This window comes from Streptomyces sp. NPDC007095 (assembly GCF_040634475.1).
Lineage (GTDB): Bacteria > Actinomycetota > Actinomycetes > Streptomycetales > Streptomycetaceae > Streptomyces.
In genome coordinates this window covers 1-47,978 of record NZ_JBEYFS010000076.1, presented here as the reverse complement: position 1 = coordinate 47,978, position 47,978 = coordinate 1, and the positions used below count along the sequence as shown (strand labels likewise).

The window sequence follows — 47,978 nt, the reverse complement described above, 5'->3', positions numbered from 1 at the left end:
AGTTGCTCAGGAAGGCGGTGTACGGGATCTTCAGGTCGCTCATCATCCTGAGGAACGCGGGGTCCTTCCGCCTCCGCTGGGGAGATCTCGGACGTGATCGCGATCTTCTCGCCCGGCTTGCGGCGACGGCGCTGCAGGAGCCGACGCAGCGCGAGCGCCCCGGTGACCGCGGCCGCCAGGAGCGCGCCGGCGCCGAGGACGGTACGCAGCTGCAGTGTGCCGCTTGCCGGGGATGAGGCGGGTTCCTGGGGTGCCGTAGCCGTGGGGGAGGGAGCATCGGATGCGGACGGCTCGGCGGTCGCCGATTCGGGGGCGCTCGCGCTGGGGCGCGGCGCCGCGGGTCCGGCCCCGTGCTCCTGGCCAGGCTGGTGTGTGGGACGGCTGGACGGTGTGCTGGGCGCGGATGTCTGTGGTGCGGGCGCGGTGGACTGGCTTGGCGCGGGAACCTGCGTGTCTGTGTGGTCGGCGCCGGGCTTGTGCCCGCTGCGGGGAGCTTTGGTGCTCGGCGGGGTGCTCGACGTGCCGGCGCTCTCGCCCTGGGCGGGCTTCTCGTGCCGCTCGCCTTGTGCGCCGGGCACGGTGACCTGCTGGCCCGGGTAGATCACATCCGGGTTGGTGATCTCTGGCAGGCCGTGCGGCTGGGGTTTGCCCTGGCTGGCTTCGAAGAGCTTCGGCCACTCAGCACCGTCGCCGAGCTCCTTCTGGGCGATCTCCGACAAATAGTCGCCGGGCTGTACCGTGACGGTCGCCCCGCGCTCGCCGTCGGCATCCGGAGCACTCCTATTGAGTTGTGTCCGGTCGCCTCCCGCCTGCGTGCTGTCTGGGCTGACGGATGGTGTGGCAGGGACGGCATCGGAGGGCAGCGTGATGACCGCGCCCTTGGGTAGGTACTGGTCGCCGGCGGCGAGGCCAGGGGTGTCGGGGTTGAGGGCGGCGATGTCCTGCCATCGTTGTCCGCTGCCGAGGTACTTCTCCGCCAGGTCCCATGGCAGCTCGGTGGACGAGCTGACGGTGTGTGTCGGGCCGTTGGTGCTCTCGGCCGATGGGGACGGGGAGGACGTGGCGCTGGCCGTGCTGGTGCTGGTGCTGGCCGTCTGGGTGGCGGTCACCGCGTGGGCGGGCGCCGAGGTCGCCGCGGAGGCGGCGGTCGGCGCAAGGAGCACGATCCCGCCGACGAGGAACGAGGCCATGGACTGCAGGCCGCCCAGGCCGCGCAGGCGCGGGGCGGAGCGGCGCCGCGCGACGGCGACGACCTCCAGGGCCACCGAGAAGGTGAACGCGGCCCAGGCCACCCAGCCGATGCAGGTGATGGCGGTGAAGAAGAGGGTGCCGTCGTCCGGGCGGAGCAGGACGTCGATGCCGCCGGACAGGTCGGTGGGCTGCGTGCCGACGAGCAGCAGCACGTACGGGGTGCCGACGAGCAGGGCAACGAGCAGGGCGAGGCCGAGCAGCGCGCGCCCCACGGCGCCGACGGTGCGCAGGGGGCCGGGGGTTCGGTAGGCCATGGTGGGGCTCAGCCTCCAGCCTGGGTCTGCAGATGTGCGGTCGCGGTGCCGGTCACGTTGATGGTTCCCTTGCCGATCAGCTGCGCGAAGTAGGTGTTGTAGGTGTCGTGGACGGTGACCGTCATGGTCTGTCCGTCGTCGGTGATCTGGACGTCGCCTTGCACGCCGGCGGCGGCGAGGTAGTCCTGGGCGGCGGCCTGGGCGGCGTCCGGGTCGATGGTGATGGCGGTGCCCTCGATCGCCTGGGCGGGGTCGAGTTGCTGTCCGGCAGTGCGGGCGGCCTCCTGGGCGAGGGATTCCGCGCGGTTGGAGGCGTTGAGTGCCCCGCCGCCGTCGACGAGCAGGCCCATGACCATCAGCAGTCCCACGGTGGTCACGGCGAAGAACAACGACATCGAGCCGTCGTCGCGGCGCGCACGCAGCGCGGCGAGACGGCTCCTCAGCACAGCAATCAAGATCACTAGCGGGCCCTGTAGGTGTCGATCGGGCTGGTCCAGGACGCGGTGATCGTCTTGGCTCCGGGCAGGCCGGGCACGCCGATGTCGGACAGGTTCGCGGTGCACGAGATCGTCGCGGTGACCGTGGCGGCTTCGCCGACGGCGGTGGCGTAGCCGGAGGTGTCGATGGCAACGCTGGAGGTCTGGCAGGTGACGCCGTCGCCGTCGAGGCTGCGGGTGACCGCTTCCTGGGCTGCCGTCTGCGCGGTGCCGGCGTCGCGCTCGAGGGAGGCGGCACGGGCTGCCGCGTGGGCAGCGGCGTCGACCGCGCCCTTCGCATCGGTGACCCGGCCGAAAGCGATCATGAGGCCGAGGATGATGATCAGGACGGGTGCGAGGACCGCGGTCTCCAGTGCGTAGCTGCCCCGGTCCTGGCGCAGCCATCGGAGCAGGCGGGGGCGCGTCACGGGTTGGTCCAGCGTTCGACCGGTCCGTCGGCGTGCTGGGTGACGTGCAGCGTGAGGCCGGGGACCAGAGTGGCAACGTCACCGGTGACGGTGATGCGGATCTGCTGGGCGGTGCTGCCGCTTGCCGAGACCTGGGCGTCTTTCACGGAGCCGCCGAAGCGGGCGAGGTATTCCTGGGCCTGACTCACGCCGTCGCCTTCGCCGGCGCCGAACTGCCGTCCGGCGTCCACGCCTTGCCGTGCGGCGGACTGGGCGACCTTGCGGGCGTGGTAGTACAGGCCGACCTGGATGGTGGTGAAGGCGAGCGCGAGCACCACGAGGGCCAGGGTGGCCAGTTCGAGGCCCAGCACGCCGTCGTCCCTGCGGCGGATGCGTGCGCGGATGGCCTTGAGGTGCCGTGATCGGCTTGCCACCGTTTCCCCCTCGGTCGTCGTCGGTGTGGTGTCTGGTCGCGTGTGGTCAGCCGCCGTTGATGATGCCGATCTTTTCCAGGAGTTTGGCGCGGATGGCCGCGACGAGCAGGCCCGCGCCGACGAGCAGGGCGCCGGCGAGGACGGCGAGTTCGGTGCTGGTGGCACCTCTGTCGCGGGCGGTGCGCAGCTGCTCGGCGCGGGCGCGGATCCATACGGTGAGGAGCTGGATGTCCATGAGGGGTTGGTCTCCTTCGGTCGCCAGGTCAGCTGGCGAGGATCGTGTTGACGATCGGGATCATGACGAAGGCCAGCATGAGGATCACGGCGAGGGTGACCGGGAGGACCATCGCCGCGGAGGCCTCGTTGGCCTGTGCTTTGGCGTCGGACAGCAGTGCGATGCGCAGCTGGCGGGCCTGGGACTGCAGGGTGGTGTAGACGGCGGCGCCGTCTCCGGCCAGGGCCAGGGTGTCGGCGGGCCGGGTCAGTTCGGGGATGTCGAGTTCCTCGCCGAGCTGCTTGAGGGCGTCCCACGGGGTAACGCCGGCGAGCTCGGCGTGGTCGAAGACCTGACGCATCCGCTGGAAGATCCAGCCGTCGCCGACCTCGGCGGTCTGGGTCAGCGCCTGCCCGGCGCCGCTGTTGGCGACCCGGGCCAGCGCGACACGCTCGAGATACGAGGCGGCCGCATGCCGCACGATGAGGCGGGCAGCGGCCGCGTCGCGCTTGACGTCCTGCCCTGGGCTGAACCAGAACAGCGCACCGAGCAGCAGCGAGACGCCGGCCGGGATGGCGAACGGGAACGGTGTGCCGGCGAAGGCGAGCATCGCCTGCAGCAGCTGGGGGGCGAGCAGCCCGTACAGGGCGAACAGGACCCGCTTGCCGAGGTGTTCGGCCGGAGAGATCCGCAGCAGTCTGAGGTCGCTGAGCGGCAGGCGGATACGGACGCCGAACTCGTCGAGCAGCCGGGCGCCGACCCGCTCCGGCACGCCGCGCGCACCGGGCGGCGCGGCGACGGGCATGGCATTGGTGAAGTGGGCGGCGTCGAGGCGCTCCAGGACGCTGGCCAGGTCCGGCTTGGTGGGCAGGGCGGCGCGTACGGCGAGGCCGATCATCACGCCCGCTGCGGCCGCGGGCAGCACCGCGTTCATGGGGATCATCGTGTCTCCCCTTCCAGGACAGCCAGGTGGGAGGGCAGCGGGTCGAGCAGGCGCGGGTCGGGCTTTGTGCGGGCGATACGGCGCAGCCACGACAGCGTCCACGCGAACAGGCCGCCCAGGACAATCAGCGCGACCTGTCCAACCGGGCTGGCATACCAGCCGGACCAGGCGTTGTTGAGCATGCAGCCCAGGACGACGATGCAGATGACGAGGGAGACCTGGCGGGAGGACTTGCGGACGGAGGCGCGGTCGGCTTCGACGTCGCGGGCGTCGGCGGCCTGCTGGTGGATGGTCACCGCGAGCGCTTCGAGAGCGTCGGCCAGGCCGGGGCCCTTGTAGACGGCGTGGCTCTGGAAGAGCAGCACGACGTGGTCGGAGACGCCGTCGGCGAGCTCGTCCGCGAACATCGCGAACGCGAGATGGGCGTCCATGCCAGTGCGCAGCCGGTCGGCCAGGCGTTGCACGTTGCCCGCGATCGGGCCGGGTGCATTCTTCGCCGACGCCCGAACGGTCTGGGTCAGCGAGATACCCGCGGTGTGGACGCCGGCGAGGTGGTTGAGCCACTGAGCAAGCGCTTCAAGGCGTTCGATGCGGGCCTGTGCGGCGCCGCCTGGGTGCAGCACGAAGGGCAGACCAAGGACGGCAGCGCCGGCGAGCAGGCCGTGCACGGGCCAGCCCGTGTACGCCCATACCAGCAGGGTGACGACGGCGGCTGTGATGACCAGGTGGCGCCAGCGGCGCTGCCAGCTCTCGGGCAGTTCGGCCTTGGCACGGCGCATCCGGGCGGCGATGCGGGAGGGCGGTTTGACGGGGTCGGGGATGCGGCCGCGAAGTTCGCGGGCGGTGGCGATCGCGGCGATGACTGCCAGCACGGCGCAGCAGGCCGCGACCAGGGCGAGCTGAGACGTTGTCACTGGTCTCTCCGGGGCGGTGTGATCCGGTACGGGACAAGGTGGCGGCCGGTCATCGTCGTCCCACCGTCTGCAGGGGCTCTCCCCACCAGCCGTGCGGGTTCTCGGCAAGCCACGAGCGGGCGATCAGGCCGGTGCGCTCCAGTTCGTCGATGAAGGACGGCATGTTCTGGTAGATCGCGCGCGGGTCGCCACCGCCCGGGGCGAACAGCTCGGTGGTGGTGGGCCGTCCGGCCTCGCCGACGACGTCGTGAATCTCGTAGATGTGGGAGACGAAGCGGTGCTTGCGGCCGCCGACACCGGTTTCGTCGAGGTAGGTGAGGTAGACAACGACGTCGATCGCGGAGGCGATGAGGTGATGGGCGGCCTCGGTGGCCATGCCGGCCTCGGTGCACAACTGCACCAGGCGGGAGACGATGGCATGCGGGCGGCGCACGTGCATGGTGCACATCGACCCGGAACCGCCGGCGGACATCGCCTGCAGCATGGGCACGATCTCGGTGGAGCGGACCTCGCCGACGATGACGCGGGTGGCGTTGTAGCGCAGCGCCGTCGCGAACATGTCCGCGATGCTGACCTCCCCGGCGAGACGGTCACCCGTGCTGCGTTCACCGTTGGACTGGCGGGCTTCGAAGGCGAAAGTCACCGGGCCGGGCTTCGGGCCGGGCTCGTCCAGGTACAGCTCGCGGTCGGATTCGAGGGTCACCAGCCGTTCGGCGGGCGGGATTTCCCGGCCCAGGGCGCGCAGCAGGCTGGTCTTGCCGGCGCCCATGTCGCCGACCACGAGGACGTTCATCCGCGCCTGGACACACGCGGTGAGGAACCGCTCCAGCAGCGGGTTGATCGACCGCCACTGCACGAGCTCGCCGATGCCGTGCTGGCGGATGCGGTGCTTGCGGATGACGACCGAGGGGCGGCTGGTGAGCAGGCTCGCGGTGACACGGGAGCCGTCGGGCATCCGGAAGCCGACCATCGGCGTCGCCTGCGTCAGGGCACGCTCACCCTGGCCGGACTGGCGGGCCATCCGATTGACCCACGTGATGAGCTCGTCGTGGGAGTCGGCGACCTTGTCGATCGTGCGACGCGGGCGGTCGTAGTACTCCACGTGCGCAGTCAAACCGTCGACCATGACGTCTTCGACGCCGTCCTCGTCGAGGAGAGACTGCAGGCGTCCGCCGCGGAACATGGCGTCGTAGACCGCGGTGGCGATGCGGCCTTCCTCGTCCTGAGTCAGCGGGGTGTTGCCCTGCGCGTATTTGGCGGCCCAGTCAGCGACGGCGGTGTTGGCGAGCGAGCGGGCCAGGGCGCGCCGGTCCGGCTCGGCCAGGGTGCGCTCGGGGTCCTTCCTGCTCAGCTCGGCGGACACGTCGGCCTGAAGGGCTTCGATGACCTCCCAGCCGACCGGCAGGAGTTCCGTCGGCAGTCCGGCCAGCCGGGGAACGGCCGTGGGACTGACGGTGCCGCCGGGCACCGCGGGCGGCGCAGCCGCGGTAGGAGCCGTGGGTGGAGCGGGCCGCCGGTCGCCGAGCTTTCCGGTGAGCAGATGGGCGATGTCGTCGCGGCCCATCGGCGGGGGAATCTGCCCGTTGACGCCGGCGCGCTGGTGCGTGTCAGCCACGGCCGCCTCCCCGCTGGGCCAGCCGGTCCAGGAGGCCCGCGAGCTGCGGGTGGGCCGGCGCGCTGGGGTAGTGCTGCTGAATCTGGCGGCGAGCGGCGAGCGCCTCGAACTGCTCGGTGGCGGTGCGGGCGTAGCGCAGCAGCGGGCTGCGGGCGAAGCCGCGCGGCGGCTTCCCGCCGGAGGTGAGGTAGGCGGCAGTCTCCGGGTCCCACGGCAACGATGCCAGTACTGGGGCCTCGAGGGCCTCGGCGACCTGGTGCGAGCGGAACGGTCCGTCCTCGATGAGGAGCAGGCCGAGCGCGTCGGATCCGGAACCGTGCTCGTCGAGTTCGGCGCGCAGGGGCCGCATCAGGTGGCGGGCCAGGGTGAGGCCCTGCTCGGTGCCACGGACGGCAAGCAGCACGAGGTCGGCTCGGTGCAGGAGCGGCGCCGGGGTGAGAGTGGGGTGCAGGTGCCCGGATTCCAGGGCCAGGCGCCCGGCGTCAACGAACACGTCGTGGCCGGCGGAGTCGGCCATAACGTGCAGGACGTCAGCGAGGGCGGGCCAGGTACGGCTCAGGGATCCGGCCTGGGCCGGATCGGTCAGCCCGGGCAGCACCTTGCGGTGGCCAGACTGGCCGTCCAGCGGCCACAGGTGCGACGCGAACGCCTGGGCCAGCTCGACCGGTCCGACGCGGTCGGCGGCCGCCAGGTGGTAGAGGCCGTATCCGGCACTGATCTGGCCCCGCAGCAGCCCGGCCCGGATGGTGCCGCCGGCCGGGTCGCACTCGGCGAGCAGCGACGGACGGCTGGAGGCCAGGGTGAGAGCGAGCGCCGCGGTGGTGACGCCACAGGACTTCGCGGAGGCGATACAGGTGACGGGCATGTCAGGTGCTCCGCGGTTCACGGACCAGCGCGATGCGCCCCTGGGAGGCGCGGGTGGCCAGGACAGGGCCGTCGGTGGTGGCGACGGCAAGGTTCACGACGACGGACCCGGTGGCGTCCGGACGGGACAGCGACACGACAACCGCGTTGATCGAGGACGGGGCTGCCGCGTCGTCCTTCGTGTTGGTGTTATCGCCCTGAGCCGGAGTGGTGACGGCGAGGACCTTGTCGCCAGGGGCTAGGGTTCCGGCCGGGGCCTGGCCGCGTTTGACCAGGACGCCCACCTGCTGCCTGGTGTCACCCAGACCGGTGCCCGCTGCAAGCTGCGAGGCGAGAAGCAGTCCGCCCTTGCGCAGGTCTACGGCCGTCCGCTTGCCGACCACGGAGGCCTTGGCGGATGCCTGCAATGGGGACAGGGCGGAGTCAGTGGAGACCTCGGCCACGGTCACATCCGCCGCTGTCAGGGCCTGTCCGGCTGGCACGTCACGGGCGACGGCCAGCACCTTCGTACGGTCGCTCGCTGAGTTGACGGCCGCCGCCGCGCCCAGCGCTGCGACTACCGCAAGCACAATGCACAGGGCGGCTACCGACCAACGGCGCTCCCGCTTGACCGGTGGGGTCGTGGTGATCGGGATCTCGGGGCGGACTGCCGTGCCTTGCGGACGCGGCACTGCCGGCGCGGCGGGGGTTTCCATGACGGTGGGGCCTTCCAGGGGTTCGAGGGACGCGTGGCCAGTCAGTTGTTGAGGACCTGGACCTCGGCCACCGTGACGTCCACGGCGCTGTTACGGATCTCGGTGAGCTGGCCGGTCTGCCCGCCGCCCTGCCAGTCGATCGTCCAGGTGGAGGTCGCTGTGACGTGGTACTTGCCCGAGGACTGGGCGGAGGACGGCTGTTCGTAGCGGTGGCCGCAGTCCGGGGAGGGCTGCTTTCCGTATGCCGCCTTGTACGGGGTTCCGGCGGTGGTGCAGGTGACGGTGTTGCCGTCGCCCATCGTCCACACGATCTTCGTGACGTGGGCGGTCGCGGTGACGGTGACAGCGCCCGCCGAGGCGCTCTTGCTCTGTGGGCCGTACGTCTCCGCTGACTTCGTGTCCCATAGGTAGACCGGCATGCCGACAACGCCTTTGCCACCTGGTTTGGGAGTTATGCCGATCTCCGGGCCCAGAAGGGTCATCTGTTTCACGGCTTGTTGGGCCAGCTGGGCCGGGTCGACGGCTGCGGCGGTCGGGTCGGTTGCCGAGTACACCGTGCCGCCCGCCAACGGGTTCCCCGGGCAGGTGACGTTGTAAAACGCGCCTTTGTCACCCGGCTTCCAGTCGGCGGGCACGCCAGTCGCCAGCCGCGCTCTGGCCGGATCGGGCTGCGGGTTCATGAGTAGCCAATAGCAGCCGTCTGCCGAGTTGAAGTTGCCCATGCCGGGCCTCGAACACGGGACCGTCTGACCGCGGACCCCGCAGACACGCTTCCCGCCGCTCGTCGTGCCGGAACCGGACGGTTTGCTGCCTGCGGGTGAACCAGGGTCCTGGGCGGTGATGTCGCATTTCAGCTGGTCCGGGGGGCAGTCCACGCCGCCTCCCGGGCCCCCGGCTGCCGCGACGCCGGCCGAAGCGCCCAGCAGGACAAGGACCAGCGTCCCTAAGGAGGTTGTACGACGTGCTCTCAGCATGTGCGCCCCCGGTCGATTTCGGTCGTCCAGATGATCCACTTGCCGTTCGAGTTGATCGCGGTCGCGTTGTACACCACCCGGACGGGCGCCGTCCCGACCGGGACCTTCTTGCCTGTCTTCACGTTCACTTCGTCGTAGTGACTGGTGTCCACGCAGTCAGCGATGGTCGCCTTCATCGGCTTCGCTGCGGTGTCGATACCGGTGATCTCAGGCGAGTTAACGGGCTCGCCCTTCAACACCGTGCCGTGGTCCTGGTAATAGATAAGCGTCGCCTTGATGTTGGACAGCGCCTTGTTGCCGGCGTAGTCCTCGAGCTTCGAGTCGAGCTTCGCCGTGGCGTACGTCCGGTTTCGTGCCTTCCACATGTTGCGGTAGGTGTCGAGGACCGCCGTTTTCTCCGCGGCATTGGGATCGACTGACTGCGTTGCCGACGGGGTGGCCGACTGCTTCGGACTGGCATCATTGCTGCCCGAGGAACAACCGGTTGTGACCGTGAGCACGGCCAGGGCCAGAAGCAAAACCGCGGTCCGGTGATGATTCCGGACGCGAACCGCCGAATGAGCAGTCGGTCGTGCGGAGCCTGCCACTCTTCCTCCCCGTATGGTTCGATTCACTGCTGGCGGAGGCGTGCCACATTGGACCACCCCGGTGGGCAGCGTGATCGAGCTGCCATGGTGCGTTTGCGTAGCGAGAAGGTTACGCATATGCCAGATGGTTTCTGTCTGAATTAGCCAACAACATGGGTAACTTGGCTTAATTTCAGTCACATCCTGTCTTTGCAATCGCCAATCATCCTTGTCGGCGTTCTCCCAGTGCAGCCTTTTGGTGCTGGTGTGCGTCAGCCATGCATGTGGCGCCTCAGGCGGCCTGGATCGTGCACTTTGGAACATCACAGCTCGGTCCACGGCCGTGGCTTCCCGCCGGCTAGTGGTACCCACTGCGGTGCGGTCGGGCCGTGGGTTTCGAGGTCGTTGAGGATTGCGGCGCCGAGGGGTACTTCGCGGGCCAGGGCGGCGACGAGCGGGTGCTGTGTGGTCATGGCTTGCAGGTCGCTGATCCGGTTGGCCAGTACGTGCGGTGTCGCGCCGGTCAGGATGAACAGCACCCGTGGGAAGACCGGATACCAGCGCAGCCAGGCCGCCCCTGCTCCGGCTTGCTGGCGTCGTGAGCGTGCGCGGCCGATGGGCTGCGGTTCGTACGACCACAGCCGCGCGTACTCGATCAGCTTTGATGCCAGGCGTTCGCTGCCCATGGTGGCGCGGTCGACTTCGATGAACGCCCTTAGTTTCGTGCGCTGTTCACTGCCGGCGAGGGTGTAGTGCATGACCGCGTCGGCGATGACTTTCTCGCCGTCGCTGAGGGGGTGGGAGACCTCGGGTGTCCAGTCCAGGTGGCCGTGCTCGTCACCGCGGCGGCGGGCGTCGGCGACGAAGGCCAGGTGGGAGCGGACCACGGTGAGGGTGTGCGGGGTGCGCAGGGAGGCGGCTGTCGCCGAGGTGATGGGGTAGGGGGGACGGCCGCGCAGCGCCGGCCAGTCCCGGGTGAGGCGGGCGCCGTCGGGGGTCAGGAACCAGGCGCGGGACCGGTTGGACTGCGGCAGCACCGTGTAGTCGAGCAGGCCTTTGCGGCGCAGCCTGTTGAGCGGGGTGGAGAGGGTCTGCCGGGTCGCGTGGGGCCGCAGGAGAGTGTGGAGCTGGCTGGTGGTGGCCATGCGGTGCTGGGCGAGCGCGGCCAGGAGCTGGTGCGGCAGTGGCTCGACGGGACTGGGCACGAGCCCGGACGGCTCGGAACGGGCGGAGAGCGGGGCGATGGTCACTGGTATCCCTTCGACTTGTCCAGGCGCAATGGCGCGCTGGCGGGGGTGTGCTGGGCGAGGAAGGCGGCCACGCGGCCGAGCTGGCCGGCCGCGCGGGCGGTGAGCTGATCGAGGGGAAGCGCGCCGGCGGTGGCCCGGGCGGCGTGTTCGAGCGCGGCGACTTTGCCGGGGCGGGCCTGGTCGGCGAACACCTCGTCGAGATGGGGTCCGGTGAGGCGCAGCGGTCCGATACGGCGGCCGCGGACGGTCAGCGACACGTAGTGCTCGAAGCGGTCCAGGACGGCGACCTGGGCCGGGGTGGGGCTGTCACCCCACTCGGCGGTGATGGGAGCGATGGCCGATGTGGAGCCGGCCGTGCTGGCCAGCGTGGAGGCGTTCTGGGTCAGCGACAGGCGCACCGGGGCCGGAAGGCGGGCGAGGAGCTGGGTCATGCCGTGGACGGTGGCCTTGTACTTGCGGAAGTCCTCGAACATCGACGCGATGGTCTCCGGGGCTGCGCCGGTCAGGGTGATCAGCTCGTCGAAGTACAGCCGGAAGGGCACCCGGCCGTTCTCGGGGGTGTCGCGGCGCGAGCGCACCGCGCGCAAAAGGTCCCGGGCGAGCAGGGCGGTCAGCAGCCGGTCGGTGGGCCCGTTCCCGGCCGGGCACACCCACACGATCATCCGGTGGTCCATCGCGGCGCGGGCGTTGTAGACGCCGGCACCCTGGCCGAGGAAGGCCCGGGTGACGGGGTTGGCAGCCAGCCGGGCGAGAGGGTTGAGGACGACGGCGAACGCGTCGGCGGGCAGGGCCGGGAACACGGTCTTCCACCAGGAGCGGCTCTCTTCGTCGAGCCGGTCGGCGGTGGCGGCGAGTGCCGCAGCGCGGAAGTCGGGGTCGGTGAGCAGGGCCCGCGTGTGAAAGACCGTGGCCTGGTCCTCGGGGCGGCCTGCCTGGCAGGCCGCCTGGTTGACGGCGACGAGCACCGACAGCGCGGCCGTGAGGATGGTGATCGCGCGGGGGGCGTTCGCGTCGTCCCAGCCCAGGGCGGCGGCGAAGGCATCGGTGAGGGCCTCGACGACCTCGTGCGGGGCCGGCCCGTGCTGCATCCCCAGCGGATTCCACGAACTGACCTTGGGCGCTGGGCCGTTGGCGTTGAGGTCGATCAGCGCGATCCGGTCCATGAGGTGGTCGTGGGCGAGGAACGGCGCGGCGCGCGGCCAGGAGTCGCGGTGCGGATCGAGGAACATCAGCCCGCCACCGGCGTGGGCCCAGCCGATGGCCTGGGCGAGGGCGCGTTCGGTTTTGCCGCCGCCCGCCTTGCCCACGGCGCACTCGAACAGGGTCTCGGCCGCGTGGGTGGCCACCATGCGACGGCGCCCGTCCGGGCCCCGGTAGAGGCCCTGCAACAACAACTCGGGGTCACCGAAGGTGAATGACGGCAGGTCACCGGCGAGCAGCGGCAGCCGGCAGTGCACGGTCGGCGGCTTGAGCAGACCGGTGAGCTCCTCCAGCCGGACCCAGTTGGCCCGTGGCGGCTGGCAGTACCCATGCCTCCAGCGCCGCTCGAAAGCACGGCGGCTGGGCCAGTGATCGGCGCCCAGCCGCCACGGACCCACCCGCAGCCCGCGCATCGCCCACCGGGAGCGCCCGCCGAACACGTCCAGAGCGGCCTGGAGTTGCGCAAGCCGGGCCTGAGCGCGGCCTTCCACCCTGGACGCGCACATGATCAGCAGCTGCACCCGCACCAGGTGGTCGTCCTCGGCGAGCTTGCCCAGCGCCTCGGCCCGGTCCACCCGGCGCGGCACCGGCGGCATGACCAGCCGCCGCCCGGCGGCCCCGCCCTGCCTGCCGCTGACGAGCTGCTGCAGATGCCAGCCCAGCGGGTCCTCGAACCCTGCTGCGTCGCGCCGCACCCAGCGGGCAGCACGCGCGGTCTCGCGCCGCTCCGCGCGCCGCGCGGCCTGCATCAGCTGCAGACGGCGCGCCCGCAACGCCCACTTCGGCGCCCGCTGAATGTCCAGGCGGACTTCGGCGAGGTCACCGAGATCGGCCCGCAGATCGGACACCGCGTCCACGAGGGGCTGCAGCGGGTCCGGATCCAGCGGCACCTCACGCAGCGGAGCGGTGGGCCTGCCCCGCAGGATGAACTCCGCCCGCACGGTGTGCTCGCGCGGCTCGTCGGCGATCGGCCGGGCCCGGCTGACGGTGACGTCCGGACCGAACGGCGTGATGGACAGCAGACGCTGCGCACCGGCCGGCCCTTCGATCCGGTAGCGGAGCGGGCTGGAGCCGTCGGCGCGCAGCCTGATCTGCACCGCCTTCGACCTTCGCGGCGCCCACCAGGGCATGCTGGTGGAGGCGCGGGCCAGCTGCACCCCGCGGCGGAAGATCTCCTCCAGGCCCGGGTCGAAGTGCCGGGACGCTGCGAGTTCGAGCGCCATCCGCTCGGCCGACGCCTTCAGCGCCAGCCGCCGTACGACGATCTCGCCCAACCCCCAGACCAGGGCGAGGGCCAGCACGAACAGATACCAGTGGCCGGTGAGCCATCCGGCGGCGTCGGCAAGCGTGGTGAGCAGGCCGGGCACCTGTCCTGACGCCGTGGCACCGGCGTTCAGGTGCGGGGCAGCGGAGTCCACGTGGGCGATCCCTTCCTTGTGGTGTGGGTGAAGCGCCAGTCGGTGATGCGGCCGTCGGTGTAGGTCCCGCCGCGGTCGGCCCCGGCCCACACCAGGTGGACCACGGCCCGGCCGCCTCCGCCGTCGCGGCGGGCGATCGCGGCCTGGATGCGGAACCGGGCGAACGCCGGTGCCAGCGCCCGGCCTTCGGCCGTGAAGACCGTGGGCCACCTCCCACGGCCGGCGCCAGTGGCGTCCGCCCGCAGCAGGGACCGGCCCACCGCCAGCAGCCGCCGCGCATCACCTGGCGCGAGGTCCGCCGGCCAGTCAGCGTCCAGTGCCTCCTGAATGACGCGGTCGCCTGCCACGCCTTCGCCGTGCGGCGGCAGCGCAGACACGACGGCGCCCCTGGTAGGGCTGCTTGCTGCGCGGGTCGGCGCGGGCACGTCGGTCGCCGCAGAGCCTTTGGCGGGGGAGGCCGCCGGAGAGCGGGGCACCGGGGCTGAGGAGCCCGGCGCCTTCGTCGAGCCCGACACTTCTCTGGCGTGGGGGACGGCCAGCAGGCCCAGCCCGCACACGGCCAGCAGGACGGTGGCGATGACCAGAATGCGAGGTGAGCGCGGCATGGAAGTGGTCACAGCAGTCGGGCCCCTCCCGCGTAGCCGGACATCGCGTTGACCGCGTCCAGGCGGACCTGGGTGCCTGGGCGGGCGGCGTTGACCATCCGGCCGTTGCCGACGTAGATCCCGACGTGGTAGATCGTGGAATCCCGGCCCGGGGCGTAGGCGAAGAAGACGAGGTCGCCGGGCTTGAGAGCGGTGGTGCCGAGGCCGGCGGGGATCCGCTTTCCGACACCGGCCTGGGCGGCTGCGGTGCGCGGCAGGCTGATGCCGGCCTTGGCGTAGGCGTACAGGGTCAGCCCCGAGCAGTCGAAGCCGGTGATGTCCGCGCCGCTCTTCCCGCTCGGCGAGCAGCAGATCCCCGTGCTGGGCCCGTTCGTGCTGCCGCCGCCCCAGGAATACGGGACACCCCGCTGGGAGAGCGCCACCTCGAGGACGGCGCGGACCCTCCCGGACACGTTCTTCAGGTCCGGGCTCTTGGCGGCCGCCGTGTACTGGTCGATCCAGCCCAGCACGTTCGCCACGTACTCGCTCGAGTGGTTGTACTGCAGGATCGCCGCCTCGAGCTGGGTCCGCTTCGTCAGGTCGCGGCCGTTTCCGCACAGGTAGACGGCGGCGCCGAGGGCGGCGTCGTCGGCGTTGTGCGGGTCGGCGGTCTTGTCACCGTTCGCGTCCTTCCCGATCCCCTCCCAGGTGGAGGGGAGGAACTGGAAGGGGCCGACCGCACGCTCGCCAGTCGCGGTGCCGTCCCACCGGCCGCCGTCGGTGTCCGGGAAGGCAGTGGTGTTGCCGCCCGCGCCGGAGCCGTTGAGCAGTACGCCGTAGATGCGCGGGCGGATGTCGCCGTTGCCGGCGATGGTGCGGCCGATGGCGTGGTTGGACTCGACCTTGGCGATCCCGGCAAGGATCGGCCAGCGCATGCCCTGGCACCTCGGCACGTACTTCCCCACCTGTTGGACGGCGTTCTTGTAGGCGGTGAGCATGCGCGGCGGGATGTCGGCGGCCGTGCCGCCGTCGTCTCGCGCGGCGCTCTGCAGTGCGACGACTGCGCTGATCGCTCCGGTTATGGGGGCGGCGCAGCACACGGCGGCGATCAGCAGCATCACGGTCAGGCAGCCCCATGTGGCCTTCCGGCTGCGGCGGCGGGTCACGGGCCGTCACCGTCTTCGGGCTCTGCAGGGGCCAGCCAGTCGACCTCTGCCCCCATGCGCCGCGCCTCTTCATAGGCTCGCGCGCGCTGCGCCTGCTCCTGCTGCCGGCGGAGCATTTCGGCATCGGGCGCGGTACGCCGCAGCAGCTCCTGGAACCGGGCCCGTGCCTGGCTGCGCGTGTTGTCGCTGATTCTCCCCGGGGCGGTGGGCCGCGGGGCCGGGGAAGCCGGCGCGCTGGGCGGCGCGGAGGCCTGGCCCGTACCGCCTGCGGGTCCACCGGACCGGGGCAGCCTGGGAGATGAGGACGGCCCTGAGGGCGACGAAGGGCCGGGGGGCGATGAAGGGCCGGGTGGGAACGGTGGCCTGGGTGGGAACGGTGGCCTGGGTGGCGGCGGTTGGGTAGGGACGGCAGGGGTGTTGTTGCGGCGGATCAGTCGTCCGGCGTCTCCCCAGGCGTGAAGGTCCTGGCGGACGGTGTTGCCCCATACCTGCACTTGCTGGCGGGCGTCCTGGGAGTAGCGCGAGCCGCCTGACCGCGCCGCGCGGACGGTGGCGGGCAGGCCGACCGTCGTCCCGTAGACGGCGCGGCCGCCGCGGTGCAGGATGCGGTAACCGCGGAAGCGGACCAGCCGGTTGTGCGCGCGGGTGGACAGCAGGGTGCGGTCGGTGTTCTGGTCGTGCAGCGTCTGACCCGAGTTGGGGTCGAGGACCTGGCCGTCCTCGTTGCGGTACCGGTCGGGTGGCCCGCCGGGCCTGAGCGGCCCGCCGCTGCCTGAACCGCCCGGTCCGGCACCGGGCGGGCCGCCAGGATCGCCGTCGGCGGTGGGCTTGCGCCATTTGATGAGCTTGTCCATGTCGGGCCGCCTGCCGATGAGCAGCCAGTGGGCGCCCTTCGCGCCGAGCCGTGTTCCGAGTCCGCCGACGGCCGCAGCGGCAGTCAGCGGTGCGAGTCCGCGTCCGGCTTCGGCCGAGGCGTCGGCCAGCAGCCCCCCAGTGTCGACGGGCATGCCCGCGCCGTCGACCAGTGAGGCGAGGGCGCCCATCAGGCGCTGGCGGGTGCCGAGCATCCCGAACCGGCCGCCACCTCCGGTGAAGGCGCGCAGCCCGCGGCCGTAGCCGCCCATCGCTGCGGGTGAGTTCATGGCGAGGGCGGCGCCGAGTTCGGAGGTGTCGCCGGGCATGTGGGTGCCGCCGACCTTTGCGTAGCGCATCCGCATGGCCATGCGCCGGCCGAAGGAGGTGATGCTGGTCAGCAGTCTGCGGTGCCCGGCCGCACCGGCGATGGCCAGCACGTCGATCAGCAGGATCCGCTCGACCACCAGGTCGGGGCCGTTGGTGATGGTGGCGTCGACGGCGATGCCGAAGAACGGTACGAACGCACAGATCCCGACCAGCGCGAGGATCGCGATGCCCCACAGGGACACCCACCTCCACACGGACTGGCGGGCAGGCCCGGGCAGCATCCCGGCGATGAAGGTGACCCCACCCGCCGCTGCGGCGGCGGCGCAGATGCCCTGGGTGCCGAGCAGGACGATCGCGCTCGACAGGAGCATGCCGCAGATGAACAGGGCGGCGATCAGCAGCAGCCCGGCGCCGCCAACGCGCCACCAGGTGGGCTTCTCGGCGTAGGCGGCACACGCCTTGCCGACCGGGCCGGCCCGCTTCATGTCGGCCAGGAAGGAAGAGAACTCGCGGTCTTCGTCGGTGACGATGGCGTTGGAGGCGTCCAGCAGTTCGCCCCCGGGGGTGAGCGACGGGAGAGTGCCGCTTCCGCTGGGGACATCGCTGGTGGAGCGCTCGCAGTACTTCTTCGCCTCACCCTTGATCCGCCGGCAGGCATCGTTCCTGGCGCCCTTGCCCTTGTTCTGCGCGCTCGCTTTGTACCCGCCGGTGATCCACTTCAGGTGGACCGCGTACGCCGTCCGGTCGGCCGTCTTGGCGGGGTCGAGGATGCGCCCGTACTCCAGCAGCATGTACGGCTTGACGATCAGCGCGTTGGTGATCGAGTCCTGGATCGGGCGGGCCACCTCCGCGGCGGAGACGGGGCCTTCGTCCTCCTGTTGAAGGCACTTGAGTTCCTGGTTGCCGGCCATGCCGTCGCACGGGCCGCGGCTGGCGAGTTTGCCGCCCCAGTCGTAGGAGTTGACGCTCTGCTGGGCCACCTCGGCGGCCACCTGCTGGGCCTGGCCCAGTGGGCCGTCCTGGGTGAGGAGGTAGTCGGGGCGGACGAACGCGGACGCGGCGAGCGCCGCGATGAGCAGGGTCAGGAAGATCTCGCCCAGACCGCGGCCGACACGGCCGCGCACAATCATGAATCCGGCGAACACGAACGCCCAGGCCAGCAGCAAGCCCTTGATGCCGAGGGTGTCGACGACCACGCGGGTGTAGGAGTCGGCGACCTTCTGCGCCGGCTGGATGAGGATCTTCAGGAGCGGGAACCGGAAGGCCAGCTCGATGGCCCACCCGGCCAAGCCGACCAGCAGCCGGATCAGCGTGAACAGACCGGACAGGGCGAAGGCGAGCGCCTGGGACCTGAACGCGACGATGGAGCCGCCTTCGGCGTTCAGCTCGTACCCGTTGATCGGCACCCCCTCGGAGGAGGTGATGTTCAGCGGCGAGAGCAGATCACCGGTCTCACTGCTGCTGCTCTCCGCAAACACGACCTGGCTGTTGACCATGACGAACACGCCGGTGAGCAGCAGGATGAAACCGGCCGAGCGGAGGGTGCCGCGGTCTGGACGCCACATGTGTCAGCGCCGCCCTTGCCCAGCGGTACCCCGGCGCCGCCACACAACGAGGACGGTCAGCCCCGCGCCGGCCGTCACCAGCCGCCACGCAGCCCCGGCGGCACCGCGGTGCCCGGTGGAGGTGGAGACGGAGTTCGTGGTGCCACGCTCGCAGTACTCCTTGGCGGGCCCCACGATCCGGTCGCACGGGTCCTGGTGGCCGGAGTGGGCGTCGGTGGCGAAGGCCTGCCCGGTGTGTGGCCACCACGGCTCCGGCGTGCTCGTCCCGAGGGTCAGGACGAGCACGCCGACGGCGGCGGCGATCACTATGAGGACGCTCGCGGCCGCGGTGACGTGCCGGGAGCGGTCCCAGGAAGAAGAGGTCATTTGACGTGTTCCTTCGGACGGGCACCGGCGGGCGGCTCAGAGGATGAACCCGGGTACGAGGCAGGGCTCGTGCGGCGTCCCGGGGTGGTGGTGATGGACGACTTGATGCGCCGGATGTCGGGGATGGCGACCTTGACGCGGCCGGTGTTCTGCCGGGGGCAGGTCAGCAGGAACTCGCCTTCACGGCCCTTCTGGCCGACAGGGGAGAGGCCGGTGGTCACCAGCCGCAGCAGTTCCGGGTCATTCGGGTCGAGTCCGACGAACTCAAGGCCCCGGCGGGCGCGTTCGCGATCCGTGGTGCGGGCGAGCGCCCGGTAGGCCATCAGGCCGCGGTCAGGACCGAGCTCCTCGGCGTCGTGCGATCCCGCGAGCAGGCCGGCGCCGTGCTTGCGTCCGTCGTGGAGGATCTCGTGGACGAGGGAGGTGCCCTCGGCGGAACTGGTCAGCCAGTACAGCTCGTCGAGGACCACCGCGGTGAACCGCTCGGGGTCCTCGAACGCGGTCTGGCGGGCGATCGCGGCAATCAGGTAGAGCACCGCGCGGCCGATCAAGGCCTCCAGCGGCTGCTGGTGCAGCACTTCGGGTTTGTCGAACGCGGCCTTCGGCGGCAGCTTCAGTCCGGTCGTGGTGATCACGATCATGTCGGAGGCGCTGGAGGCGTCCAGCCGGACCGGCGGCAGCGCCGGGTCGAACACCATCGCGGCAAGAGGGTTGCCGGCCACGACGCGAATGAGGCCGGCGAGGGTGGCGGCCGCGTCCTGCCGCTTGCCCGCCTCCGCCCCGGCCATCTCCTCGAGGACCAGAAGCACACGGTGCATGGAGGGGGCGTCACCGGCGGCGGCCCGCTCGACGGCATGGTGCAGGACCTCACCGTTGGTGCTCATCGGGCCGATGCCGAGCTGGAGCGTGAGGTAGGACAGGGCATAGTGGCGGCCTTCGGGGCCGTCGAACATGCGCAGCGGGTCGATGGACACCTCTGCCTGGGCGGCGTCGATGATCTGGCAGCGGCCCTTAGCGGCTGTGCGGGCGAAGGTGGCCCACTCGCGTACCGGGGTGCGGTCGATGCAGATCGCGCAGCCGCCGCGCGCCCACACCGCCTCCGCGATCAGCTTTTCCAGGACGCTCTTGCCCGCGCCCAGATCCCCGACAATCCCCATGGAGGCGGACGCGTCCTGCTTCGGCGCATCGGCGACGTTGATCATCACGGGGCGGGTGGTGCCGCAATCCAGGTCGATGCCGAGGAACATGCCGTTCGGGTCGCCGACCTCGCCCACGGTGAAGGCACCGGACAGCGCCCAATCCTCGGAGACCTGGTGCTGGGTGAACTCCTGGATCACACCGGGCCGCGCGGTGCCGGGCAGGCCGAGCGTGAACAGGGCCTCCTGCAGGCCGGCCGGGCGCACCGCCCGGTAGTCAGCGCCGCCGAGCAGCGCCGCCAGTGCGCGGGCCCGGGCGTCGCAGATCGCGGCGGTCGGCCCCCACACGGTCAGCACGGTCACCGACTGCACCTCGACTTCGACCGAGGTACGCGAGAGCCTGGTGTCTAGTTCGCCGAGATCCCGAGCGGCCTCGGTCAGCGAGGCGGGCATGCCGGTGGGGCGGGCGTCGTACTGATCGGCCTGGTCGATCAGCTCGTTCTTCTTGCGCCGCACCTGATCCCGCGCCTTCTCCGCGGGCACGAGGGTGAGGTCGACGGTGTAGTCGACGGGGAAGTCCAGGAGTTCCAGCTGCGCGAACAGGTCAGCTGCGTCCTGGCTGACAGCGGGCGGGCACTCGGCCAGCGCCAGCTGCGCCTGATAGCCCACCCCGGCGTCGGACTCCACCTGCAGCCACCGTCGGCGCAGCGGGGAGGCCGAGTTCAGCCGCCACCAGGCCTGGCGTCCCGACCGCGTGATGCGGCCTGCGTTCTTGAGCTCGTCGACGTCGTCGAGTTCGGGGTCGATGCCGCCTTCCTGCAGGCGGACCTGGCCGAGGTCGGCGTAGCTGGGGGAGCGCAGCACGCCCTCCCGGATGTGCCCGCCGAACAGAGCGCTGGCTTCGGCTTCCGCTAGCAGCGGCTCCGGCAGCCCGCGGTGGAGGGCGTGCTGGATCATCCACACGATCTCCGCCGGGCGCCCCGGGCGGAAGGCGATGCCGCCGGCAAGCGCGGCCTCCACCCGGGAGGCCTGCTCCCGGTAGGCGCTCACCTCGCGGCGCGTCACGGGCGCTGCCCGCATGCCCAGCGCCGGAGCCAGTCCCGCCCACATTGCGCCGAGCGACGCAGACACCTGCAGTCCGGCTGTCTCGGTCTGCAGCGGCACCGCCAGCCACAGGGTGCGGAGGTGCATCTCCTGACCGTCCAACAGATCCAGCGTGGCTTCGACGTTCTCCACCCACGGGTGCTCCTGGCCCGACAGCGGTTCGCCCGGCTCGACGCCCTCGATCATGCGCAGCGCGATCTCGCCCGGATCGACCCGGGCGCACAACCCGAACAGCCGCGGCGCCCCGGACAGGGAGCGCACCAGATGCGTGATCTTGGCGAGCTGCTCGTCCCGTACGGCGGCCGGCACGTAGGTGCCCTGCACGGTCTCCTCCAGGCGACCTTGTGCGTCCGGGCCCGGGTGCAGCCGGTAGATGCCCCACACGCTGCCATGCGTTGACCAGACCAGGTGCCCTGCGATGTGACGGATCGGAACCCTCACCGCGCACCCCCCTGCTGGGCGAGCGCTAGCAGTTGCTGCACACCCGACACCGGCCGCACCGGCGCCGCGGGAGCAGCCGGCGCCGGGCGGCGTCGCGTGGACGATCGCGGCGTGGTCGGTGTCCGGCCGGCCGGCTGCCGCCGCGCACGGAACGGTGCGACCAATGGGACGGAGGCGAACGCGTCCTCGATGGTGAAGCCACCAAGCAGCGCGTGGGAAGTGCGGTCGCGGGCGGCGCGGCCGCCGATCCGCCCGCCGCGCGGCTGCCAGCCGAGCAGCACCCAGCCCAGGGCCGCCTGCATCGGAGCGCGGCCGTTGATCTTCGCCCGGCGTACCGCCCAGATCGCCAGCAGCCAGGCCGCGATCGGGACGGGGCCCATGCACGCCCACCAGCTGATGGTCTTGACCAGAAGGAAGCCGCCGCCGACGGCGACCGCGATCTGCGCAGGGGTGTAGGGGCCGAGGGGAATCTTCCAGTCGGCGACCTTGCCCAGGACCCAGGGGTGGCGGCGGGCGGAGGTGTAAAAGCGTCCCATCCGCACCTGGGCGGCGGCGCTCACAGCCAGCCTCCCGCGCCGGCGGAGTGGTCACGCACGAGAGGGTCGGTACTGCGCACGATGCCGGGGATGGCGGGTGCGCCCTTGGCCGGGTTCTTCACCTCGTCGGTGAACATGTTCGCCAGGTCGTTGCGCGAGTTGTACAGGCCCAGCGCGATCACCATCAGGAGCAGGGCGCCGATCCCGGCCTTGAGGCTGAACTTCTGGATCATGATGACGACCACGAGGCAGACCAGACCGGCCTGCAGGCCCTTGGTCGCCCACTCCTTGAACATGTTGATCCACGAGTTGCCGAGGTCGTTGAGCTGCCCGGCGAGCATCAGGCTGTGCACCGTGTTCACCGGGCACCCCCGTCCTGGGCGGTCCCGGACTCCAGCGCCGCAACTTCCCACCGGCCCGAGCGGGCCGTGAGCGTGAGCTCGTACCCCAGCGGCCACCGGCCGCCGGAGTCCCGGGCTTCCACCTGCGCGAGGACGCGGACCTTGGTGCCGTCGGCCGGCACCTGCCCGGCCTCCGCCTCCTCGACAGCGGACACCTGCTGCACCGAGACCGTCGTATACGGCGCGGGGGAGACGGCCGACATCCGCACGCCGGGCGCAAGGTAGCGGTCAACCTCCCCGGCACCGGTTAGGTAGGCGGCGAGGAACTCCCCGACAGCGGAGGACAGATCACCCTCCGGGACCGTCACGCCGTACGACGACTTCGGCACCTCGGCCCGGGCCGGGCCGGCCACCACGCCGGGGGCGCCGGTCACGGCGAACAAGGCGCCGCTCGCGTTTGCGGTCATGGGGACGACGAAGTAGCGCAGCCGTCCGTCGGCGTACTGCGCAGCCACGGTCACCGCCCACTCGCCGTCCCCGCGCTGCGCACTGCGCACGGCGGTCACCGCCGCCGGCTTCGGCTGCGCACTGGCGACCGGGTCCGGCAGATCGACGTCCGGCGCGAGGGACTGCGCAAGCCGCGCCTGCGCACTGTTCGCGTCGTCGGCGCTGCTGTGCAACCAAGCGTCGACGAACACCTGCGCATAGCCCGCAGGGTCGGCCGCGGCGGCCGCGCTGTGCACGGCGGCCGGCTTGTCCGAGGGGGCGGCCGCGACGGTGGGCGGGCCGGACGCCACCGCGACGCCCAGGGCGACGGGGCCGGCCGCGATCGCGGTGAACAGGGCAAGGCGCGACAGGCGGACGCGCCGCCTCATCTTCTCCAGCCGGGCGCCTGCGGCCATCGGGGGAGCCGCATCGCTCTCCGAGGCCTGCTTGCCAGGGGACATGGTCAAACTCCCAGGTCAGAACGTGTACTTGCTGACCTTGAGACAACCCGCCGACCCCGACCAGACCACCGACCATGAGCCCCCGACCACGGTCACGATGGGGACACAAAGCCCGTGGTCGGGGTCATGGTCGGCCCGACCACAGCCCCGACCATGGCCCCAGACGGCGACCGGGCACGCCTGAACCGAACGTCGCCGTGAAGGTGGTGGAGACGGGGAACTGGCCCAGCGAGCCCAGGGGACACAGAGGGAGAAGCCGCCGAAGGACCGGGCCCGCGCCGGCTCCTGGAAGGCGGCCGCGGAAGGCCCGGTTGCGCACGCCTTGGCCGAGTGCGCAGACCAACGTCGACGGCGCCTGTCCGCTGTGCGCAGTCGGCTGCACATGCCGAATGCGCAGGACCCGGAACCGTTGCGCAGCTGCCTGCGCAATGAGCGACGCTGCCGCTGCGCAATCGCGACTGCGCATCCTTCGGCTGGCGCGCCGGGGAAGGGCCGTGGTCGGCCCGACCATGAGCCCGACCACGCCAGCCCAGTGTGCATGTTGCCGGATCGTGACCGGTGGTCGGGGGATGTGGCCGTCAGCCTGGTCGGGGGCGCCGGGTGAGCTGACGGAATGGATCTCGCTCACGTCACCTCCCACAGCGGCCCCGGCCACCCCGCTCCCGCACGTCCGCTCCAGGGCGTCGACGGCCGCGCGCACTCGGCGCGTGAGGAAGCACGATGAGCCGCTTCGGGGCGGGGATCCGCCGTGGGGTGATGGCGGCGGACCAGTTCACCCAGATCGCCAACGGCCTGTTCCGCGACCCACGGCTCTCCTTCAAGGCGAAGGGAATCTTCGGCTACGTCAGCACCCACCGCGCCGGCTGGCACGTGACGGTCGCCGACCTCGTGCGCGCCGGACCCGACGGACGCGACGCCGTGCGCGGCGGCCTGAGCGAACTGCAGCGGCACGGCTACCTCATCCGCGAACAGCTGAGGCACGACGACGGGACGCTCGGCGAGATCGTGTACTCGATCACGGACCGTCCCGCTCCCGTCGACGCCGGCCTTGCCGCGGCGGCTGGTTCGGCGTTCGCCTCCGCGCCGGCGGGTGAGGCGCCGCCCGGCTTCGGGGCGGGGATCCGCCGTGGGGTGATGGCGGCGGATCAGTTCACTCAGATCGCCAACGGCCTGTTCCGCGACCCCAGGTTCTCCTTCAAGGCGAAGGGAATCTTCGGGCTCATCAGCACGCACCGGGACGGCTGGCGGATGAGCGTCACGGACCTGGTGCGCCGCAGCCGCGACGGCGAGGCGGCCGTCAAGAGCGGCCTCAGGGAGCTGGAGAAGCACGGCTTCCTGCTCCGGGAACGCGAGCGCCACCCTGACGGCACCCTCGGCGCGGCCGCGTACTTCATCACCGATCTGCCCAGCCTGCAAAACGGCAGGTCGCAACCGATGTCGGGTTTTCCACCGGTGGATAACCCGACGTCGGTTAATCGCCCCACTAAGAACACCAACAGAAAGAAGACCAACAAGCAGAAGACCAGCACCGTCCCTCCGTGCGACCGCAGCGACATCGCGCGCACACCCGAAGGGACGGACCAGCCCGACGCACCAGCGTCCCCGCCGGCTGCGCTCCCGGCGGACGAGATGCATCCGGGGATCCAGCTGCTGCTCGAGATCGGAGCGAGCCGTCCGGACCTCCTGCTGACCGGCAAGGTGCTGACCGATCAGGGCCGCGTGGCCACGGTGATGCTGGAGTCCGGCTGGAGCAGCGAGCAGCTGCGCCACGTCATCACCGACCGGCCCCTGCCGCACCCGGTGCGCACCTCGGTCGGCGCGATCATCGCCGCCCGGCTCCGCGCCGCCCACGCCTACCCGCCGCCTGCCATCGCAGCGGACCACCACGATGCGCCCCCGTGGAACGAGCCGTACGCGTCGGCGACAACGGAGCGTTCATCGACAGGGGCCGCCGCCCGCAGCGTGACCGAGGCCCTGACCTACCGGGCCCTCGTCGAATGCGCCGGCTGCGGCGTGCCCGCAACCGCCCCTGGTGAGGACCTCTGCCCGGCCTGCCTGGGCTGGCCGCTGTGCCGCACCTGCCCGGGCCCGACGCCCCGGCGCGCCCACCCCGACGGCAACGGCCGCTGCAGGACCTGCGCCTCCGCCTGACCGACCCACTGGAAGGAATCAGCCCATGACGGACACGCTCCGCACACCACCACCGACCGCGGCCGCACAGCACCGGCGCCCCTTCACCCTCGACCCGGGCCGCTGGGAGGCGGAACGCTCACGCGCCCTGCGGACCGGCCACGTCCGCGACCACACCTGCACGGCCGAGTGCGAACCCGTCCTCGTCTACGAACGCACCCGGTGGGGCTGGCTCGCCTGGACCGTTCCCGGCGACGGCACCCCGCCCGAGCAACCCCATCAGATCGGGGTTCTCACCCCCACCGCGAGCCCTATGCAACGCCTGTCCCTGCGCTGGCTGACCAGGCACCCCGCCCAGCGCCTCACCCTGGCCCCCACCATCCCCGGGTCCCTGCGACTCTCCGCCGCTGCCATTGCCCTCATCAGCCTGCTCGCAGGCCTGTTCGCGATGGGCCACGGCGTTCCCGTCGACGCCGCGCTGCCGGGAATGGTGCTCGCTCCGATACTCGCCGAGCACCTGCCGCGCCAGCTGGACGCCCGGGCCCGCGAACACGTCCGCAGCGTCGAAGGCGACGGCGCCTGCCGCTACTTGCAGCGCCTCGCCGCCCTGCACACCTTCCTCGTCCAGGCCGCCGCCGGCAGCGACCGCTACGAGCTGCGCCGCTCGGCCGAGATCGGCCGGCACACGCTGTGGGACGCCGCCGGCCTGCTCCAGACCCAGGACACCCGCTCGGCCTCGGCCGACCTCATCGCTCGTGAACGGCTAATGGTCCAACTCGCCGACCAGGCCGCCCAGATCCTCAAGCCCACACCCGGACCGGCCAACGCGGACCAGGCCCGCAAGCCCGAGCGTCCGTTGGGCCCGTACCCACCCGGTCCCCGGCCGACGACACGGCCAGCACCTCACCACGCGCCCGGCACGTCATCGCTGAGAGGGACCCTCCTCATGCCCCAGCCCCAGCCCGGCCCCGATGTCCGCACCGCGGACGTCTACCTGCTCTTCGCACACGAGCCGTATCACCCCGGCCCCGGAGCCCAGGAGATCAACGCCACCGTGGTGACTGCCGACACCCTGCTCCATCCGCAGGTCCAGCAGCCCGACGGCGCCCGGATCCACGACCTCCTCACCCGAGGACGGCAGCCGGGCGAGATCATCCCGCTGGCCACCCTCACACACGAACTGAACGGTGGCGCCGGCTGGCCGACGGTCGGCGACTTCGAACGTGTCACCACGGACCTGGTCCAGCTCGTGCGGACGCAGATGTGCGATGCCCTCAGCCTCGGGCTTCCCGAAATCGCCCGGGCTCTGATCTGCACCGGCCTGGACAGCGAGGTGCGGGCCTTCGACGCCGCAGCGGGGGAGTCCATCGTCTACGGACCGGACGACCGAGCCAAAGTCCTCGCCGAGGTCGGCATGTTCCTCACGGGCATCGCAACCGAGCAGCCTTTCTGGCCGGGCGACGGGCTCTTGCCGCCGCTGTGCCAGAGCACCTGACGACGTAGCCGACCGCCCGGACGGCCTGCGCAACCGGACCCTGACACAGGGGGACCGACGAAATGCGGAGCGTGGGGTGACGGAATGCTCGGCGAGAGGGATCAGCGGGCAGGCGTGTGGCCACCGTTGACCTGTCGCGGCGAAGGTTGAGCGGTTCTCATCGAAGGTTGAGTGTGTGGGTCAAGAGACTGTGGCGGTCGGCGGGGTCCACCGGTGGGAGCGGGTCACCGTGCTGGAGATGCCGTAGTCCTTCTTCAGCGTGTCGGGAATGGCGTAGTGCATGACGCGTCCGCGGGTGAGGGAGGACAGCTCGAAGACGGTGGTCAGGTGGCCGAGACGGTCCAGGGCCCAGGCGCCGAGCGGGGAGCGGTCTTCGATGGTTTCGAGGATGCCGAGGAGGTGGGGCACGGCCTTGACGACGGTGTCCCATGGGGTCTGCGGCACGTGGAGCCAGTCGGCGCAGGTGTTGCCGATGAGGTAGCGGATGAGGGCGGAGACGATCGGGTCGAAGAAGGTGCCGGGCACCACCTCCTCATACAGGTGGATGAGCTGCCGGGTCAGATGCGTGCCCTCCTCGGAAGGCCCCATGTGCCGGACCATGTACAGGTCGAGGAACCGGCGCGCCTCGTCGAGAGTCCCAGGGACGGCGTCCTGGTCGACGCCGAGCATGGCACCGACGACGCGCCACGCGTAGTAGTAGGCTTCCGCGCCGTCCGTCGACATGTGGATGCCGAGGCGATGCAGGCTGTCCAGTACGAGCAGGGAGAAGAACATCTGCCCGCCGATCATGTCCTCCTGGCAGATCGGCGTCCCGTGGGCTTCGGTGTCCCAGCGGTTCTCGCGCTTGAGGTGGTGGCGGATGGAGGCGTGCAGGAGGCGGACCTTCTGGGCGGCGGGGATGAAGCGGCTGCCGGCCTCGAAGGCGTCGGGCTGCATCAGGTAGACGGTGAACTGGCCGGTCTCCGCCATCCGTTTGGAGGGGTACTTCAGCCCGTGGGTCGTCGACAGCAGCTTCGCCACGTGCGGAACGACGTAGCAGGCGGGCATGGAGGCGAAGGACAGCGCGGTGGAGATGTGAACGTTGTTGTCGACGAAGAACAGCCGGGCCTTCTCCATCTCCGCCCAGTCCACCCAGGCCGGCACGCGGGCGGCCTCAAGGTACTCGCGCGCGACATCGGGCAGCCCGTCCGGCAGGGGAGCGCCGACGGTGGAGACGTAGCGCATCAGGGTGTTGAATTTGCCCACCTCCCCGCGTTCGAAGAGCGCGGCAACGGTGGCGTCGGCGAGTTCGTCACCGGCCTGCCGCAGGGCGTCCATCGATGCCTCGGTGTAGGTCATGGCAAGGCTCCTTGTCTTCCACGGGATCGTCCACGACAGGCGGGAGGGCCAGCTGCCCGGGACGACACGGGCTTGCGCATCCCGGTGCGAGGGTCAGCACAGGCGGACCGCCGCCGAATGCGCCAGCGCGGTCAGGGCAGCGGTGGCGTGCGCTGGCACATCCAGCTCGTGGAGGGCATCGAGAGCCTCCTCGACCCGTGCCCTGATCATGTCCTCGATGCGGTCGGGCGCCCTCAGCCGGTGCATCATCGTGCGCACTGCGTCGAGCCCCTCCCCGTCCAGGTCACCTCGGCCCAGCAGAGCGCGCAGCAGCTCCCGCTCGCCGTCGCCGGCGAGGCGCCACGTCTCGGCCAGCAGCGCCGTGGGCCGCTGGCCGCGCACATCGTCGGCATTGGCCTTGCCGGTGCGTTCCGGCTCTCCGAACAGGCCGAGCAGGTCGTCCCGAAGCTGGAACGCCTCGCCCAGCGGCAGGCCGTACGCGGAGTAGCCCTCGCGCAGCCGCGCTCCCGCCCCGGCCAGGGCGCCGCCGATCAGCAGAGGCTGCTCGGCGGTGTACTTGGCGGTCTTGTACCGGATCACCTTCAGCGACGCATCGGTATCCGGACCGGCTCCGGTATGCAGGATCTCCAGGCACTCGCCCGCGATCAGCTCGCGGGCCATCACGGACCATAACGGGCGGGCCCGGACGAGATACGCGGCGGGCAGACCGCTGGTGGCGAACAGCTGCCCGGCCAGCGCCGTCAGCAGGTCCCCGACCAGCATCGCCAGCGACCTTGCGGCGGCGTCGGCGTCTGGGTGACGCCCCAGGGCACCGCGCAGGGTGACATGTGCAGTGGGGCGCCCGTGCCGCAGCGGGCTGTCGTCGATGAGGTCGTCGTGCACGACCGCGGCGGCGTGCACCAGCTCCATGGAGGCCGCCGCCCGCACCAGCGCATCGCTGTCCGGCTGTCCCGCCGCACGCCATCCCCAGTAGCAGAACGCCGCCCGCAGCCGCTTGCCGTCCGCGACCGCCGCCTCCAGCTGCTCGGCCACCGCGCCCAGGATCGGATCGATCGCCGCGAACTCGTCGGCCTCCTGGGCAACGAACCGGTGCAGTACCTCGTCGACACGGGCCTTGAACGCGACCGGCTCCCATCGGTCAGACGTCATCGGCAGTCTTCCGAGCCAGGGCGTGCCGGGCGAGGACCTCTAAATGGGCCGGGGGCGCGGCCGCGTACCGGTCCAGCACCAGGCGCCCACGCGCCATGAGGTCGTGCTCGGCCTCCGCCGCCAGCTCCGCGGCGTCCGAGCGGCGCAACACCCCCCGCACCGTCCCCAGGGCCGAACCCACCGTGCTCACCACCAGATCGGCCAGCCCGGCCGCCAGCAGCAGCGCCTGGCCGTCCACGCCCCCGTATCGCCCCGCTTCTTGCGGCATGCCATCTCCCCACCCGCGGCACATCCAGGCTGCGCCGGTCACGCGCCGTCCTATCCAGCATCGCGTCACACCGGACGGGAAGCGGAAGAACTCACGATCGAGTGATCACATCGCTCGACCGTACGGGCGGAAACCGGGTGACGTCCTCGCAACGCACGTGGCGCCCGCTGTGCGCACCTTGCCGACCCTGCCCTGACCAGCCCACTCAACCTTCGATGAGAAAAGCCCACCGACCAGCACTCGGTGAGAACGCTCAACCTTCGCTGCGACGGAACAACCGTTTCCCCTCTTATGGGTGGTTGCCGGTCTCCAGCGGTGACTGGGGAGCGTGCCGGGGAAGCACGGATGCGACCGGAAAAACGATCACAGGAGGTTACCGTGGGTAATCCCATGCCGCAAATGGCGTACAAACAGGGCGACAAGGTCAGGTACCAGAACGACCAGCAGCAGCAATGCGACGGCACGGTGCAGCAGGTCCAGGGATCGGGCCAAAGTGCCAAGTACGTGATCAAAAACCAGCAAACCAACCAGAGCGAAGAGGCGCAGCACAGCCGTGTGCAAGGACGCCTTCAGTAACGGCGCGTTGCCCTCTGGCGCCGCGTGAGGCACGGGCGGATTCGACGTACTGCCCCGGCTCGGCATGGGATGTCGGGCCGGGGCAGTGGCTTGCGCCCCGACACTACGGAGAAACGAGTGCCGCCCCCAGGACACCAGTCCGGGGGGCGGCAGGCTGATCACCCTTATCGCTCGCGCGGCCGACTCATAACTCGGTCCAGGGGCGAGGCTTGCCGCCGGCCAGAGGCACCCACACGGCCTGGGCGGGACCGTGTTGCTCGATGTCTTCCAGCACGGCGGCTCCGAGCCGGACTTCGCGGGCAAGGGCCGCTACGAGTGGGTGCTGAGCAACCATCGCCTGCAGATCGCTCATCCGATGGTCCAGCCTGGCCCGGGAGGCACCGGTGAGCACGAAGAGCACGCGCGGAAAGACCGGATACCAGCGGAGCCAGGCAGGACCTGCGGCGGCCGGCCTGCGGCGGCCGACGGGCTGGGCCTCGTACTGGAACAGACGGGCGTACTCGATCAACTTCACGGCCAGCCGCTCGCTGCTCATGGTGGTGCGGTCGACTTCCACGAACGCGCGCAGCTTTCTCCGGTGCTCGCTCTCGACGACGGTGTAGTACAGGACGGCGTCGGCCACGATCCGCTCGCCCTCGCCGATCGAGTGAGACACCTCAGGAGTCCAGTCCCAGGGGCCGTGCTCGTGCCCGAGCCGACGGGCGTCAGCGGCAAAGGCCAGATGGGCGCGGACCACGGCGAGCGTGTGCGAGGTCTTCAGTGACGCTGCCGTATCCGAGGTGATGGGGTAGGGCGGCCGCCCCCGCAGGACCGGCAGGTCCCGGGTCAACCGCGCGCCCTCCTGCGTGAGATACCAGGCTTTGGTACGGGTACGGTTCGCGTCCGGCAGCACCGTGCAGTCGACGAAGCCGTCGGAGCGCAGCTTGGTCAGGACGCGGGACAGCAGCTGCCGCGTGCCGTCGGGCCGCAGCATCCGGCGCAGCTGGCTGGTGGTGGCGATGCGGTGCTGCGCGAGTCCGGCCAGCACCTGGTGACGCAGGGGTTCAGCGGGGCTGGGGGCCCGGGTGCTCAGAGCGAGGCTGGTCATGCAAATCCTTGGGCCGTGGCGGTCTTCGTCTGCTGATCAGAAAACCCATGGGCCCCGACCAAACCCCCGACCGCGGAGCCCCGACCATGGTCACGAAGTCGAAACAGCCTCGCGATCTGCCTCGAGGTCGCCCATCCACAACCCCGACCACGAGCCTGTGCCGGCGGGCACGGGCAGGGTGCTGTGGGCATTCCCGTGGCCAGTCTCGGCAAGACCAAGGAAGGCAGTTCCTGGAGAAGTTGGGCGATGGCCGGTCCGCAGCAGCCGTGGCTGTTGCGGGGGCGTGGTGGCGAACCACGCCGTGCCGGCCATCGTTGCGGCACCCGGCCCGCAAGGGACCAACGACCCGTAACCGGGAGCCGCGTTCAGGGGGCGGTGGGACAAGGCCGCACCACCGCGTCCTACCTCTTCTGCCTACGCCTTTCGGCCTGCTCGAGGATCCGCTTGCGCGTCCACCGCCGGCGCCCGCCCTTCTCCGTGAGGGCGTCAGGTGTTTGCATCAGGGGGAGATTGCCCTGGGCGAGGCTGCTGGAGAAGGAGCCGACGCTCTTGTAGCCGAGCAGCGCCGCGGCCTGGGTCGCTCCCAGGAGCTCGTCGGGATCACCGTCGACCGGAACGACGGGAAGTGCCTTGGCCGGCCGTTCGCTGCCGGGGTACCGGCCGCTCCCGGGCCGGGCGGCTTTCCAGTCGAGCAGGGTCTGCACCCGCCACAGCAGCTTGCGGTAGGGGCGCTCCGGGGTGCCCATCTCCTCGACGACGTCCGGGTCGGGGAAGTACCCGGGGTGGTCGCGGACGTAGTTGTTGACCTGGTTGATGTTCTTGTAGCCCAGGAACTTCGAGGCAGCCACACCGTTCAGCAGGTCCTCAGGGTCCCGGGAGGGTGGTGTGTGATCGCCGAGTCTCGCCAGGGACCGTTCTGCGAACCACTTAGTGACTTCGGCGTGGTCCCACAGTCTCGCGCGCCGGCGCATGCCGGCGATTTCCGGGAACCCGTTCTCGTCTCGCGTGGTGTAGAGATGGGTGACCCGCGCGGAGGTCAGACCCTGCTCAGCCGCGATCTCGGCAGCGTCAGCCAGGCGAGGCTTACGTGACGAGGTCATGGCGGAACCGTCCGTCCAGTCGGAAAGTGCGCCGGCCTGCCCGGCTCACAACTCAGATAATGGCAGAAGATTTGGGTGCTGGTCTACCGTGCTGCCCAGGTATTCCGAGGCAAGGCGACCGCCTTCATCCTTCAGGGATGAGGCACACACCGCGGCGGGCGGCGCCCTCAGCCATCTCGGAGTAGGACAGGGCCGCTGGAGTCATCTGCCACTCGGTGACGGCGAGCAGCGAGACCAACTCGCCGCGGTCCTGCGAGGTGTCGCACGGCAGACCGGCCGCGGTCACGGTCGCTACCAGGAGCTCGGGCGACATTCCACCCACACGAGCCGCCACGGCTCGGTGCAGGTCTTCGAAGCCCTGCTGATACAGCTCGTTCGCCTCTTCCAAGAGCTGCAGCAGGTCCTCATCGTGACTGGCCGGTGCGGCCGCGGCGAGGTCGAGGAGACGCTGGGTGGTTGTAGTCACCATGACAGTGTGCCTTCGGAAGCTGAGTATGGGTTGTCCCGCATTGGCGGCGGTCCATTAGAGGGCCTGCCTGAACCGTCGGCGGGTTCGTCGTGCGACGATCAGTTGGGCTTCCTGCTCAGGGGCGGAGGCATGAGCCTGGAACGGGCGGACCGCTCCGCGCTCGGGGGCTGGCCCGACTCTTGGAGGGTGAACCAATCGTGTGGACCGAGCTGGCTACTGCCCTGCCCGGGCCGACAGCCTTTCAGCCCGCGGCCTCGGAAGCATCGCTGCGCAGATGCGCCACTGTCCTCCGCCATCCGCTGTCTGAGGACCTCGCCGCTCTTCTCCGTGAGAGCAACGGCATCGAGGGCGAGTATGGAGCCGGTCTGATCTGGTCGGCGGAGCGGATCGTCTCCGAGAACCTCACCATGCGCGAGGGCGCCGAACTCGCCACGCTCTACATGCCCTTCGATCCCCTGCTCTTCTTCGCAGATGCAGGAAACGGCGACCTCTTCGCACTCCTTCCGACAATCCGCCGACCCGATGTCTTCGTGTGGAACCACGAGGATGACAGCCGTACCTGGGTCGCGCCGAATCTCGCCAAGTACCTCGAATGGTGGCTGACCGGGCGTATCACGCTGTAGCCATGCGACAAGGCTGAACTGCCCAGACCATTCGAGGAGTTCCGATGCGGGCGCCTCAGCGTGTTCTTGCTGCCGGGACGCCCTTGAAGTGCTGGCCGTGCGCCGCTTAGCGGATGGTGCCGTCGTCGCGCTCGGTGCGGGTGCAGCAGCCGCGGCGCAGGGCCAGGCCAGCCACCGCCGCAGCGGTAGGAACCTTGTGCGAGTCCAGGGTATCGGCGCAGCCGCTGCACGGGTCAGGTCGGGCAGCTTGCGGGTCCTTCGCGGCCTTGCGGCAATAGGGGCTTCGGTGCCCGCCGTCGCCGGACAGCAGGAACAGGCGACGGACGCGGTACAGCGCCCACGGCATGTCGAGCTCGCGCTCGAAGGCCTTCAGGCAGGCCCGCTCCCGCGCCTCGGTGGGGTCGAACATCTCCAGGAGGGTCTTCTTGCCGTAGAGCTTGGCGTTGGGAGAAGAACAGTGTCGCCATCGCTTCGAACGAAAGTTTCAGCGGCTGGACAAAGACGTTCACCGATCCGCGGCTCTGCGCGGCGATCGTCGACCGGCTGACCTTCAACGGCGCCATCATCCAGACCGGCACCGAGTCCTACCGCCTCGCCCACACCAAAGCCCAGGCCGAACGGGCTGACGCGGGCTGACGCACGTTCAGAACACGTTGATCTCAGCTGGTGCCCGCTCCGTGCGAGTCAGGGCACGCAGCAGGGCCGCTTGGCCATGGCGCCGGACGGCAAGCCCGGTCAGCAGCGCAACCACGGGATCGAGGGCCGTGCCGGGGAGATCCGGCGCGCTGAGGCCCACGCTGACCGCCAGGTCATCCATATGCACAGCGAGCTCGACCATCCGGGTCACGAGGAAGTCATCCAGGCTCAGCGCCCACCCTGTTTGCGGCATGAACACCACCCAGCCGCCACGCACCTCGTCAAGGCTGGTTCGCTGCTGGTCGAGTGCGTCATGGACCCGCTCGACCAGCCGCCGCACGCCTTCGGACGAGATGCCTTCACCCTTCGCTCGAATTCCAGAGCTGATCTCGCCGTCGAGCGGCGCGTCGATCCACACGGCCCGCGCGTAGTGTTCCAGCACTGGGATGGGTTCCTGCTCAGAGGCGGGTCCTTCCAGCGCCGGATCCACGCTGAAAATCTGATAGGCGAGGTGGCCGGCCAGACCGCCGACCGTCCACTGCGCCAACGCGCTGGGTTTCTCCCACGAGGCGGCCACTTCCGGCGCGTCCAGCAACGCTACGGCCTGCGCGGCGGTCTCCAAGTAAGCGTTCTTCAGACTCACAAGTCCCCCATGATCCGTCCGGAATCCCAACCCTACGCAGTGCCGCCGGCGGGGGAGCGAGGTACCCCACGACCGTCTACGCAGCACACTCGCTCCAAGAGGGCAAACCGCCTAAATGCCCCGCAGTTGCGGCACCCTAGCGTGCCGAGCGACATCAAAAGTCACTGACATTGATCAAGCTGACACCTCCCTGGGTGACTCCCGAAGTCACCACCAAACGACTCCCGAAGAAAGGTTCTGGCTCAGGTTGTGTGGTGAGGGCACGCTGAGTAACCGGTTGGGGAGGCAGGAGAGTCTGGCGCTGTTCGATTGCCAGGCGATCAGAACAGGCTGGCCGATCCGCCCTGGGCGAGCTTCTTGAGGATCGTGCGCATCCACGGGCTGCGAACGGCTGGCAGCCGGACCAAGGTGTGCTGAAGGGTTCCCCGGTCGGCCCGGAACGGGCAATTGGGGTGCGGCGGGAGCGGGTCGTCGGCGAGGACGCCTTGAGACATGCCGCCCGAGGCGGGAATCGACAACCAGGGCTGCACGCCGGCGGCGGCGGGGAGCACCGCGTGCGCCCTGACCGCCGTATGTCGTACGGCGGTCAGGGCGCACGGATCCGCGTATGGATCCGCGGCCGCGTCAGCCGGGCTGCTCATTGTCCTTCAGCGCACCCCATCCGTGCCAGCGGTCGATCTCGATCCACGCGCTGTAGCGGCGCCGGTCGCGCTGCCCGTAGTCCTTGCCCAGGTACTGGCGGGACAGCCGGTCGATGCCGGACAGGTCGGTGTCCTCCTGCAGGTCGACGACGCGGCCGATGATGGTCACATGGGTGTACCAGCCGCCCTCGTCGAGCACGGTGAGCGAGACCCTGGGGTCGTTGCGCACGTGCTGGAGCCGGACGCGCCCCTCGTCCATGTTGATGAGCACACGCCCGTCGTCCCACAGGTACCAGGTGGCCGCGGACACCGGCTGGCCGTCCCGGCGCAGCGTGCAGATGACGGCGGGGTTGGCTTTCTCCAGCATGGCGACGGCGGCTTCGGGCAGGGGCGGCTTCGACACGGGTCATCCTCCACGGCGTAAGGCGGGACGCTTCTCGATCACCAGCATGATTGCCCGGGGCAGCGCCGCGCGCGCGCACCGCCCCGCGCGCAGCCGGGTCTGGTGCTACGAACTCCGGACCTCGAACTCCGAGAGCTGACCGGCCGGCCAGCCGCTGTTGGCCGTGACCGTCAGCCGGAACCAGCGCTGGACGGTGGCGGGCAAGGTGAGGGTGACGGTGTTGTCCGCCGCCGGGTCGAAGGCGTAGGCGGCTGCGGCCTTCACGGTGGTGAGGGTGGAGCCGTCCGCGCCGGCCTGCAGGGACAGCGTCTGGGTGCGGGCGCCCCAGCCGGCGGGGAGCCGGAGCACCACGCGGGATACGCTCCGCGCGGCCCCGAGGTCCACCCCGGCAAGCCAACGTGTTTTCTCATCCTCGTGGGAACAGCACCGGCCACCGCCGTGGAGGAGCAACGCAGCGCACGCGTGTGCTGACCGTCGTCTCTGACGGCGGCAGGTGGCTCAGTCAGCGTTCGAATGCTCGGTGTGCTGTGCTGCCGCCCAAGTCATGAACATCTGCTGTCCAATCTCGGTTCTGGTTCAGGTTGTGTGGCCCGTGCACGGTGAGTGACCGCTGAACTTCCTTTGAGCCTCCGGAAGTTGCCTCAAAACGAGCAGTGGCAGGAGTGACTGACCTGACAGTTCGGGACTGTGAAAGAGGCCTTGCTCCGACTAGAGGAGCTGCTGTTCCCGTCGATCGACGACGTCGCGGTGCTGTCGGTGGACGTGAACATCGCGATAGTGCGTGTTGGTGTGCAGTGCACCGCCGCGGGTGCCTCGTGTCCGGGTTGCGGAACGTGGTCCTGCCGGGTTCACGGCTCCTACCTGCGGTTTCCCGCTGATGTTCCGAGTGCGGGACGAAGCGTCGTACTCCAGCTGCGGGTCCGCCGGTTCACCTGCCGGAACGCCGAGTGTGGACGTCACACGTTCGTCGAGCAGATACCCGGTCTGACCCGAAAGCACGGCCAGCGGACCGAGCGGTTGCGCTCGACCTTGGCTGCGATCGGTCTCGCCCTCGCGGGCCGGGCCGGCGCCCGCCTGGCCCACGTCGTCGGCGTGCCGATCAGCCGCAGTACAGTCCTGCGGTTGGTCGACGCACTTCCCGAGCCGGAGGTGCCCGCCCCACGAGTGGTCGGCGTCGACGAGTACGCCACCCGCAAAGGCCGGAACTACGGCACCGTCCTCGTGGACGTCGAGACCCGCCGGCCGGTCGACCTGCTGCCCGACCGGGACTCGTCGAGCCTGGCCGCATGGCTGGCCGAACGGCCCGGAATCGAGGTCGTATGCCGAGACCGCGCGTCGTTCTTCGCCGAGGGCGCCACCGCCGGTGCACCGCAGGCCGTGCAGGTCGCGGACCGGTGGCATCTCTGGCACAACCTCAGCGAGGCCGCTGAGCGGAGCATCGCCCAGCACCGCCAGTGCCTGCACGTCCTGGTCCCTGAGACCCCTGAAACGACCGAGGCGGAGCCCGACCCTGCCGAGGAGTCATCCGGTTCGCCATGGCCGACCGGCCACCGGTTCGCCGACCGAACCCGAACCGTTCACGCCACCGTCCATGCCCTGGTGGAGGCAGGGCACAGCCGTCGCGCGATCCAGCGGCAGCTCGGCATGACGAGCCGAACCGTCAAGCGGTACGCGGACGCCGCCAAGCCGGAAGACCTCTTCAACGGTCAGTGGCAGGCCCGGACCTCCGTCCTCGACGAGTACAAGACCTACCTCGACGACCGCTGGAACGAGGGCTGCACCAACGCCTGGAAACTATGGGAAGAGATCGTCCCACTCGGCTACCAGGGCAGCTACCAGCGCGTTCGCGCCTACCTCCGCCAGAAGCGCACCTCGCCACGACCCGTGACAGCTCGGCCGCCCTCACCCCGGGCCGTCGCCGGATGGGTTCTGCGCCGCCCGGAAAACCTGTCCGATGCCGAGCAACTCCACCTGAAGAGCGTCCGGGCCAACTGCCCCGAGATCGACGCCCTCACCAGGCACGTCCGGTCCTTCGCGACCATGCTCACCGAGCGCCAGGGCGAGCGACTACCGGAGTGGCTCGACGCCGTGAGACAGAACAACCTCCCGAGCCTTCACACCCTTGCCGCAGGTATCGACCGCGACCGCGATGCAGTGATCGCTGGTCTGACCCTGCCGTGGAACTCCGGAGTCGTCGAAGGCCATGTCAACCGGATCAAGATGCTCAAGCGTCAGATGTTCGGCCGCGCCGGCTTCACCCTGTTACGCAAACGTGTGCTTCTGGCCCAAAAACTAGCTGGCCCGCGGCTACTTAAGGAGCCGGAAGCCGGGCTGCCGAGCCCACGCTCTGAGGAATTCCGCTGAACCGTAGGCGGCAGGCCACGGGTCCGTCATCGTCGCGATGACCCCTGGAAGGCCGGTCACGATCGGGACTTGATCCTCAAGAAGTTCGGCATTGGCGACGCCACTGATCACGTCCATGACAGCAGCGGTCAGCAAGGCCGTGACGACGTGGTCGACCGGCCTGTTGCAGAACGCTGTGACGTCGACGGCGTGGGTCGGGGTGAAGCCGATGAGGGGTTCCTGGTCGACTTCGTCGGCGTGCTCGGCCTCGACGTTGCCTTCATCGCCGACGCTGGGCCCCATGAGAGAGACCATGACAGGCCGGCGTCCGTCGATGCCCCCGGTTTCGGCGATGCCGAGGCTCTCCGCGTGAATGTTCAGGTCGTACTCGCCGACCCGCTTCTCCTCAAAGTGAGATGAGGAACGGACAAGGAGTTCCCGGAGCCGCTGGATGGATACGGGTGGGACGGGCTCCGCCAACTCAATCACTAACACCGGACCGCTCATGACGAGAGCCTAGCCAGCCTGGGCTTCCATCCCCAACCGGTTACTCAGCGTGCCCTCACCACACAACCTGAGCCAGAACCCGAAGAAACGGGCACAGCCACGGCGTGGGCGTTCATCTGGCGCCTGGGGGCGCTCTTGAGGATCTCGATGCCGTCGGCGGTGAAGACCGCGTCGAACGCTTCGACGTACCGGCTGTCGCGGTCGCGCAGAAGGTAGCGGAAGCCCGAGGCGCGCTCGCCGAGGTCGGCGAGAAGATTCCTGGCGAGTTGGGTGGCCCAGACGGCGGTGGGGTGGGCGGTGGCGCCGAGGATATGCACGGTGCGGGTGCCGACCTCCATGGCGAAGAACACGTACAGCTGTTTCAGGGTCACGGTGTCGACGTGGAAGAAGTCCGCGGCAAGCAGGCCGGAGGCCTGGGCGCGCAGGAACGCGCGCCACGTCGGCCCTGTGTTGGGGCTCCGGCGGGGTGCCGGGCCGAGGCCGGCGCTACGCAGGACGCGGCGCACGGTGGATGCGCCGACGCGGTGGCCGAGGCGGCGGAGCTCACCTTGAATGCGGGTGTGGCCCCGGGTGGGGTTCTCGTGGGCCAGGCGAAGGATGAGGGCGGTGAGCTCTTCGGAGAGCGGTGGGCGTCCGGTGCGCGCGGGTTTCTGCTTCTACTTCCATAGCAGCAGTCGGCGGTGCCAGGCGAGCAGAGTGCCGGGGGTGACCAGGCGGTGCCGGCGTAGCCAGCTCGGTAGGCGCTGGGCGAGGGCGGCGAGTACCAGGCGGTCCGGCCAGGAAAGGCGCGGGCGGGTGCCGAGCTGGCGGCGCAGGACCGCGACCTCGTGGCGCAGGGCGAGCAGTTCGGCATCCTTGGCCTGCTCCGACCGTGACCACAGCAGGAGCAGGCCGAGGAGTCGGAGGAAGACGAGGTAGAGCACGCGCACCGCCATGCAGTCCGAGCCCGTGATCACTTCGAGCTGCAAAGCGCCTTGTCACAGTGTCCGTTGGGACTTCGACGGCCAAGGGTTCCTGGACCGGTTCCGGCACCCCAAGGAGCGGCAGGCGCGGCATGCCCCGCTGCCGGTCGTAGCGCTCAGCCCACCCCGCCGTTGCCTCGGAGGATCTGGCCGCTCCAGTGGCGGGCCGAAGCCGTGGCCTGCCACCCCGTGACGATCGCTGGCCCCGTGTGACCTCCGCGGCTCCACCAACGCACGGTGCCCGTCGCGTCGGCCGGCGGAGTCATCGGAGGTGGACCAGGACCCGGCCGGCGTTGGTCGCATCCGTCTCCACGCGGACGTAGAGCTTTTTGATGTGCTTCTGGGCCAGAACGGCCAGCACCCGCTTCTTCAGCTGGCCTGTCCCCTTGCCCGGGATGATCTGCACGACGTCGATCCCAGTGGCGGCGGCCTTGAAGAGGGTCTGCCGCAGAGCGACATCGATGTCGCGATTGTTGCGGAAGATCGGATGCAGATCCAGCGTGAGCAGGGCAATCGCCTCCGATGCGCTCAGTCGCCGACCGACGCCGGGTCCCCGTGGGCTCGTCGTACGATCGCAGCGTACGTCATCCTCCCGATCCCGACCTCCGGCGCCGGTTCCTTTTGGCGGTGGGGCGGGAAACCGGCGCGCTGGGTCAGATGACGGTGATGGTGGGATTGGCTTCCAGCATGGCGAGAGCGGCGCGGATCTCGAGGCTGGGACGTGAGGCCGCTGTGTAGCGGAACTGTGGCTGAGGGGAGGGACAGCCGCCCCGCCAGGAGGGCGCGGTGTTCTCAGCGCTTGGGCAGCGGCCTGTACGCGGAGAAGACGTAGTGGCCCCGGGCGCGCAGCGAGTCGGCGGTGTGGTCCACGTCGTCGGGCCCGTGGCCGGTCTGTCGGGTGTAGGCCTCGATGTTGCTGTCCCAGGTGAATCCCTGGACGGTGAGGGCTTCTCTGGTGTCGGGTGTGAGGTCGTCGGGCGACTGCGGGGCGGCGACGAGTCCGTGGGCGGGGTCGGGGACGACCAGGAACACCGGATCTCCTTCCCTGCGGGCCGCCCGGCCGGGCGGCCCGCAGATGCGAATGGGACAGGTGGTCAGCGGCTGACGTTGATCGTGGGATCGGCTTCCAGGACCCCGAGGGTGGCGCGGATGGCGGCGCGCGTTGCGGGGCTGGGGACGGAGTACGGGAAGTGCAGGGCGCGCACGGCGTCGTCCAGCTGATCGTTCCGGAGGGGAAGTCTGTGGCCGCTGCGGTAAAGGGCCACGGCTGTGGCCGTCGCGACGCGGACGCGGTTGTACGTGACGGCCTCGGCTGCGGTGACGTCGTCACCGAGCGCATCGCTGGCGGTGGGCGGCAGATCCGGCGTTCCGGCAGTGAGCGGACGGACGGTCAGGCGGAGCAGGGACCGGCGCAGGGCGCGGAGCGGCGTTCGCAGCATGGCAATTCCTGAGGCTGGAATGGGTGGAGGGGCCGGGGATCTGCCCTCGGCGGGCGGGGTGTTGGGGAAGCACCCGAGCCCCCGGTAACTAAATAATAGTGTATATATCTGGTGTGTGAACCCACCCCTGACCTGCATAAACGCTCCGTGCGTGGAGAGTGAAAGGGCCGGATGGTCCGTGCGGGGGTCAGAGCTGCGGGGCGTGCGCGGCCAGCGGTTCGGGTGCCTGCTGGGTGTAGATGCCTTCCAGGCCTGCGGGTGCGATCAGTCCCCAGGTGAACGTCTCCTCGGCCGCGTAGAACTGCCCGCGGCGCCGGTGCGGTGGAGCGTAGGGGCGCAGGATTCCGACGCCGTAGACCTCCAGCGTGCCGTCGAGGAACCCGGCTTCCTGTTCCTCGGTCATGTCCGGCCCGTACTTGTAGAACGTCTCGTCCGCGACCACGGCGAGCACGGGGCTGAGGTCGTCCTCGTCGCGGTCGAGGAAGCTGCGCCAGTGAGCGATGTCGGCCATCGCAGCAGCGCGCTTGGGGCGGGTGTTGAGGTAGCGGACCCGGTCACGGTGGTCGGGGTACTCGTCCGTATTGCTCGGCGAAGGCGGCCAGCATGGCGACGATCCCTTGGGGGCGGCCGGACACTTCGACGCTCACGTCTTCTCCCGAAGCTCCGATGACGGCGCGTACGTTGTCGACCTGGACGGGGCCCGGGCTGGCCCTGCGGCTGGGGAGCGCGCTGCCAGTACACGTCTGTGCGGCGGTGCTGCTCCTGGACCCGGGCGCCGGGGAGCGCTTCGGCCAAGGCCTCGGCCACGGCGCGGCGATCGCGGGCCTCGGCCTCCTTCTGCGCGGTGAGCTGGGCAGCCACTTGGGAGATCTCGGTGTGCAGTGGGTACAGCCGCCGGGTGATCTCCCGTGCGACGTGCTGGGCGCTGCTGGTCGTGACTCCGATTGACGGGGCCTGGAGCTCGGAGTCGTCCGGAAGGGCCGCGTAGACCTTCAGGCGGACGGGCTGCCGGTCGTCGGGCTGGCACAGGTTCAGGGCGCGTCCCTCGTCGTCGATGATGAGCCGCGCCAGACCGCGCACGTACTCGTCGTTGGGGGCGGTGCGGCAGTAGTGTGTGCCCAGCTTCCGTGCGACTTCGTCGGCGAACGCGTCGAACTGCTCCTGTGCGGTCATCTCCTGCGGCATGACGGGAGGCTCACTCCTTCAGGCTGGCGGCTGGGGAGCTCCGCGGGGCGGTGGGCGCTGCCGAGTACTGCTCGGCGGGGAAGTCACGGATGCGCGCGGCGACCGCCCGCGCGGACATGACGGGGCTGCGGTGGAACGGGTCCGTGCATACGGCCTGCCACAGGCTCGCCGGCCTGGACGGGTGTTCAACGCCACTCAAGATGCCGACATCGGGGGCGAGTTGACGGCATGCTGTGTGCGGACGGTTTCGGATGCATGCCAGTGAGTGACGACCGTTGGTTGGCGGCGACACCTTGCCGATGAGAGGGCATGCAGAAGGCCCTCCCGACGATCTCTTGGCCACGCCGAAGCTCTAGGGTTGCCCGGTGGGCTTTGAACTGCGGGAACGATGGGGCGGGCAGCCGTTGTGGACGAGATGGGTTCTCGCGGTGCACGTGATCGGATTCCTCGAAGGAGCCTGCGTCCACATTCTCGATGTGGCCCGTGACGGCATCCATGCCTACGCGTCGTTTCCGCAGGTTCCCCTGCAGGTGTTCTTCGTCAGCCTGGCGATCCTCGATCCGCTGGTTGCCGTGCTGGTGGGACTCGTACGGCGGGAAGGGGTCTGGCTGGCAAGTGCCGTGATAGTCACCGATGTCTTCGCGAACTGGTGGGGCAACCGGCATTGGCTGCAGGACGACCCTGTGAAGCTACTGCCTCTGCTTCCCATCACCCTCTTCGGCCTGTTCGTCGTTGCGTTCTTGACCCCCTTGCATCGCACGGTCACCAGGACGACGGGCAGGCCTCAGGTGGCCCTGCCGCCTCCTGACGACTCATGCATCGCGCAGCCTTGAAGCACCGGCACCTCGCCGACGAAAACGACACCTTGCCGACGACCACCCCGCCGGAACACTCACCGGCGGGGCGTCGCCATCACCGCTCGTCGGCACCGTGAACGCCGCCTTCGTCGGCATTTTCAACGCCGGGCAACAGACGGGGCGATCTGGTTGGTGGTGGCCGGGTCGACGGTCCAGCGGCGCCCGTAGGGATCGGTGACGGTGTACGTGAGCAGCTCGGGACGGTCCTGGTTGCCGTTGTTCGCCCAGGCGAGGCCGGCGGCGGTGAGGGCGTGGCCCAACTGGGCGCAGCGCTCGCGGGTGATGTGGCCGAACGTGGCCATGTTGCGATCCCTTTCACTGGTGGGTGGCCGGTCAGGGGCGGCGGCCGGATGACTGGGGCCTGAGGTAGCGGTACAGGAAGCGCGCTGCCTGCTCGCGGCTGGCGAATCCGGGGATGCCGCCGCCATTGCCGGGGGTGTGACCGGGATACTCCGCGACCCAGTCCGAGCCGTCGCGCGAGTGCCACACGACGCCGTAGCAGGTGTTCCGGTCCTGCCGGTCAAGGACCCGGTAGCCGAGCGATGCACGGTTGCGGGTGAACCGGAACTGCTCCAGCATCGATGCTCCTCGGGTCGGTGGGTGCGGGAGGGGGATGGAGTGAGGGGTCCCCCTCCCGCTATATCAATAATAGTGAATATTGGCTATGTGTGAACCCACCCCCGAACTGCGCGAACTCACTCCCGCGAGCCCGCTGCGGGGAGGTCGGCAACCAGAACGGTCGCGTTGTCGGCGTAGCTTCCGGCGTGCTCGACGGCGGCTGTGACGACGTCCGTTGCGGCCTGCTTGGGGTTCCCGCCCAGGTAGTTGGCGAGGTTGCGGGCGGAGTCCTCGAGGGGCTCGTACGCGCCGTCGCTGGCGAGCAGCAGGCGGCAGGCCTTCGCGGGGCCGGTGGCGGTCTCGATTACGGGGTGTCCGTACCGGGCTTTCCTCTGGTCGTCGGACTCCGTGGCCCCCAGGTAGGACGTCACGAGGTTGCGGCTGCCCCGGAAGACGCGCCGCATGTTGTGGTCGGCGGTGAGGCACTGGAGGGTGCCGCTGGGGGTGAGGACGTAGGCGCGGACGTCTCCGCACCATGCGATGGTCAGCGGCTCGCCGGGGGCGGTGACGGCAACGGCCGCACACGCATTGGGCACATCCGCGTACTGGTCGCTGCGCTCGGGTTCGGCGGCGTAGCTGTCGTAGACGGCTCGCAGGCCGGCCTCGGCGTCGGCGTCGGCGTGACGAGCAGCGGCTCGGGCGACGCGTCGGGCGGCGGTGAGGGTCCAGGCGCGTACCGCGTCGCTGGAACCGATGCCGTCGCACAGGACGTACGCGCGGGCTCCGTTGTGGGTGTAGGTGGCGGTGGCGTCGCACTGGTGGGAGCGGTCGCCGATCAACTGGGCGGATGCGTGGGCCATGTGAGCTCTCCTGGGCTGGGACGGAGTAGCCGACTGGGGGCGCGGCCTGCTCGGCCGGACGGCGAGGTGAGAGGCCGTGGCCTCGGTATCGGGCGCTCGGTCGGATGGCGCCGGGTTGCGGGAGAGGGGTGGGGGATCCCCTCCCGCATAACCAATAATAGTATATTCCTGAGGGGTGTGAACCCACCCCTGAACTGCGCACTTACGGGTGCGCCCCCAGCGCCGCGTCCAGGGCAGGGCGCTGGGCCTGGTGCTGGAGTGTGTTGGTAGCGGGCTGTTCGTGGTCCCGGTAGTCGGATACCACCACGTATCCGCCCGGCACGGTGTCGAGCCGGAGCTCTGGGCCCCAGTCCTCGGTCACGTGGCGGGGGAGGTGCTCGATGTCGTCGACTTCGACCTGTGCGGCCCATGCGGTCAGGTCGCTCTCGAACTGCCGTCGCCAGTTCCGGAGTATGGGGAAGAGCTGTCCGCAGTCGTCGACCAGGGCGGCGGCGCGGGCTTCGCCCGGTGGCGGGCATTCGGCGTAGGTGGGGGTGTCGGGGCGGGTGCGCTCTCCGAGGGTCATGAGCCAGCGCAGGGTCATGCGATCTCCATCCGTGCGCTGTGGGGCGTAGTGGTCTGCGGGCGGCGGACAGTGCGCCGGGTCCGCTGCTGGGTGCGCAGGGAGGCGGCTTCGGCCTCGGCGTTGCGGGCGCGGTCGTGTTCGCCTGCGGCTTCGGTGAGGCAGTAGGGGCCCAGCCACTCCTGGACGTCGACGCTGCGGGCCAACGATCCGTCCCTGTTGGTGAGCATGAGCAACAGGACGGGGTGGGGCTGGGCGGTGAACCATCGCGCGACGGTCCACCAGGCGGTCACCGCGGCGCGCAGTGCGGGCCGCGACGCGCGGGCCTCGCCTTCCAGGCGGGCGGCTGCCACCCGGTGGTAGTCGGCCGACCACGTGAGGAACCGCAGCAGGGCGGGGGTGTCGCGCTCGCGGGAGGCGGTGAGGATCTGGGGGAAGTCCTTGCGCTGCTCGACGTGTTCGGCGCAGGCGCGCAGTACGGCCGTGAGTGTCGCCGCTGTCTTGGGCGACGGCTCGTGTCCGGCGTCCGACTCCATCGGGTATACGGACACCTGCGGGCGGTCGGCGGGCGCGTCACGGTAGAGGGTGAGGCTGCCCCGGTAGCCGGTGCGGCTGCGGGCGAGCCGCGGGAGCGCCTCGGCGGGCGCGGTGTCCTGGAAGGCGTTGACGGGACCCAGACAGGCGCGGACGGCGGTGAACTGGTCCCAGTGCCGCACGTGGTGGGTGCCGGTGACGTGGACGCTCCCGCGCATCGCTCCGCCAAGGTCGAACACGACGGAGTCACTCTCGCGGGGCCGGGCGGTGGCGTGCACAGTGCCGGCGGGCGTCTCGACGGTCAGGCTCGGGTTCATGGGCGGCTGCTCCTGGTGGTGGTCGAGGCGGCGGGCGATGCGCTGCGCCCCCGTGCGGCCCGGCGTGGTGGCCGGGCCGCACGGGGCGGCGGGGGAGGTCAGTACAGGTCGCCGACGTACTCGGCCACCTGCTCCGCGATGTCGTCGGGGCTGCTGTTCGCGTTGACGTGCGGCAGGTGCATGACGTCGCCGATCTTGTCGTTGCGCAGGAAGACGTCTCCGGCCTCACACACTCCGATGGTGAATACCGTGTGATCGGTGCGCAGGTGCCCGGTGCGGCCTCCGGGGCCTTCGGCGGCGCCCCACTGGTCGCCGAGCAGCGAGACGGCCCCCTGCGCCACAGTGAGCAGCAGGCTTCCGGAGATCGGTTCGTTCTCGTCCTCGTCGAACGGCGGATGCGTCCAGTTGAACGTGTGCGTGCGGTCGGTGGGCATGACGGCTCCTTCAGGTTGTGGCGGTGGGCGGTTTCGGTCTCCCCGCGCCCGACGAAGGGGAGGGATGCGGGCGCGGGGAGACAGACTGCGGCCAGTGGCGTGCTGGCCTGGGGGCCGTGCGCCTCCCCTGGGGAGTTGGGGAGACGCACGGGGCGGGTGGGGCTACGTCTGCGGGGTGTAGGCCCAACAGGTGCAGCCGGTGCCGTCGGCCCGGGAGCGGGGCCACAGGCGGGAGAGGTCGTGCTCGGATTCCGGGTATGCGCACTCGGCGCACGGTGCGCCCCACGTGTCGGGCTCGTCGGCCGGTTCGGCGGTGTAGATGTCCGGGGTGCTCCACGGAAACCCTCCGGGGTCGAACCGGACGGACGCGTCGGGCATGAGGTGGGCCCACCCTGCGGGCCAGCCGACAACGGGCTTCCGGCGGCACCTGGCGATGGCATCGCGGACGGCTCGGCCTCGCCACACCTGCGTGGTGCCGTTCGGCCCCGTGACGCGGTAGGCGGCGGCCGCAACCTGATCGTCCGGCCGGTTGATCAGGATTCCGGAGGTCTTGTCGGGGATGAACGTGGCGGTGGAGTGGTTGCGGGTCTGGCGGTAGCGGATGACTCCGTCGTCCGTCATCCGTGCCTCGCTCGACAGCCAGAAGTTGAGGTTTCCGCGTAGGAAGTTGTCCAGCCCCTGACCCTCTGTCTGGCGGCCGAACCCTGCGGTTCTGGCGGGGTAGTCTCCTGCCCGGCCCGCTACCTGGGCGTACCGCGCGTGGATGTCGGCCTGGTCCATGTGGATGTACGGGCCCGCGATCCCACATGCGGGGATGCGGTGGGCAATGAGCGGGATACCGGGGAGCGGCTCGCGGGCGGGGATGTCGGCGGGGTCCGCGGTGACGGCGGGCGTGTCAGCCACGGTCGCTCTCCTCGTCCATGCCGGTCGGGTCGATGAGTGCTGGCGCGGGGTAGACCTCGCGGTCTACGGCGGAGCTGCCGGGGCAGGGTGTGACGGCGGCGCGAAGCTCGGCCGTGTCCATGGGGTACAACCACCCGGCACGCACGGTCCAGCCGCACGCGCGGGGGCCTGGCTCGGCGGACGTGGTGGCTATCAGCACGGCGCCCGTGACGGTGCTGCCCTCCAGCGCGAACACCAGCAGCATGGCCACTTCGTCGTAGGCGTCCTCGTCCAGGACCGCTATGCGCATGGGGTCCGTCGCAAGGGAGAGATCGGCTGTGCGCGAGAGCTGGGCGCCGTCGGTCCGCATGGACACGATGCTCAGCGCGTGTTCACCGGGGCCGAGTGCCTGGAACACGGCGGCCAACGCGTCCAGGGTGCGGCCCATGGCGGCCTCGGTGGAGGCCTCGTCGGGGCGGATGAGCTCGGGGCGTGCGGGCATGGTGCATGGCTCCTTGGCGAGAGGCGGTCAGCGAAAGGCCGGCGGGGGCGTCGGGGTGCGGCGGTGGTGGTGGTCAGTTCCAGTTCTCGGGGCCGGGGCGGAACCTGGCCTCGAACCCGGCGCTCTCCTCCGCCGTGGCGGGGCGCCAGTCGGCGATCTGCTCGGCAAGCGAGCGGAAGACGGTGGATTCCACGGCGTCCACGTAGTCGTCGGCGCTCCGGTAGGCGATGCGGTGGGCGGTGACAACGGTGAGCTGAACGGTTGTCACGCTGCCCCGGACCTCCCAGGAGACGTACTGGCCTTCGGTGAACTGCATCTCGGCTTCTCTCCTCGCGGGCAGGGCGGTGGGCGGTGGGGCTGGCGCGCGTCGGGGCGCGGCTGTTCTGGGCGCGCGGTCTGCTCCGCAGACGCGTTGCTCTGCCGCTACGCGGCAGGGCCGGGCGGGCGCGCTCCGCGCTTCCCTGGGGGCGGGGAGCGCTCCGCGCTCGGGGAAGGCGGGGCCCGTGCGGGCCGGGCCGGGGAGTTTCCCGACCCGCACGGGGGTCTGTCGGTCGCCGGGCGCGGCGACTACTGCGCGCGCTCCGCACTCGGGGCGCTGCGGGCCCGTGCGGGACGGGTGTCGGGGTCACCCGGCC

At 70.3% G+C, this 47,978-nt stretch carries 54 protein-coding genes and 4 pseudogenes; 9 read left to right on the top strand and 49 right to left on the bottom strand.

Annotation, left to right across the window (positions count from 1 at the left end; all coding sequences use genetic code 11):
- From ABZ656_RS25600 to ABZ656_RS25495, 22 genes and pseudogenes are all read right to left on the bottom strand, one after another.
- Positions 1–1,505, bottom strand: a pseudogene (locus tag ABZ656_RS25600) (hypothetical protein); the annotation flags it as partial.
- A gap of 8 nt (positions 1,506–1,513) precedes the next feature.
- Positions 1,514–1,951 carry a pilus assembly protein TadG-related protein gene (locus ABZ656_RS25595; protein ID WP_266639184.1) on the bottom strand — a complete coding sequence of 146 codons (438 nt, stop codon included), beginning with the start codon at positions 1,949–1,951 and terminating at the stop codon, positions 1,514–1,516.
- A 14-nt stretch (positions 1,952–1,965) separates the two neighbouring features.
- Positions 1,966–2,409, bottom strand: a complete 444-nt coding sequence (locus ABZ656_RS25590; RefSeq protein WP_360270722.1) for a TadE/TadG family type IV pilus assembly protein — start codon at positions 2,407–2,409, stop codon at positions 1,966–1,968.
- Positions 2,406–2,822 carry a TadE family protein gene (locus ABZ656_RS25585; RefSeq protein WP_360270720.1) on the bottom strand — a complete coding sequence of 139 codons (417 nt, stop codon included), beginning with the start codon at positions 2,820–2,822 and terminating at the stop codon, positions 2,406–2,408. The genes ABZ656_RS25590 and ABZ656_RS25585 overlap by 4 nt, the downstream gene beginning before the upstream one ends.
- 46 nt (positions 2,823–2,868) lie before the next feature.
- A complete protein-coding gene (locus ABZ656_RS25580; protein WP_095849699.1) occupies positions 2,869–3,057 on the bottom strand; it encodes a hypothetical protein in 189 nt (62 codons plus the stop codon).
- Positions 3,058–3,085: 28 nt separating this feature from the next.
- Positions 3,086–3,979, bottom strand: a complete 894-nt coding sequence (locus ABZ656_RS25575; protein ID WP_360270718.1) for a type II secretion system F family protein — start codon at positions 3,977–3,979, stop codon at positions 3,086–3,088.
- Positions 3,976–4,893: a type II secretion system F family protein gene (locus tag ABZ656_RS25570; protein ID WP_360270716.1), complete on the bottom strand. Its 918-nt coding sequence runs from the start codon at positions 4,891–4,893 to the stop codon at positions 3,976–3,978. Before ABZ656_RS25570 ends, ABZ656_RS25575 begins: the two co-directional genes overlap by 4 nt.
- 49 nt (positions 4,894–4,942) lie before the next feature.
- Positions 4,943–6,508: a CpaF/VirB11 family protein gene (locus ABZ656_RS25565; RefSeq protein WP_360270714.1), complete on the bottom strand. Its 1,566-nt coding sequence runs from the start codon at positions 6,506–6,508 to the stop codon at positions 4,943–4,945.
- A complete protein-coding gene (locus ABZ656_RS25560; RefSeq protein ID WP_060898284.1) occupies positions 6,501–7,373 on the bottom strand; it encodes a hypothetical protein in 873 nt (290 codons plus the stop codon). The genes ABZ656_RS25565 and ABZ656_RS25560 overlap by 8 nt, the downstream gene beginning before the upstream one ends.
- 1 nt (position 7,374) lies before the next feature.
- Positions 7,375–8,067, bottom strand: coding sequence for an SAF domain-containing protein (locus tag ABZ656_RS25555; protein WP_060898285.1), 693 nt, complete (start codon positions 8,065–8,067; stop codon positions 7,375–7,377).
- 41 nt (positions 8,068–8,108) lie between these two features.
- Positions 8,109–8,747, bottom strand: a complete 639-nt coding sequence (locus ABZ656_RS25550) for a hypothetical protein (protein ID WP_060898287.1) — start codon at positions 8,745–8,747, stop codon at positions 8,109–8,111.
- A 287-nt stretch (positions 8,748–9,034) separates the two neighbouring features.
- On the bottom strand, positions 9,035–9,628 hold the full coding sequence (locus ABZ656_RS25545) for a hypothetical protein (protein ID WP_318274020.1): 594 nt from the start codon (positions 9,626–9,628) through the stop codon (positions 9,035–9,037).
- A 302-nt stretch (positions 9,629–9,930) separates the two neighbouring features.
- Complete coding sequence (locus tag ABZ656_RS25540; RefSeq protein ID WP_360270711.1) at positions 9,931–10,857, bottom strand: replication-relaxation family protein; 927 nt, start codon at positions 10,855–10,857, stop codon at positions 9,931–9,933.
- Positions 10,854–13,475, bottom strand: coding sequence for an ATP/GTP-binding protein (locus tag ABZ656_RS25535; protein ID WP_360270709.1), 2,622 nt, complete (start codon positions 13,473–13,475; stop codon positions 10,854–10,856). Before ABZ656_RS25535 ends, ABZ656_RS25540 begins: the two co-directional genes overlap by 4 nt.
- Positions 13,451–14,092, bottom strand: a complete 642-nt coding sequence (locus tag ABZ656_RS25530) for a hypothetical protein (RefSeq protein ID WP_360270708.1) — start codon at positions 14,090–14,092, stop codon at positions 13,451–13,453. The genes ABZ656_RS25535 and ABZ656_RS25530 overlap by 25 nt, the downstream gene beginning before the upstream one ends.
- On the bottom strand, positions 14,089–15,225 hold the full coding sequence (locus tag ABZ656_RS25525; protein WP_360270706.1) for a bifunctional lytic transglycosylase/C40 family peptidase: 1,137 nt from the start codon (positions 15,223–15,225) through the stop codon (positions 14,089–14,091). Before ABZ656_RS25525 ends, ABZ656_RS25530 begins: the two co-directional genes overlap by 4 nt.
- A complete protein-coding gene (locus ABZ656_RS25520) occupies positions 15,222–17,972 on the bottom strand; it encodes a hypothetical protein (RefSeq protein ID WP_360270704.1) in 2,751 nt (916 codons plus the stop codon). Before ABZ656_RS25520 ends, ABZ656_RS25525 begins: the two co-directional genes overlap by 4 nt.
- Before the next feature lie 3 nt (positions 17,973–17,975).
- Positions 17,976–18,338, bottom strand: a complete 363-nt coding sequence (locus ABZ656_RS25515; RefSeq protein WP_360270702.1) for a hypothetical protein — start codon at positions 18,336–18,338, stop codon at positions 17,976–17,978.
- Positions 18,335–21,019 (bottom strand): ATP-binding protein, encoded by a 2,685-nt coding sequence (locus ABZ656_RS25510; protein WP_360270700.1) that lies wholly within the window; start codon positions 21,017–21,019, stop codon positions 18,335–18,337. The genes ABZ656_RS25515 and ABZ656_RS25510 overlap by 4 nt, the downstream gene beginning before the upstream one ends.
- Positions 21,016–21,579: a hypothetical protein gene (locus ABZ656_RS25505; protein WP_360270698.1), complete on the bottom strand. Its 564-nt coding sequence runs from the start codon at positions 21,577–21,579 to the stop codon at positions 21,016–21,018. Before ABZ656_RS25505 ends, ABZ656_RS25510 begins: the two co-directional genes overlap by 4 nt.
- Entirely contained in the window at positions 21,576–21,917 is a 342-nt protein-coding gene (locus ABZ656_RS25500) for a hypothetical protein (RefSeq protein ID WP_266647304.1), read from the bottom strand. Before ABZ656_RS25500 ends, ABZ656_RS25505 begins: the two co-directional genes overlap by 4 nt.
- On the bottom strand, positions 21,914–22,843 hold the full coding sequence (locus ABZ656_RS25495) for a conjugal transfer protein (protein WP_360270696.1): 930 nt from the start codon (positions 22,841–22,843) through the stop codon (positions 21,914–21,916). Before ABZ656_RS25495 ends, ABZ656_RS25500 begins: the two co-directional genes overlap by 4 nt.
- A gap of 720 nt (positions 22,844–23,563) precedes the next feature.
- Here ABZ656_RS25495 and ABZ656_RS25490 point away from each other — a divergent pair.
- Both ABZ656_RS25490 and ABZ656_RS25485 read left to right on the top strand, forming a co-directional pair.
- The gene (locus ABZ656_RS25490) at positions 23,564–24,994 is read left to right on the top strand and encodes a hypothetical protein (protein WP_360270694.1); all 1,431 of its coding nucleotides are present in this window, start codon (positions 23,564–23,566) and stop codon (positions 24,992–24,994) included.
- 25 nt (positions 24,995–25,019) lie between these two features.
- A complete protein-coding gene (locus ABZ656_RS25485; protein WP_360270692.1) occupies positions 25,020–26,468 on the top strand; it encodes a hypothetical protein in 1,449 nt (482 codons plus the stop codon).
- A gap of 180 nt (positions 26,469–26,648) precedes the next feature.
- Here the strand turns inward: ABZ656_RS25485 and ABZ656_RS25480 are convergent, their stop codons facing one another.
- The 3 genes from ABZ656_RS25480 to ABZ656_RS25470 form a co-directional block, all read right to left on the bottom strand.
- Positions 26,649–27,806, bottom strand: coding sequence for an oxygenase MpaB family protein (locus ABZ656_RS25480; protein WP_360270690.1), 1,158 nt, complete (start codon positions 27,804–27,806; stop codon positions 26,649–26,651).
- Positions 27,807–27,899: 93 nt separating this feature from the next.
- On the bottom strand, positions 27,900–28,955 hold the full coding sequence (locus ABZ656_RS25475) for a polyprenyl synthetase family protein (RefSeq protein ID WP_316738685.1): 1,056 nt from the start codon (positions 28,953–28,955) through the stop codon (positions 27,900–27,902).
- Complete coding sequence (locus ABZ656_RS25470; RefSeq protein ID WP_360270688.1) at positions 28,945–29,223, bottom strand: polyprenyl synthetase; 279 nt, start codon at positions 29,221–29,223, stop codon at positions 28,945–28,947. Before ABZ656_RS25470 ends, ABZ656_RS25475 begins: the two co-directional genes overlap by 11 nt.
- Positions 29,224–29,601: 378 nt before the next feature.
- Between ABZ656_RS25470 and ABZ656_RS25465 the strand changes: the two genes are divergently transcribed.
- The gene (locus tag ABZ656_RS25465; protein WP_316738683.1) at positions 29,602–29,799 is read left to right on the top strand and encodes a hypothetical protein; all 198 of its coding nucleotides are present in this window, start codon (positions 29,602–29,604) and stop codon (positions 29,797–29,799) included.
- 184 nt (positions 29,800–29,983) lie between these two features.
- Here ABZ656_RS25465 and ABZ656_RS25460 read toward each other — a convergent pair whose 3' ends face one another.
- The 3 genes from ABZ656_RS25460 to ABZ656_RS25450 all read right to left on the bottom strand — a co-directional run bounded on the left by ABZ656_RS25460 (position 29,984) and on the right by ABZ656_RS25450 (position 32,455).
- A complete protein-coding gene (locus ABZ656_RS25460; RefSeq protein ID WP_316738682.1) occupies positions 29,984–30,886 on the bottom strand; it encodes a replication-relaxation family protein in 903 nt (300 codons plus the stop codon).
- A 401-nt stretch (positions 30,887–31,287) separates the two neighbouring features.
- The gene (locus tag ABZ656_RS25455; RefSeq protein ID WP_360270685.1) at positions 31,288–31,986 is read right to left on the bottom strand and encodes a hypothetical protein; all 699 of its coding nucleotides are present in this window, start codon (positions 31,984–31,986) and stop codon (positions 31,288–31,290) included.
- Between the two features lie 124 nt (positions 31,987–32,110).
- Positions 32,111–32,455: a hypothetical protein gene (locus tag ABZ656_RS25450; RefSeq protein WP_360270683.1), complete on the bottom strand. Its 345-nt coding sequence runs from the start codon at positions 32,453–32,455 to the stop codon at positions 32,111–32,113.
- 197 nt (positions 32,456–32,652) lie between these two features.
- On the opposite strand from ABZ656_RS25450, the gene ABZ656_RS25445 reads away from it, so the two are divergent.
- Positions 32,653–33,078, top strand: a complete 426-nt coding sequence (locus ABZ656_RS25445; RefSeq protein ID WP_360270681.1) for an SMI1/KNR4 family protein — start codon at positions 32,653–32,655, stop codon at positions 33,076–33,078.
- A 106-nt stretch (positions 33,079–33,184) separates the two neighbouring features.
- Here the strand turns inward: ABZ656_RS25445 and ABZ656_RS25440 are convergent, their stop codons facing one another.
- Entirely contained in the window at positions 33,185–33,487 is a 303-nt protein-coding gene (locus ABZ656_RS25440; RefSeq protein WP_360270679.1) for a hypothetical protein, read from the bottom strand.
- A 38-nt stretch (positions 33,488–33,525) separates the two neighbouring features.
- On the opposite strand from ABZ656_RS25440, the pseudogene ABZ656_RS25435 reads away from it, so the two are divergent.
- A pseudogene (locus tag ABZ656_RS25435) lies at positions 33,526–33,714 on the top strand (ATP-binding protein); the annotation flags it as partial.
- Positions 33,715–33,721: 7 nt separating this feature from the next.
- Here the strand turns inward: ABZ656_RS25435 and ABZ656_RS25430 are convergent.
- The 4 genes and pseudogenes from ABZ656_RS25430 to ABZ656_RS25415 form a co-directional block, all read right to left on the bottom strand.
- A complete protein-coding gene (locus ABZ656_RS25430) occupies positions 33,722–34,357 on the bottom strand; it encodes a maleylpyruvate isomerase N-terminal domain-containing protein (protein WP_360270677.1) in 636 nt (211 codons plus the stop codon).
- 320 nt (positions 34,358–34,677) lie between these two features.
- Positions 34,678–34,884: pseudogene (locus tag ABZ656_RS25425) on the bottom strand (hypothetical protein); the annotation flags it as partial.
- A 97-nt stretch (positions 34,885–34,981) separates the two neighbouring features.
- Positions 34,982–35,401, bottom strand: coding sequence for a PPOX class F420-dependent oxidoreductase (locus tag ABZ656_RS25420; protein WP_266708683.1), 420 nt, complete (start codon positions 35,399–35,401; stop codon positions 34,982–34,984).
- Between the two features lie 105 nt (positions 35,402–35,506).
- The gene (locus ABZ656_RS25415; RefSeq protein ID WP_360270675.1) at positions 35,507–35,851 is read right to left on the bottom strand and encodes a discoidin domain-containing protein; all 345 of its coding nucleotides are present in this window, start codon (positions 35,849–35,851) and stop codon (positions 35,507–35,509) included.
- 249 nt (positions 35,852–36,100) lie between these two features.
- Here ABZ656_RS25415 and ABZ656_RS25410 point away from each other — a divergent pair, with 249 nt between their 5' ends.
- Positions 36,101–37,765: an ISL3 family transposase gene (locus tag ABZ656_RS25410; protein WP_360270673.1), complete on the top strand. Its 1,665-nt coding sequence runs from the start codon at positions 36,101–36,103 to the stop codon at positions 37,763–37,765.
- Here ABZ656_RS25410 and ABZ656_RS25405 read toward each other — a convergent pair.
- The 7 genes and pseudogenes from ABZ656_RS25405 to ABZ656_RS25375 all read right to left on the bottom strand — a co-directional run bounded on the left by ABZ656_RS25405 (position 37,709) and on the right by ABZ656_RS25375 (position 41,163).
- Positions 37,709–38,251 carry a DUF6368 family protein gene (locus ABZ656_RS25405; protein ID WP_360270671.1) on the bottom strand — a complete coding sequence of 181 codons (543 nt, stop codon included), beginning with the start codon at positions 38,249–38,251 and terminating at the stop codon, positions 37,709–37,711. The genes ABZ656_RS25410 and ABZ656_RS25405 overlap by 57 nt on opposite strands.
- A gap of 44 nt (positions 38,252–38,295) precedes the next feature.
- Positions 38,296–38,859: pseudogene (locus ABZ656_RS25400) on the bottom strand (integrase); the annotation flags it as partial.
- 48 nt (positions 38,860–38,907) lie between these two features.
- Positions 38,908–39,219 carry an integrase gene (locus ABZ656_RS25395; protein ID WP_360270669.1) on the bottom strand — a complete coding sequence of 104 codons (312 nt, stop codon included), beginning with the start codon at positions 39,217–39,219 and terminating at the stop codon, positions 38,908–38,910.
- Positions 39,220–39,475: 256 nt separating this feature from the next.
- On the bottom strand, positions 39,476–39,706 hold the full coding sequence (locus ABZ656_RS25390; RefSeq protein WP_316738854.1) for a Smr/MutS family protein: 231 nt from the start codon (positions 39,704–39,706) through the stop codon (positions 39,476–39,478).
- 299 nt (positions 39,707–40,005) lie between these two features.
- Complete coding sequence (locus tag ABZ656_RS25385; RefSeq protein WP_360270667.1) at positions 40,006–40,245, bottom strand: hypothetical protein; 240 nt, start codon at positions 40,243–40,245, stop codon at positions 40,006–40,008.
- 62 nt (positions 40,246–40,307) lie between these two features.
- Positions 40,308–40,652, bottom strand: coding sequence for a hypothetical protein (locus ABZ656_RS25380; protein ID WP_316738674.1), 345 nt, complete (start codon positions 40,650–40,652; stop codon positions 40,308–40,310).
- Between the two features lie 187 nt (positions 40,653–40,839).
- The gene (locus tag ABZ656_RS25375) at positions 40,840–41,163 is read right to left on the bottom strand and encodes a hypothetical protein (RefSeq protein WP_360270665.1); all 324 of its coding nucleotides are present in this window, start codon (positions 41,161–41,163) and stop codon (positions 40,840–40,842) included.
- A 92-nt stretch (positions 41,164–41,255) separates the two neighbouring features.
- On the opposite strand from ABZ656_RS25375, the gene ABZ656_RS25370 reads away from it, so the two are divergent.
- Positions 41,256–41,600 carry a hypothetical protein gene (locus ABZ656_RS25370; protein WP_360270663.1) on the top strand — a complete coding sequence of 115 codons (345 nt, stop codon included), beginning with the start codon at positions 41,256–41,258 and terminating at the stop codon, positions 41,598–41,600.
- Between the two features lie 602 nt (positions 41,601–42,202).
- Positions 42,203–42,670 carry a hypothetical protein gene (locus tag ABZ656_RS25365; protein WP_360270661.1) on the top strand — a complete coding sequence of 156 codons (468 nt, stop codon included), beginning with the start codon at positions 42,203–42,205 and terminating at the stop codon, positions 42,668–42,670.
- 122 nt (positions 42,671–42,792) lie between these two features.
- Here ABZ656_RS25365 and ABZ656_RS25360 read toward each other — a convergent pair whose 3' ends face one another.
- From ABZ656_RS25360 to ABZ656_RS25320, 9 genes are all read right to left on the bottom strand, one after another.
- Complete coding sequence (locus ABZ656_RS25360; protein WP_360270659.1) at positions 42,793–42,996, bottom strand: hypothetical protein; 204 nt, start codon at positions 42,994–42,996, stop codon at positions 42,793–42,795.
- Positions 42,997–43,027: 31 nt separating this feature from the next.
- Positions 43,028–43,273, bottom strand: a complete 246-nt coding sequence (locus ABZ656_RS25355) for a hypothetical protein (RefSeq protein WP_360270657.1) — start codon at positions 43,271–43,273, stop codon at positions 43,028–43,030.
- 116 nt (positions 43,274–43,389) lie between these two features.
- The gene (locus ABZ656_RS25350) at positions 43,390–44,112 is read right to left on the bottom strand and encodes a protein phosphatase 2C domain-containing protein (protein ID WP_360270655.1); all 723 of its coding nucleotides are present in this window, start codon (positions 44,110–44,112) and stop codon (positions 43,390–43,392) included.
- Between the two features lie 202 nt (positions 44,113–44,314).
- Positions 44,315–44,695 carry a hypothetical protein gene (locus tag ABZ656_RS25345; protein ID WP_360270653.1) on the bottom strand — a complete coding sequence of 127 codons (381 nt, stop codon included), beginning with the start codon at positions 44,693–44,695 and terminating at the stop codon, positions 44,315–44,317.
- Positions 44,692–45,525 carry a hypothetical protein gene (locus tag ABZ656_RS25340; RefSeq protein ID WP_360270651.1) on the bottom strand — a complete coding sequence of 278 codons (834 nt, stop codon included), beginning with the start codon at positions 45,523–45,525 and terminating at the stop codon, positions 44,692–44,694. Before ABZ656_RS25340 ends, ABZ656_RS25345 begins: the two co-directional genes overlap by 4 nt.
- 98 nt (positions 45,526–45,623) lie before the next feature.
- Positions 45,624–45,959 carry a hypothetical protein gene (locus ABZ656_RS25335; RefSeq protein ID WP_360270649.1) on the bottom strand — a complete coding sequence of 112 codons (336 nt, stop codon included), beginning with the start codon at positions 45,957–45,959 and terminating at the stop codon, positions 45,624–45,626.
- 162 nt (positions 45,960–46,121) lie between these two features.
- On the bottom strand, positions 46,122–46,862 hold the full coding sequence (locus ABZ656_RS25330; RefSeq protein WP_360270647.1) for a hypothetical protein: 741 nt from the start codon (positions 46,860–46,862) through the stop codon (positions 46,122–46,124).
- The gene (locus tag ABZ656_RS25325; RefSeq protein WP_360270645.1) at positions 46,855–47,343 is read right to left on the bottom strand and encodes a hypothetical protein; all 489 of its coding nucleotides are present in this window, start codon (positions 47,341–47,343) and stop codon (positions 46,855–46,857) included. The genes ABZ656_RS25330 and ABZ656_RS25325 overlap by 8 nt, the downstream gene beginning before the upstream one ends.
- Before the next feature lie 73 nt (positions 47,344–47,416).
- Positions 47,417–47,659, bottom strand: coding sequence for a hypothetical protein (locus ABZ656_RS25320; protein ID WP_360270643.1), 243 nt, complete (start codon positions 47,657–47,659; stop codon positions 47,417–47,419).
- Between the two features lie 96 nt (positions 47,660–47,755).
- Between ABZ656_RS25320 and ABZ656_RS25315 the strand changes: the two genes are divergently transcribed.
- The coding region (locus ABZ656_RS25315; RefSeq protein WP_360270641.1) for a hypothetical protein at positions 47,756–47,978 on the top strand (223 nt) is incomplete at its 3' end.

Coding starts and splice junctions, on each gene's coding strand:
- ABZ656_RS25580 (WP_095849699.1), bottom strand. CDS start 3,057: ATGGACATCCAGCTCCTCACCGTATGGATCCGCGCCCGCGCCGAGCAG.
- ABZ656_RS25575 (WP_360270718.1), bottom strand. CDS start 3,979: ATGATCCCCATGAACGCGGTGCTGCCCGCGGCCGCAGCGGGCGTGATG.
- ABZ656_RS25560 (WP_060898284.1), bottom strand. CDS start 7,373: ATGCCCGTCACCTGTATCGCCTCCGCGAAGTCCTGTGGCGTCACCACC.
- ABZ656_RS25555 (WP_060898285.1), bottom strand. CDS start 8,067: ATGGAAACCCCCGCCGCGCCGGCAGTGCCGCGTCCGCAAGGCACGGCA.
- ABZ656_RS25550 (WP_060898287.1), bottom strand. CDS start 8,747: ATGAACCCGCAGCCCGATCCGGCCAGAGCGCGGCTGGCGACTGGCGTG.
- ABZ656_RS25520 (WP_360270704.1), bottom strand. CDS start 17,972: ATGTGGCGTCCAGACCGCGGCACCCTCCGCTCGGCCGGTTTCATCCTG.
- ABZ656_RS25515 (WP_360270702.1), bottom strand. CDS start 18,338: ATGACCTCTTCTTCCTGGGACCGCTCCCGGCACGTCACCGCGGCCGCG.
- ABZ656_RS25495 (WP_360270696.1), bottom strand. CDS start 22,843: ATGTCCCCTGGCAAGCAGGCCTCGGAGAGCGATGCGGCTCCCCCGATG.
- ABZ656_RS25490 (WP_360270694.1), top strand. CDS start 23,564: ATGAGCCGCTTCGGGGCGGGGATCCGCCGTGGGGTGATGGCGGCGGAC.
- ABZ656_RS25485 (WP_360270692.1), top strand. CDS start 25,020: ATGACGGACACGCTCCGCACACCACCACCGACCGCGGCCGCACAGCAC.
- ABZ656_RS25480 (WP_360270690.1), bottom strand. CDS start 27,806: ATGACCTACACCGAGGCATCGATGGACGCCCTGCGGCAGGCCGGTGAC.
- ABZ656_RS25475 (WP_316738685.1), bottom strand. CDS start 28,955: ATGACGTCTGACCGATGGGAGCCGGTCGCGTTCAAGGCCCGTGTCGAC.
- ABZ656_RS25470 (WP_360270688.1), bottom strand. CDS start 29,223: ATGCCGCAAGAAGCGGGGCGATACGGGGGCGTGGACGGCCAGGCGCTG.
- ABZ656_RS25460 (WP_316738682.1), bottom strand. CDS start 30,886: ATGACCAGCCTCGCTCTGAGCACCCGGGCCCCCAGCCCCGCTGAACCC.
- ABZ656_RS25455 (WP_360270685.1), bottom strand. CDS start 31,986: ATGACCTCGTCACGTAAGCCTCGCCTGGCTGACGCTGCCGAGATCGCG.
- ABZ656_RS25450 (WP_360270683.1), bottom strand. CDS start 32,455: ATGGTGACTACAACCACCCAGCGTCTCCTCGACCTCGCCGCGGCCGCA.
- ABZ656_RS25440 (WP_360270679.1), bottom strand. CDS start 33,487: ATGTTCGACCCCACCGAGGCGCGGGAGCGGGCCTGCCTGAAGGCCTTC.
- ABZ656_RS25405 (WP_360270671.1), bottom strand. CDS start 38,251: ATGAGCGGTCCGGTGTTAGTGATTGAGTTGGCGGAGCCCGTCCCACCC.
- ABZ656_RS25380 (WP_316738674.1), bottom strand. CDS start 40,652: ATGCTGCGAACGCCGCTCCGCGCCCTGCGCCGGTCCCTGCTCCGCCTG.
- ABZ656_RS25375 (WP_360270665.1), bottom strand. CDS start 41,163: ATGGCCGACATCGCTCACTGGCGCAGCTTCCTCGACCGCGACGAGGAC.
- ABZ656_RS25370 (WP_360270663.1), top strand. CDS start 41,256: ATGGCGACGATCCCTTGGGGGCGGCCGGACACTTCGACGCTCACGTCT.
- ABZ656_RS25360 (WP_360270659.1), bottom strand. CDS start 42,996: ATGGCCACGTTCGGCCACATCACCCGCGAGCGCTGCGCCCAGTTGGGC.
- ABZ656_RS25355 (WP_360270657.1), bottom strand. CDS start 43,273: ATGCTGGAGCAGTTCCGGTTCACCCGCAACCGTGCATCGCTCGGCTAC.
- ABZ656_RS25350 (WP_360270655.1), bottom strand. CDS start 44,112: ATGGCCCACGCATCCGCCCAGTTGATCGGCGACCGCTCCCACCAGTGC.
- ABZ656_RS25345 (WP_360270653.1), bottom strand. CDS start 44,695: ATGACCCTGCGCTGGCTCATGACCCTCGGAGAGCGCACCCGCCCCGAC.
- ABZ656_RS25340 (WP_360270651.1), bottom strand. CDS start 45,525: ATGAACCCGAGCCTGACCGTCGAGACGCCCGCCGGCACTGTGCACGCC.
- ABZ656_RS25335 (WP_360270649.1), bottom strand. CDS start 45,959: ATGCCCACCGACCGCACGCACACGTTCAACTGGACGCATCCGCCGTTC.
- ABZ656_RS25325 (WP_360270645.1), bottom strand. CDS start 47,343: ATGCCCGCACGCCCCGAGCTCATCCGCCCCGACGAGGCCTCCACCGAG.
- ABZ656_RS25320 (WP_360270643.1), bottom strand. CDS start 47,659: ATGCAGTTCACCGAAGGCCAGTACGTCTCCTGGGAGGTCCGGGGCAGC.